This window comes from Polyangium mundeleinium (genome assembly GCF_028369105.1).
Classification (GTDB): domain Bacteria; phylum Myxococcota_A; class Polyangia; order Polyangiales; family Polyangiaceae; genus Polyangium; species Polyangium mundeleinium.
In genome coordinates this window covers 4,043,187-4,100,857 of record NZ_JAQNDO010000001.1, presented here as the reverse complement: position 1 = coordinate 4,100,857, position 57,671 = coordinate 4,043,187, and the positions used below count along the sequence as shown (strand labels likewise).

The 57,671-nt window shown below is 69.0% G+C and carries 42 protein-coding genes and 1 tRNA gene (2 of these 43 cut by a window edge); 25 read left to right on the top strand and 18 right to left on the bottom strand.

The features are described from left to right. Window positions 1-1,746, top strand: the 3' portion of a protein-coding gene (locus POL67_RS16420) for a hypothetical protein (protein WP_271918302.1). Its footprint begins 507 nt before the window's first position; the window shows 1,746 of its 2,253 coding nt (coding positions 508-2,253); its start codon lies beyond the left edge, outside the window; it ends in the stop codon at window positions 1,744-1,746. Here the strand turns inward: POL67_RS16420 and POL67_RS16415 are convergent. From POL67_RS16415 to POL67_RS16400, 4 genes are read right to left on the bottom strand one after another with little or no spacing between them, the layout of a single operon-like run. Beyond that, window positions 1,737-3,410: a class 1 fructose-bisphosphatase gene (locus POL67_RS16415; RefSeq protein WP_271918301.1), complete on the bottom strand. Its 1,674-nt coding sequence runs from the start codon at window positions 3,408-3,410 to the stop codon at window positions 1,737-1,739. The genes POL67_RS16420 and POL67_RS16415 overlap by 10 nt on opposite strands. A 37-nt stretch (window positions 3,411-3,447) precedes the next feature. Beyond that, window positions 3,448-4,062 carry an HAD family hydrolase gene (locus tag POL67_RS16410; RefSeq protein ID WP_271918300.1) on the bottom strand — a complete coding sequence of 205 codons (615 nt, stop codon included), beginning with the start codon at window positions 4,060-4,062 and terminating at the stop codon, window positions 3,448-3,450. Between the two features lie 12 nt (window positions 4,063-4,074). Beyond that, complete coding sequence (locus POL67_RS16405) at window positions 4,075-6,285, bottom strand: DegT/DnrJ/EryC1/StrS family aminotransferase (RefSeq protein WP_271918299.1); 2,211 nt, start codon at window positions 6,283-6,285, stop codon at window positions 4,075-4,077. Next, window positions 6,282-7,373 (bottom strand): NAD-dependent epimerase/dehydratase family protein, encoded by a 1,092-nt coding sequence (locus tag POL67_RS16400; RefSeq protein ID WP_271918298.1) that lies wholly within the window; start codon window positions 7,371-7,373, stop codon window positions 6,282-6,284. The genes POL67_RS16405 and POL67_RS16400 overlap by 4 nt, the downstream gene beginning before the upstream one ends. 464 nt (window positions 7,374-7,837) lie before the next feature. Between POL67_RS16400 and POL67_RS16395 the strand changes: the two genes are divergently transcribed. Further along, window positions 7,838-8,092 (top strand): hypothetical protein, encoded by a 255-nt coding sequence (locus tag POL67_RS16395; protein ID WP_271918297.1) that lies wholly within the window; start codon window positions 7,838-7,840, stop codon window positions 8,090-8,092. Window positions 8,093-8,215: 123 nt separating this feature from the next. Continuing rightward, window positions 8,216-9,001 (top strand): SDR family NAD(P)-dependent oxidoreductase, encoded by a 786-nt coding sequence (locus POL67_RS16390; protein ID WP_271918296.1) that lies wholly within the window; start codon window positions 8,216-8,218, stop codon window positions 8,999-9,001. 8 nt (window positions 9,002-9,009) lie between these two features. Here POL67_RS16390 and POL67_RS16385 read toward each other — a convergent pair whose 3' ends face one another. Then, on the bottom strand, window positions 9,010-10,407 hold the full coding sequence (locus POL67_RS16385) for a radical SAM protein (protein ID WP_271918295.1): 1,398 nt from the start codon (window positions 10,405-10,407) through the stop codon (window positions 9,010-9,012). 440 nt (window positions 10,408-10,847) lie between these two features. Here POL67_RS16385 and POL67_RS16380 point away from each other — a divergent pair, with 440 nt between their 5' ends. From POL67_RS16380 to POL67_RS16355, 6 genes are all read left to right on the top strand, one after another. After that, complete coding sequence (locus POL67_RS16380; RefSeq protein WP_271918294.1) at window positions 10,848-12,707, top strand: M3 family metallopeptidase; 1,860 nt, start codon at window positions 10,848-10,850, stop codon at window positions 12,705-12,707. 36 nt (window positions 12,708-12,743) lie between these two features. Further along, on the top strand, window positions 12,744-13,712 hold the full coding sequence (locus tag POL67_RS16375) for a 2-deoxy-5-keto-D-gluconate 6-phosphate aldolase domain-containing protein (RefSeq protein WP_271918293.1): 969 nt from the start codon (window positions 12,744-12,746) through the stop codon (window positions 13,710-13,712). Continuing rightward, window positions 13,709-15,703, top strand: coding sequence for a RiPP maturation radical SAM C-methyltransferase (locus POL67_RS16370; RefSeq protein ID WP_308789534.1), 1,995 nt, complete (start codon window positions 13,709-13,711; stop codon window positions 15,701-15,703). The genes POL67_RS16375 and POL67_RS16370 overlap by 4 nt, the downstream gene beginning before the upstream one ends. Before the next feature lie 965 nt (window positions 15,704-16,668). Further along, window positions 16,669-16,992, top strand: a complete 324-nt coding sequence (locus tag POL67_RS16365; RefSeq protein ID WP_271917931.1) for a transposase — start codon at window positions 16,669-16,671, stop codon at window positions 16,990-16,992. A gap of 53 nt (window positions 16,993-17,045) precedes the next feature. Further along, window positions 17,046-18,008, top strand: a complete 963-nt coding sequence (locus POL67_RS16360; protein WP_271917932.1) for a DDE-type integrase/transposase/recombinase — start codon at window positions 17,046-17,048, stop codon at window positions 18,006-18,008. 397 nt (window positions 18,009-18,405) lie between these two features. Then, window positions 18,406-19,593: a tyrosine-type recombinase/integrase gene (locus POL67_RS16355; RefSeq protein WP_271918291.1), complete on the top strand. Its 1,188-nt coding sequence runs from the start codon at window positions 18,406-18,408 to the stop codon at window positions 19,591-19,593. Between the two features lie 117 nt (window positions 19,594-19,710). Here POL67_RS16355 and POL67_RS16350 read toward each other — a convergent pair. Together POL67_RS16350 and POL67_RS16345 are read right to left on the bottom strand one after the other, a co-directional pair. After that, window positions 19,711-19,785 (bottom strand) — tRNA-Thr (locus POL67_RS16350). A 111-nt stretch (window positions 19,786-19,896) separates the two neighbouring features. Further along, complete coding sequence (locus POL67_RS16345) at window positions 19,897-20,616, bottom strand: TSUP family transporter (protein WP_271918290.1); 720 nt, start codon at window positions 20,614-20,616, stop codon at window positions 19,897-19,899. A gap of 85 nt (window positions 20,617-20,701) precedes the next feature. Between POL67_RS16345 and POL67_RS16340 the strand changes: the two genes are divergently transcribed. Next, window positions 20,702-21,535 carry a LysR family transcriptional regulator gene (locus tag POL67_RS16340; RefSeq protein WP_271918289.1) on the top strand — a complete coding sequence of 278 codons (834 nt, stop codon included), beginning with the start codon at window positions 20,702-20,704 and terminating at the stop codon, window positions 21,533-21,535. Window position 21,536: 1 nt separating this feature from the next. On the opposite strand, the gene POL67_RS16335 is transcribed toward POL67_RS16340, so the two are convergent. The 3 genes from POL67_RS16335 to POL67_RS16325 all read right to left on the bottom strand — a co-directional run bounded on the left by POL67_RS16335 (window position 21,537) and on the right by POL67_RS16325 (window position 26,527). Then, window positions 21,537-22,940: a sigma 54-interacting transcriptional regulator gene (locus POL67_RS16335; RefSeq protein ID WP_271918288.1), complete on the bottom strand. Its 1,404-nt coding sequence runs from the start codon at window positions 22,938-22,940 to the stop codon at window positions 21,537-21,539. Window positions 22,941-23,012: 72 nt separating this feature from the next. Further along, window positions 23,013-24,782, bottom strand: coding sequence for an adenylate/guanylate cyclase domain-containing protein (locus POL67_RS16330; RefSeq protein WP_271918287.1), 1,770 nt, complete (start codon window positions 24,780-24,782; stop codon window positions 23,013-23,015). Next, window positions 24,779-26,527 (bottom strand): OmpA family protein, encoded by a 1,749-nt coding sequence (locus POL67_RS16325; RefSeq protein WP_271918286.1) that lies wholly within the window; start codon window positions 26,525-26,527, stop codon window positions 24,779-24,781. The genes POL67_RS16330 and POL67_RS16325 overlap by 4 nt, the downstream gene beginning before the upstream one ends. Before the next feature lie 188 nt (window positions 26,528-26,715). Between POL67_RS16325 and POL67_RS16320 the strand changes: the two genes are divergently transcribed. Both POL67_RS16320 and POL67_RS16315 read left to right on the top strand, forming a co-directional pair. Further along, the gene (locus POL67_RS16320) at window positions 26,716-29,037 is read left to right on the top strand and encodes a FecR domain-containing protein (protein WP_271918285.1); all 2,322 of its coding nucleotides are present in this window, start codon (window positions 26,716-26,718) and stop codon (window positions 29,035-29,037) included. A 65-nt stretch (window positions 29,038-29,102) separates the two neighbouring features. Continuing rightward, window positions 29,103-30,593 (top strand): serine/threonine-protein kinase, encoded by a 1,491-nt coding sequence (locus POL67_RS16315; protein ID WP_271918284.1) that lies wholly within the window; start codon window positions 29,103-29,105, stop codon window positions 30,591-30,593. Window positions 30,594-31,324: 731 nt separating this feature from the next. Here POL67_RS16315 and POL67_RS16310 read toward each other — a convergent pair. Beyond that, entirely contained in the window at window positions 31,325-32,470 is a 1,146-nt protein-coding gene (locus POL67_RS16310) for an acyl-CoA dehydrogenase family protein (RefSeq protein WP_271918283.1), read from the bottom strand. 105 nt (window positions 32,471-32,575) lie between these two features. Between POL67_RS16310 and hxsC4 the strand changes: the two genes are divergently transcribed. The 7 genes from hxsC4 (at window position 32,576) to POL67_RS16275 (ending at window position 39,603) form a co-directional block, all read left to right on the top strand. Next, window positions 32,576-33,613 carry a radical SAM protein HxsC4 gene (hxsC4, locus tag POL67_RS16305; protein WP_271918282.1) on the top strand — a complete coding sequence of 346 codons (1,038 nt, stop codon included), beginning with the start codon at window positions 32,576-32,578 and terminating at the stop codon, window positions 33,611-33,613. Window positions 33,614-33,748: 135 nt separating this feature from the next. Next, on the top strand, window positions 33,749-34,624 hold the full coding sequence (locus POL67_RS16300) for a sensor histidine kinase (protein ID WP_271918281.1): 876 nt from the start codon (window positions 33,749-33,751) through the stop codon (window positions 34,622-34,624). A gap of 52 nt (window positions 34,625-34,676) precedes the next feature. Next, window positions 34,677-36,440, top strand: coding sequence for a serine/threonine-protein kinase (locus POL67_RS16295; protein ID WP_271918280.1), 1,764 nt, complete (start codon window positions 34,677-34,679; stop codon window positions 36,438-36,440). Further along, window positions 36,412-37,449, top strand: coding sequence for a tetratricopeptide repeat protein (locus POL67_RS16290; protein ID WP_271918279.1), 1,038 nt, complete (start codon window positions 36,412-36,414; stop codon window positions 37,447-37,449). The genes POL67_RS16295 and POL67_RS16290 overlap by 29 nt, the downstream gene beginning before the upstream one ends. 38 nt (window positions 37,450-37,487) lie before the next feature. Further along, a complete protein-coding gene (locus POL67_RS16285) occupies window positions 37,488-38,615 on the top strand; it encodes an acyl-CoA dehydrogenase family protein (RefSeq protein ID WP_271918278.1) in 1,128 nt (375 codons plus the stop codon). Then, window positions 38,612-39,367: an AgmX/PglI C-terminal domain-containing protein gene (locus POL67_RS16280; RefSeq protein WP_271918277.1), complete on the top strand. Its 756-nt coding sequence runs from the start codon at window positions 38,612-38,614 to the stop codon at window positions 39,365-39,367. The genes POL67_RS16285 and POL67_RS16280 overlap by 4 nt, the downstream gene beginning before the upstream one ends. Before the next feature lie 71 nt (window positions 39,368-39,438). Next, complete coding sequence (locus tag POL67_RS16275) at window positions 39,439-39,603, top strand: hypothetical protein (protein ID WP_271918276.1); 165 nt, start codon at window positions 39,439-39,441, stop codon at window positions 39,601-39,603. Between the two features lie 42 nt (window positions 39,604-39,645). Here POL67_RS16275 and POL67_RS16270 read toward each other — a convergent pair whose 3' ends face one another. Next, a complete protein-coding gene (locus POL67_RS16270; RefSeq protein ID WP_271918275.1) occupies window positions 39,646-40,782 on the bottom strand; it encodes an acyl-CoA dehydrogenase family protein in 1,137 nt (378 codons plus the stop codon). A 10-nt stretch (window positions 40,783-40,792) separates the two neighbouring features. Further along, window positions 40,793-42,271, bottom strand: a complete 1,479-nt coding sequence (locus POL67_RS16265) for a hypothetical protein (RefSeq protein WP_271918274.1) — start codon at window positions 42,269-42,271, stop codon at window positions 40,793-40,795. Window positions 42,272-42,429: 158 nt separating this feature from the next. Here POL67_RS16265 and POL67_RS16260 point away from each other — a divergent pair, with 158 nt between their 5' ends. Next, a complete protein-coding gene (locus POL67_RS16260; protein ID WP_271918273.1) occupies window positions 42,430-44,061 on the top strand; it encodes a L,D-transpeptidase in 1,632 nt (543 codons plus the stop codon). Between the two features lie 955 nt (window positions 44,062-45,016). On the opposite strand, the gene POL67_RS16255 is transcribed toward POL67_RS16260, so the two are convergent. The 3 genes from POL67_RS16255 to POL67_RS16245 form a co-directional block, all read right to left on the bottom strand. Continuing rightward, window positions 45,017-46,729, bottom strand: coding sequence for a reverse transcriptase domain-containing protein (locus POL67_RS16255; protein ID WP_271918272.1), 1,713 nt, complete (start codon window positions 46,727-46,729; stop codon window positions 45,017-45,019). 355 nt (window positions 46,730-47,084) lie between these two features. Beyond that, window positions 47,085-49,193 (bottom strand): SWIM zinc finger family protein, encoded by a 2,109-nt coding sequence (locus POL67_RS16250; RefSeq protein ID WP_271918271.1) that lies wholly within the window; start codon window positions 49,191-49,193, stop codon window positions 47,085-47,087. Next, window positions 49,190-50,896 carry a hypothetical protein gene (locus POL67_RS16245; protein WP_271918270.1) on the bottom strand — a complete coding sequence of 569 codons (1,707 nt, stop codon included), beginning with the start codon at window positions 50,894-50,896 and terminating at the stop codon, window positions 49,190-49,192. Before POL67_RS16245 ends, POL67_RS16250 begins: the two co-directional genes overlap by 4 nt. Window positions 50,897-51,071: 175 nt before the next feature. Here POL67_RS16245 and POL67_RS16240 point away from each other — a divergent pair, with 175 nt between their 5' ends. The 5 genes from POL67_RS16240 to POL67_RS16220 all read left to right on the top strand — a co-directional run bounded on the left by POL67_RS16240 (window position 51,072) and on the right by POL67_RS16220 (window position 56,542). Then, window positions 51,072-52,433: a pectin acetylesterase-family hydrolase gene (locus POL67_RS16240; RefSeq protein ID WP_271918269.1), complete on the top strand. Its 1,362-nt coding sequence runs from the start codon at window positions 51,072-51,074 to the stop codon at window positions 52,431-52,433. Between the two features lie 82 nt (window positions 52,434-52,515). Continuing rightward, the gene (locus tag POL67_RS16235; protein WP_271918268.1) at window positions 52,516-53,112 is read left to right on the top strand and encodes an LOG family protein; all 597 of its coding nucleotides are present in this window, start codon (window positions 52,516-52,518) and stop codon (window positions 53,110-53,112) included. Between the two features lie 34 nt (window positions 53,113-53,146). Beyond that, window positions 53,147-54,433, top strand: coding sequence for an ABC1 kinase family protein (locus POL67_RS16230; protein WP_271918267.1), 1,287 nt, complete (start codon window positions 53,147-53,149; stop codon window positions 54,431-54,433). Between the two features lie 53 nt (window positions 54,434-54,486). After that, on the top strand, window positions 54,487-55,071 hold the full coding sequence (locus POL67_RS16225; protein ID WP_271918266.1) for a hypothetical protein: 585 nt from the start codon (window positions 54,487-54,489) through the stop codon (window positions 55,069-55,071). Between the two features lie 166 nt (window positions 55,072-55,237). Next, a complete protein-coding gene (locus POL67_RS16220) occupies window positions 55,238-56,542 on the top strand; it encodes a sigma-70 family RNA polymerase sigma factor (RefSeq protein WP_271918265.1) in 1,305 nt (434 codons plus the stop codon). Window positions 56,543-56,572: 30 nt separating this feature from the next. Here the strand turns inward: POL67_RS16220 and POL67_RS16215 are convergent, their stop codons facing one another. Both POL67_RS16215 and POL67_RS16210 read right to left on the bottom strand, forming a co-directional pair. Beyond that, complete coding sequence (locus POL67_RS16215) at window positions 56,573-57,376, bottom strand: SDR family NAD(P)-dependent oxidoreductase (RefSeq protein WP_271918264.1); 804 nt, start codon at window positions 57,374-57,376, stop codon at window positions 56,573-56,575. 76 nt (window positions 57,377-57,452) lie between these two features. Further along, window positions 57,453-57,671, bottom strand: the 3' portion of a protein-coding gene (locus POL67_RS16210; RefSeq protein WP_271918263.1) for a flavin-containing monooxygenase. Its footprint extends 1,263 nt past the window's final position; the window shows 219 of its 1,482 coding nt (coding positions 1,264-1,482); its start codon lies off the right edge, out of view; its stop codon occupies window positions 57,453-57,455.

Below are 57,671 nucleotides of genomic sequence, written 5' to 3'. Positions count from 1 at the left end.
TGGGGGATCTTGACGGGCACGGACGTCGCGGGGGCGTCGAGGCTCGTGGCGCGCAGCCACGCCCGGCGACCGCCGCAGCTCCCGCGAGGCCTCGTGTATCAGCTCGGGCGCGAGGCGCCGATCAAGCTCGACGATCTCGACGAGACCGTGCTCCCGAATCACCCGGCCCCCGATCGATTGACGAGGATCCTCGGCGGCGAACCCTTCGTGATCTTCTCGGGCCACGGCCGATCGTACTGCGCGATGGATGGGAACCTGTGCTCCCGGCTCGACGCAGCGGCAGCCGGCGATCGCGCCTGCTTCGCGGGGTTCGACTGCATGTTCCCGAACGAGCCGCGCGTCCCGGCGGGGGCGCTGCGGGGCGATGTGCTCGTCCTCGAGCAGTGCGCCACCGCGGCCTTTCGGCTCAATTACCCGCAGCCCGCCGGCGGGGCCAACCTGGCGCTCCAGCTCCTGAACGGCGCCGCCTCGGCCGTCATCTCTCCGTATCGTATCCACCACCCGACCGCATTCGCGTCGTACTTGAGCTGGGAGCACTGCCTGCGGGGAGCGACCATGGGCGAGCTGTGCCACGCGCTCGGACGGCTCGCCGAACAGAAGACTGGGATGCCGAGCCCGTACATCCTGCTCGGTGATCCCGACCTGCGAATCTGCGCTCCCGAGAGCGTCGCCGAGGTGCCGCGGCACACGGGTGCCCTCGGGGGCCACGTGAGGCTGGCAATAACGCCGGGACGAATCTGTCGCCATCGGGTTGCGATCGACGGCCTGACGGCCGCGGAGCGCCTGCACGGCCTCGTCGACGACGCACTCATCGACAGGCTGGCAATCGAGGTGATCCGACACGAGGACAGACCGTCGGAGGTCGACCTCGTCATCGCCTGTGACCGCGGCGTGTCCGCCGCCGAGGTCGACGTGACGCTGACCTCACGCGATCCGCTGCGCCCCGATCTCGTGGAGATCATCGATCAGACCGGCCGCGCGCTGCGAGAGGCGAGGGCGTGCTTCGACGGTGGATTCGAGGACCGCTCGCTCGACGCGCTCGATCGCTTGCTGGCCGAGGTCGGACCGAAGCTCGTGATGGCGCACGACGCTGACTTCACCTCTGCCTCGCTCCACGCCGCGGTGGAGGAGGCGCAGCAGATCCTCATCGGCGCTTGCGCCGCGGCGCAGGCGTCGATGATCGAGATCGTGGTGCGCCGGGCCGAGGAGCACGTCCAGTGGCTCGAGAACCACTACCGGGCCGCGCGCGGTATGCGGCGGTCGGGCGTCCGCTGGCTGTCAACGCCCTGTCCGTACTGCGGCAGCCGCCTGGTCGCGAGGCGCTACCGCGCCGGTCTGTGGCCGTCGGAGCGGCGCGAGACGGTGGAGTGCGAGCGCTGCCTCGTGATCGCCGATCTCCCGGAGGAGCGGTCGTTGCTGACGATCGACTGCGCGGAGACGGTCACCGGCGGCGAGCTGATCCACCTGCGCCTGCGCGCTCGCAACGATCTGCCGGTGACCGCGCTGATCCACTGCGGCGTCGCGCTGGACCGCAAGGGCAGCGACCTGGACCGGTTCACGGTCGAGCCGCCGCCTCGCCACGTCATCCTTGCGCCGGGCAAGGAGCTTGACGTCGCGTTCATCGCGCGCCCCGGCCCCGGTGTTCGCTCGAACGCGATCAACGTGCATGGCGTGATGCTCAGCAACGGCGCCCTGTGCTCCGCGCTGCGCCGGATCAACATCGTCCGCAGGGATCCTCAGCCCTGACGATCCGGCCTCTCGGCCTCGCGGGCCAGTCGCTCGGCCAGGGCGACGTCGGAGGCGGACCCCGCGATGAACGGCGTGCGCTGATGGATCGACGCGGGCTCGATGTCGAGGATGGCGCGACGCCCGTCGGATGCCGCTCCGCCGGAGGCCTCGATCACCATGGCGAGCGGGCTGCACTCGTAGAGCAGGCGGAGCTTGCCCTGCGGGCGACGTTGGTCCTCGGGCACCGCAGTGATCCCGCCGCGCACGAGGTTACGGTGGACGTCCGCGACGAGGGTGCCCACAAACCGCGAGACGAGGCGCCGCGTGTCTGCGTTGCGTCCGACGAGGGCCGCGACGTACGCCGTCATCCACGTGGGCCAGTAGCGCGCGTTCGCGTCGTTGACGGAGAGCACGGCCGTGACGTCGGGCGCCTTTAGCGCCTCGCAGGTGCGGACAAACCTGCCGCGATCCGGATCGAGCACGAACATCGACGCACGGCCGCCCACGGCGAGGACGAGGATGACGGCGGCGCCGTACAGCAGGTAGCCGGCGGCTGCCTGCTCACGCCCGGCGCGCAGAAAGTCCTCGGTCTGGAGAGGACCCCGCCGCGATCGCGGGACCACGCTGAAGATCGAGCCCACCGACATCCCGGACTCGAGGTTGTCCGAGCCGTCGAGCGGATCGAAGGCGATCACGAAGGACCCTTCCTCGTGCCCTTCATACGCGATCACACCCTCGTGCTCCTCCGAGGCCACGCCTGCGACCGCCGATGATCGCCGGAAGGCCGACAGCAGCACGTCGGCCGCGAGACGGTCGAGCGGCTTGACCTCCTCACCGTGCACGTTGACGGCGCCCGAGCCTCCCCGTACGCCCGAGAGCGGCGCTCGCCGGACGAGGTCGGCGATGGCGAGCCCGGCCTCCGCCGCGAGCCCCAGCGCCTCGCTCAGGCGCGCTGGCACGCCGCCCGACCGGTCGAGCGCACGGAGGTGCTCCTCGAGGGTCGGAGGCCCCGCCTCGAGCCGGCGCGCGGCGGGGGCTCTCTTGGGCGAGAGATGGCGCAGCACCTCCACGAGATCCCCCTGCCAGTGGAAGCCCGCGGACGGGAGGTTGGGGACGATGATGCCGGCGCGGATCGCATCGTCGAGCAAGGGCCTCGCGGCCTCGTAGTGCGGCAGGTGCAGCCGCTGGATCACCTTGAGCACCTGCGCGCGCGGCAGACGTCCCGCGGCGACCTGCTCCAGCAGTTGCATGAGGCCGTCGTCGTCTGTCAGGTGGTGCAGGGGAATGCGGAGCAGCTCCTCCGTCGGACCGACCTGGCCATGTCCACAGCGACGGGGAAGCGACGGGCGCGCCCTGCTGGCCACGTGGAGGTGCGGACGGGGCGATCCCTCGGCCGTGTGGACCAGTTGCATGTCGCGCGCCCGCTGCGCCGTTCCATCCCACACCCACTCGAGCTGCCCGTCGCTCGCGCGCTGGATCGGACGGCGGCAGACGTCGCAGGTCCACGCCTCCGGCAGGTTGGAGATGCGCTCCAGGATCGCGCGCAGCACGTTCTCGGCCGAGGGATCGCCCCCGTGATGAGGCGCGCCGCGGGCCTCGAGCACCATCATTGCGCGCGCCACCAGCGCTGCGTCCAGCCATACCAGCACAGAGCGCTCTTCGGTGTCGTCGACGTGGGCCATGGTGAGCTTGGAGCGTGTGAATCTCGTGGAAGGGGTGTCAGACGGAGACCAGGCCGATCAGCGCGGCGAGCTGGTCGAGGTTGGAGACGCTGTGGTCCCCGGCAATCCCGAAGCCGACGAAGGCGACGCCGGCGGCGCGCGCGGCCTCGCGATCGTTCGCCGAGTCGCCGACCAGGCAGACCTCACGCGGGGCCAGGCCGAGCGCGGCGCACGCGGCCAGCGGCAGATCAGGGGCCGGCTTGGGCCTCGCGACCTCATCACTGGCGACCAGCAGAGGCGGACCGAGGCCCGCCAGCTCGAGGATCTGCAGCGCGAGTCGGCGGGCGGTGTTGGTCACCACCGCGCTGGGAAGCCCGCGCTCCCGCAGCCGCTCGAGGAGCTGCGCCGCGAACGGCTCCACGCGCAGGTGCTCGACGTGCTCCTCGAAGTGGCGCTCGTAATAGAGGCTCACTACCTCGTTTTCGTGGCCTGGGTAGAACTGACGCGCATCGGCGGCGATCGACTGCCCCCACGACTCGTCGAACGCGTCGCGACGAATCGGGGGGCACATCAGATCTCGCGCGGCGGCGTTCATCAGCGCAAACCACGCATCGCGGGTGTCGACGAGGACACCGTCGAGGTCGAAGAGGACTCCAGCCGGCCGCAGGCGCACGGGCTCCTGCACTTACGCGTCGGCGTCCGACCACCCGACGTCGTGGTCGTGGCGGCTGTTGGACAGCTCGTCGTTATACGCCCGGGCCTTGATCAAGTAGCGGTCCGGATCCGTGAACAGCGTCCGCGCGTGCAAGGTCCGCCGGTTGAGCAGGAAGAGGGCCTCGCCGGGCCCGAGGAGGTGCTCGTAGGGTGCGGTGGTGGTGATCGCGTGGACCAACATGTCGATCGCGTCGACCTGCTCCACGGTGGGCTCCCGACCGAGCGAAGCGAAGCCGTCCGCGATCGCGCCGAGCCGAAAGCGGATCCCGTCGGTGCCGAAGAGGATCGGGGCCAGCAGGACCCGCGGCGGCCGTCGGAGCTTGCCACCGAAGGGGAAGCGAGCCTCCCGCAACGTGCGGAGGGCGTGGTCGCCGCCTTCCTGCGCTTCGAGCGCGCGGACGATGTCCTGCACGCTCCAGATCAGGTTGCTCCCACCGTCGTGCGCGGGGCGGACGCTCCAGAGCGAGACGATGTCCTCGGGCATGGGCTTCGAGCTCTCGTCCGCATGGACCTCGCAATCGTAGCGATAGGTGACATCCGTGCTCCCCGGCGCGGTGGGCCGGACGTCCTCGGTGAGGATGCCGCTATGCGCGTTGTACGCGTTGTCGTCGGACACCCTCCCGAGCAGGGACAGCAGGGCGACGATGAGCCCGCGGTGCCGGCCTGGCGCTGCGCGCTGCCAGTCGACACCTTGCACCACGCAGAAATGCGGCGGACAGGAGAGCCGCGCGGCGATCGAGGCGGCAAGCTCGGCCAGCGGGGGAACGCGATCGAGCAGCATCCGACGCACGGCAGCCTGTGCGTCGGGTCGATGGAGATCATGCACGGGCTCGACGATCTGCCAGACCTGCTCGAGGTTCGAATCGTCGATCTGCGCTCGCACGGGATGCGCCTCGCCGATCGGACGCGTGGATCGGACCTCGTGAGCCCCCGCGACCAGAGCTTCCCATCTCGTCCGGCGAGGGCGGCTCGTCGACGCCGTGCATACGCCCACGGCTTCCCGCAGCGCCGCCGCGATCGTCTCGACGTGCTCGGGTTCGTACCGCTCGGTCCACGGCAGCACGAGCACATCGGCGAGACCTCTGCGGGTGCCCGGGAAGCGCTCGTCGGAGTAGTCCAGGGCCTCGGGGCGCGCCAACGTGAAGGGATATCGACTGGTGCCGAAGGTCTTCTGGGAGCGCATCATCGACCACTCGAAGGCCGGTCGCTGGTAGTGAGGTGCGCAGGGCACGCCTCGCTCGGCGAGCTGGGCGCCGAGGGCGGTCGGTCCACCCGCGATCAGCGCCGGGTCCACGCGCAGGGCGTATCTCCAGTACGAGTGCAGGCCTCGCGGGTGGCTCGACAAGGGGGAGAGTCCTTCGATCTGCGCCACCGCCTCGTCGAGCAGCCTCGCGGCCACGCGACGGGCGGCGACGCCTCGCTCGAGTTTGTCGAGCTGGGCCAGCGCCACCGCCGCCTGGAGCTCGGTCATCCGCAGGTTCATCGCCAGGAAGTGGTGGTCGGGCCACGGATCGCTGTAGACGCGCGCCTTGTTGACGAACTGGTGCAGGCGTCGCGCGAGAGCGCCGTCGGCGGCGGCGACCAGCCCACCCTCGCCGGTCGTGATGTGCTTGCCTTGCTGGAGGCTGAAGCAGGCGATGTCACCGAAGGAGCCCACATGGCGGCCGTCGATGCGGCTCCCGTAGGCCTGGGCGCAGTCCTCGATGACCGGGATGGAGCGCGAGCGGCCGAGCGCCACGATCGCATCGATGGCGGCGGGGTTGCCGAACAGGTGGGTGACGATGATCCCGCGCGTGCGATCGGTGATGCACCGCTCGATGGTGGCCGCCGTGATCAGCAGCGAGTCGGGGTCGACGTCAGCGAAGACGGGGATGCACCCCTGCCAGAGGATCGGCCCCACCCCGCCGAAGTCGGTGATCGACGAGGTGATGATCTCGCTGCCGGGCTCCGGATCAAGGGCAGCGACGGCGGCGTGGACAGCGGCCGTTCCGGAGCTGCAAGCGTGCACGTGCGCGACGCCCAGCATCTCCGCGAAGCTCTTCTCCAGGCGAACCGCGAACGTCCCACGGGTGACGGTCAACGTCCCCGAGGCGAGGACCGCCCGGAGGTTTTCGAGCTCCGCGTCGTCGAACGATCGCCCCGACGCGACCTGATCCGATGGCAGGGGGCGTCGTGCTGTCATGGCTGGAGCCCGTGCGTCCTTTCGTCCCTCGCGTAGTGCTGGTGGTAGTAGGTCATCGTCTCCAGCAGCACCTCCGACAAGGGCCGCTTGGGTCGCCATCCGAGCAGGCGCTCGGCCTTGCTGGTGTCGGGCATCCGGCGATCGCAGTCCTCGTAGCCGGTGCCGTAGAAGTCCAGCGCGCTGACGTGGACGATCGGGTGATCGTTGTATCGAGGCGATCCGGTGATGACGGCGTAGGTCCGGCGCATCGCGTCGGCGAGCTCTGCCATCGTGACCTCGTTGTTGCGATTGCCGATATTGAAGATATTGTTCTGCGCCTTCTCGGGGCGCTCGAGCATGAGCATGATCGCGTCGATGGCCTCGTGGATCGAGATGATCGTGCGCCTCGCCTGCCCGCCGTCGACGAGCTGCAAGGGCTTGCCATCCATCAAGGCGGTCATGAAGCACGCGAGCACCCTGGGAACGCCCTCCCCGTCGCGCCCCGGGATATAGTCCATCTTCGGACCGAAAAAGTTCAACGGCCGGATGATGGTGAACGGCATCTCGTGCTCCGCGTGATGCGCGTAGATCAGCCGCTCGGTCATCTGCTTGGCGCAGGCGTACGTCCACCGCTGGTTGCGGATGGGGCCCATGATGAGCGGGGTGTCGTCCTCGCGGAGCTCGTAGAGCGCCGGGTCGTCGTACTTGTTCGCGGGCAGGTAGCTGGCGATGGTTCGGCCGTAGACCTCGCTCGTGGAGAAGCTGATGAGCCAGCGTCGGTGCGCCGAGCACAGCTCTATGATGGGGTGAAGGTCGAACAGGTTCGCGTTGATGACCGCCAAAGGGCGCTTGTTGTAGTCTGCGGGGTTGCAGATCGCCGCGAGGTTGAGGACCACGTCCGCCCGCGCGATGGCCGCCTCGATGTCCTCGAGCGCGCCGGGGGCGCGGATCGTGCTGCGACGCAGGCGCAGCCTCGGGTTGTTGAGGTGCGCCTCGATCTTTCGTACGTCCGGGTCCCAGCCGTCGATCTCGAATCGATCGTCCACCAGCAGTCGATCCAGAAGATGGCTCCCGATGAAGCCACCACAACCTAGAATAACCAGCCGCATTGATGCCCTCTCGAAAGGAATGTCGAGCTCCATGACCCGACGCGACAGGTGCCGCCCGCGGTTCCGCTCCACTGCGCTCCCGCGCTGCTCTGACTGCGAGGCCTGCGAAGAGGCATCTTCCGGCCGAGCGACGAATCAGCAGCGGCAATGTCAGTCATAGGGCGTCCCCACCGGACCGGCGCATCCTACGACGAGCCCGGGACTGAAGTCCATGCCGACAAGGGCCGATGCGGACGGAATCGGCAAGGTCACCCGAAAGAATTCGTCCCGCACGAAATCCAAGCGCGCACGCCGGCTTCACCCGGAGCCTCCGGCAGGTGGCGCGCTCAGCAAGGCGCTCCGGCTCCAGCGTGACGCATATCTAGCTTGACATGTAAGAACGCTGCCGCTAGCTTCGTAGTTGTCTCAATTTTAACCGCAGTATGTCGTCCCGAGTTTCGGGCACAATCTCAGGAGAGACCAGCATGGTGAAGCGCCCCCTGTCGCCTGAAGACGAGATCATGGCCCTGCAGAAGCTCATTGGAGCGGACCTGCCGGAGAACTGTGAAATCACTCTCGAAATTCGCGACCTCGATGCCAAGCTCAATGATGCGGGCACGTGGATGCGCGGCGCGGAGGCGATCGGCTCGCCGAGCGCCAGGGTCACGATTCAGAGGTCGGGCAACCAGGTCTTCAAGAAGCTGGACCAGCTCGTGGACCTCAGGCTCATGTACTGGTAGACGCGTCCTTCCAGCCCCTTTCGCATAATCGTACATCCTCCGATCGACGCTTGACGAGACCCGCCGTGCGCTGGGGCGTCAGCGGCCGAGTTCCAGCCACACCGAGTGGGAGACTCCAGCAATATGAGCGCTTCGCTCATGGGCAAGGTCGCCGCGATCACCGGCGTCCAGGGGCTCGGGAAGCACGCCGCCGTGCGGTTCGCACGTGCCGGCGCGCAGGTAGTGATCGGTGACATCGATGAGACCGCCGCGGAGGAGGCGGTACAGCTCGTCACCGACGCCGGGGGACAAGCCATCTTCGTGCGCACCGACGTATCGTCCGAGGCCGATGTCGCCGCCATGATGGCCGCGGCGACCCGACACTACGGCCGCCTCGATACGCTGGTGACCGCCGCCGCCGTCCTCTTGGGCCCATCGCTGCCTGTCGAGCGTTTCACGATCTCGCTCTGGGAGCGGGTGCTCTCCGTGAACTTGACGGGCACATTCCTGTGCATCAAGCACGCTGCCCCCCTCATGCAGCGAAGCGGGGGCGGTGTCATCCTGTGCCTGGCCTCGGACGCAGGTGTTCGCGGTCCTGGCTCATCGGTGGCCTACGCGGCGAGCAAGGGCGGCGTTCACGGCCTCGCCATGGCGGTCGCGCCGCAGGTCGCGCCGTGGAACATCAGGATCCACGTGGTATTGCCGGGAGTCATGGCGACGCCCATGCGACTGTCCATCGCGGCCGACCGCGCAGTGATTCGCGGGGAGTCACCGGAAGAGGCCGTCCAGAGGGAGAAGGCCGCGCCGGTGCCGAGCCCAACCGCCGCAGCGGCTATGCTGGTGGACCTGGCCACGGGGCGCTCGTCCGCTCGCCCGCTGCTCGTGTCGATTGATGACTGGCTGCGCGCGGGCGGCGTGGTCGACGAGTGACGCTCGATCTATCTCGACGGTCCGTCCAGACGATCGGCGAACCATCGGTGCTGCTCGTGCATTGACAAGAACGGCTGCTCCGCGATGGAGACGCCGAACAGCGCGTCTCGCTTCAGCTTCGTCACGAACGCGTTGAAGTACCCCTCGAAGGTCGAGCAGAGCACGTTCTTCTTCACGCAATCCTCGACGCGCCACTCGTTGCGCGCAGCGACCGCGTCGACGATCTCGCGCAGTGAGGAGCTTGCGCGGCGGCTGCCGAGGACATGCTCGAACCTACCGACGCCGGGCTGGGCGACGAGCGAGCAGCGATGGACGTTCCCCCAGGCGTCGATCCCGATCTTGAATCGGTGCACGATGCACTCCGCGTCCTGGAGCGCAGCGCGGAAGGCGCTGTCCGTGGTCGATTCGGTCTCGACGGACGTCCCGACGTTGATGGTGGTCCTTCCAAACTCGCCCCTCTCGATGCGCCTCTTGAGCCGCTCAACGCCTTCGGCGATCGCCGCATCATCCCGCGGGGACGGCCCGTTGGCGCCCTCCCAGGCCGGTCGCACGTAGACGTCGTCGACCCCCAAGCTGTGACCGAGCTCGGCCATCCGCTCGATCTCGTCCCAGTTGTCACGCACGAGCACGAAGGAGCAGGTGATCCGGAGCCGAGCACCTTCTCGATCGCGCTCCTCCGCGAGCGCGCGGAGGCCATCACAGACCGTTCCGAACATGGTCGACGTCGGCAGCTGAGCGATGAGCCGATACGAGCGCTGGGTGGCGGCATTGAGGCTCACCCGGATCTGGTCGACGCTCGCGAGGATATCGGCACGAACCTGCGGCCGGTCCAGGTGAACGCCCATCGTGTTGAGCATGGTGATCATGCCACGCTGCTTGGCGCGGGCGAGCGGCCTCCAGATCCGCCGGTCGGTGGTGGGCTCGCCCCCGCCTGCTACGTAGAAGAGCACCGTGCCGTTGTCGGCGGCCTCATCGATGATCTCGAGCAGCATGGCCTCGTCGATCATCTGGGCGCGCCAGCTCTGCGCCTTGTAGTAGTCGGTCCCCTCGTTGTAGCAGAAGCTACAGTGAATCGGGCACGCCCCGCCGGCGTGAAACTCGATGAACAGCGGGAAGACGAGCTCGCCCTGGATGATCCGCTCCAGATGCGACGCCCGCGCCATGAGCTGCGCCGCGACGACGAAGAAGTCCCGGAGAATCGAGCCGTGCCACGACCGCTGGATCTCGCGATCCGATCGGATAACCTCGTACGCTGAGCAAAGCTCGGCTCGCGAGCACCCGGTCAAGCCACACAGCCGCTCCGAGCCGAGGAAGGGATTCCGCTGGAGCTCTGCCGCGACACGCTCGACCAGCTCGCGGCCAGGCGCGGGCAAGCCTTCTCGGGTCGTGCCATCTCGCGGCGTCATCGATTCACTGACCTGCATCATACCTCGCGCAGGCCCCGTCTCCCCCTCGCGGTCCCGTCCCGAGAAGACCTGTACGTTTCTCGCCGTCACAAAGCCTCCTCTTTTCGTTTTCGCTGCTCGCAAGTAGCGCCGCGGGCCACGTTGCGCTCCCATGGTCACGAGAGGACAGGCAGCCAGCTTACCGAGCTTCGTCAGCGGAAGATAGCGTTAAGTTCGGCTGCGCCACGGCATGTGCGCACCGGGCAAGGCCCGCTCCACTTCTCGGGGCTTGGCGGCGCTCAGAGCGGGCGCGCGACGGCGAGGCACGGCGGGGCGAAGAGTCGGGCGCGCAACGCACAAGGGTTCCGGTAAGATGCCGCCGACGTGCAGCCCGGTTGGCGATCCCCCATGCCCACGAGGCCCACCCGAGGCGCTCTCGACATGCTCACGAGACAGGACCGATGACGACCGATGACGACCTTCGCTGGGATCTGAGCGCCCTATACCGAGGGCTCGACGACGTGCAGATCGATGAGGATCTGCGCGCGCTGATCCACCTGGCAGAGGCGTTTGCCCGCCGCCACCGGGGCACGCTGGCGACGACCCTCGGGGCCGCCCTGCAAGCGCAAGAAGCGATGTCCTGCCTCGTCGAAAAGCTGACGGGCTACCTGTTCCTTCGTCGCGCCACCGACGCTGCGGATCTCAAGATACAGCAACGAATCGCGCAGATCGAGGAGGCGTGGAGCCGGGCCAGCGCCCAGCACCTCGGCTTCTTCGAGCACGAGCTCGTAGCGATCGACGAGCAGACCTACGCCGATCTCATCGACCGTGACGAGGTGGTGAGGAGGCACCGCCCGCTGCTCGATCACGCGCGGGGAAACCGCGCGCACCTGCTCGCCGAGCCCGTCGAACGGGCCTTGGCGTTGCGCCAGCCGTTCGGACCCGGCGAGTGGTCGGACCACATCGAGGAAGTCGAGACCACGCTGCGGTTCACGCTCGACGGCGAGTCCCTCGCTCTTCCGGGGATCTTGCATGTGCTCACGCATTACATCGACGGCGACACCCGGGCGCGTGCGCTGGCGCTGTTCAGCGAGGGGCTCACCGCGCAGGGCTTCGACCGGCTGATGGCGCGCGGGCTCAACGTCGTCATCGGCGCCAAGATCGTGGAGGACTCCGAGCGGGGTTACGCGTCGCCGATGTCGGCCCGCAACATCGACAACCGCGTCGATGACGCCACCGTCGAGGCCTTGCACGATGCGGTCGCCGCGCTCGGGATCCCGGCGTGCCGCCGCTACTACCGGCTGCTCGCCGCCCACCTCGGCGCGAGCCCGCTGCGCTGGTCAGATCGTAACGCCGCGTCGCCGATCACCGAACCCCGACAAGTCCCTTGGATCGAGTGCCTGGAGACCGTGCGGCTGGCCTACGGTTCGCTGAGCCCCACGCTCGCGGATCTGGTGGACACCATGCTCAAGCGTCGCTGGGTCGACGTGCCTCCGGCTCCGGGCAAGATCGGGGGCGCGTTCAACTGCACGATTCCCCTGCCGGACGGAGACGCCGGGAGCTATAGCCTCTTGAATTACCTCGGCTCGATGGACGACGTCATGACCGTGGCCCACGAGCTCGGGCACGGCGTGCACGGGATCCTTGCGGCCAGGGCCCAGGGCGCGCGCATGTTCCGGGCGCCGACGATCTACGCCGAGACGGCGTCGATCTTCGGTGAGATGGCGACCTTCCAGCACCTGCTCGACCGAGCGGACACGGACGCGCAGCGCCTTGCGCTCCTGATGCGCCAAAGCAACGCTTTCGTCAACACCGTGGTTCGCCAGATCTGCCTCTCGAGCTTCGAGCGGAAAATCCACCAGCTCCGCCAGCGAGGGAAGCTTACCGTCGATGAGATCAACGAATCGTGGATGCACAGCATCCGGGCCTTCTACGGAGAGGATGGCGACGTATTCACGTACGCGAACGTGGATAATCTGTGGTCGTACATCACCCATTTCCTGCGCCCGTTCTACGTGTATTCTTACGCCTTCGGCCAGCTCTTCTCGCAGGCGCTCTACGCCGCGCGGGATCGCCTGGGCGATGATTTCGAGGACATGTACCTCGAGCTCCTGCGTTCCGGCGGGACCAGGGACGCGGTGTCGCTGATGCGGCCCTTCGGGCTGGACCCCCGCGCCCCGAGCTTCTGGCGTGACGGCATCACCAGCAGCATCGACGCCTGGCTCGATGAAGCCGAGGCGATCTCCCGGCGGCTCGGGATCGAGGTGGTCTCTGCCGTCAAGCCACTCGTGCGCGCCCCCGCGCTCCACGCGCTGGGGTAGGCTTCTGATCCGGTTCACGACGAGGAGACGACACTGATGGCGCTAGGTTACCACGGCCGCCTTTACATCCTGGCGTTCGACCATCGCGGCTCATTCCAGAAGAAGCTATTCGGGATCTCGGACACGCCGAACGCCGAGGAGACGAGGCGCATCGCCGACGCGAAGCACCTTATCGTCGAGGGATTCCAGCAGGCCATCGCCGACGGCGCCCCCCGGGACGCCGCCGGCATCCTCGTGGACGAGCAGTTCGGCGCGGCTATCGCGCACGAGGTCAAGCTTGCCGGGCACCTGTTCGCCATGCTCGTGGAGAAGAACGGGCAGGACGAGTTCGATTTCGAGTACGGCAACGATTTCGGGGCCCACATCGAGGAATTCGACCCCTCGTTCGCCAAGGTCCTCGTGCGATGGAACCCCGGAGGTGACAGAGTCATGAACGCACGACAAGGCGAGCGCCTCGCCCGGCTATCAGAATGGATCCATCGGCGCGACCGCAAGTTCCTGTTCGAGCTGCTGGTCCCGGCCGAGCGCGCGCAGCTCGAGGAGCTTGGTGGCTCGGGCGACCGCTATGACACCGATCTGCGGCCGGCGCTCATGGTCCAGGCCATCGCCGAGATCCAGGCAGCCGGCGTCGAGCCGGACATCTGGAAGATCGAGGGCGTAAATTCGCGCGAGGAGTGCGCCTGCATCGCGGAGCAGACTCGCGCGGGTGGGCGTGATGACGTCGTCTGCGTCGTGCTCGGACGCGGCGCAGACGACGCCGCGGTCGACCGCTGGCTCCGGGCGGGCGCCGGCGTGCCGGGTTATGTTGGCTTCGCCATCGGACGCTCCATCTGGTGGGACGCGGTGAAGGGCAAGCTCGACGGCTCCATGACACGAGACGCCGCGGTCGCGCAGATCGCCCGGAGATACCTCCGATTCATCGACGTCTACGAGGAACAAGCCTCCTCCAAGGCAGCGCCAGCTGCCAGGGTCGATCGTGTACCCGACACCCGGAAGATTTTATGACCATGTCGATAACACCCCGGGTTGTGCTCGTCTCCATGCCTTGGACCTTTCCTTTCTCCCCATCGATTCAGATTGGATCTTTACAAGCAGCGTTGCTGAAGCAAGAAATCCAAGCGACGACGCGGTCGTACCACCTGGGCTTCCTGGGCCACTGCCTGCGCCAGATCACCACGCCCGTCGAGCTGCAGAGCCGGCTGCGCGACTATCTTCTCGTGCTGGGCCGCTCCTACGAGACCGGCGTAGGTGATTGGGTCTTCGCCCATCCGCCGTTCAGCTCCGCGGGCCGTGGCGATCTGGGTTTCCAGGACCAGCTCATCGAGAGCCTGCGCGTGGAGCGCGCGAAGGGCAACTCGCCGAACATGAGCTTCATCGGCTATTTCGAGCATGAACCGCACGAGGAGATCCGGCAAAAGCTCGCCTGGATCAAGGTCCGAGCCGGCGAGTTCCTCGAGGTGGCCGTGAACGACATCCTCCAGGCCGACCCGCACCTGGTCGGCTTCACGAACACGTTCAGCCAAACGATCGCCTCGGCGACGCTGTCGAAGATGCTGAAGGCCCGCGCCCCCGACATCAAGATCGTCTTCGGTGGCAGCAGCTGCGAGGGGGACATGGGCGTGGCGATGATGCGCGCCTACCCGTGGATCGATTTCGTGGTCCGGGGTGAGGGGGAGCATGTCATCGCCGACCTCGCGCGGGTCGCCGCGGGGGAAGCAGCGCTCCGGAGAAGCCCCGGCCTCTGCTACCGGCACGAGGGTGTCGTGCAGAGCGAGCCCGAAGGCGCCTCCTCGCTGCTGCCGATCGACGAGCTCCCGCTCCCGAACTACGACGAGTACTTCGCGCTGCGCAGCTCCCTCGCGGCGACGCTGCCGTCGTGGATCTCCGAGCAGATCTCCGCGATGCAGCCGGAGCTCCCTCTGCGCTCAGCGCGTGGGTGCTGGTGGGGAGCGAAGAACCAATGCACGTTCTGCGGCATCGGCGACGCAACGTACTCCAGCCGCTCATCGGAGCGGGTCGTCAAGGACGTCCAGACGCTGAGCGAACGCTACAAGGCCAGGCGGTTCCAGTTCACCGACTGGATCATCGATCATCGGTACCTCTCGACGGTCCTGCCTGAGTTCCAGCAGCTCGGATACGACCTGCAGCTATTCTGGGAGATAAAGGTCCTCACGAACAGCGCCGAGATCAAGCGCCTCGCGGACGCGGGCGTGACGAGCCTGCAGCCCGGGATCGAGTCACTGAGCACCAGCCTGTTGAAGCTCATGCAAAAGGGTACGACGGGGTTGCATAATATTCGCTTCTTGAAATGGGTCACCGAGTTCGGGATCGAGGTGGGGTGGAACATCTTGTATCGGTTTCCCGGCGAGGATCCGGCCTGGTACGATGACATGATCCGTGTGCTCCCTTCGTTGTGGCACCTGCCGCCCCCCTCCGGGCTGACGCCATTCTTGCTCGATCGCTTCAGCGTGTACCACCGGAACATCGAGAGATTCCCGGCCATCCAGAACGTCAGGCCCATGCCCTTCATGACGGAGCTATACGAGGCCAGCGAAGCGGACCTGATGGACATGTCTTATCGGTTCATGCACGACGTGGTCGATCAAGATCTGCAGTACACGGAGGCCCTGGTGCGGGAGAGCAAGAAGTGGCGAGAGGCCCACCGCGCTGGCGCTCGATTGACCTGCAAGGTCGGAGCAGGCTTTGTGGAGATCGAGGACCGCCGCTCCCCCCGGGAAAGGCCGCGGGTGACGCTGCTCGAGGGGCTCGAAGGCGAGGTCTACGAGCTCTGCGATGCCGGGCCAAAGCTGTCTTCGATCTTGCGGGCCACGCGAGAGAGGGCATCGGTCTCGGAGATCCAAGCGCTGCTGGATAGACTCTGCGATGCTCGGTTGATGTACACCGAAGACGAGCGCTACCTGAGCCTGGCGTTGCACACGCGTGCTCGGGCCACGCATCTATCGAATCGGAAGACATCGGACCTCGTCCGGATGTGAGCCTCGTGTGAGTCGGCGGCTGCGCGCTCGAGCGACATCCGGCGCGCGCTCGATCTCGGGGAGGCGCTGCGTACTACAACTCTAGCCCCGGCGACCGAGCGCCTCGGCGGTGGCAGTGGTTGCAGTGACCCGGCGGCGAACCTGGCCGTGCGAATGGTGCGTGAACGGGGCTCGGTGGCGGCGGGGCGGCTATCCGGGCCCATCGACGGAATCCTCAAGGATCCCAGCGGAGGAGAAGGGATTCGAACCCCTGGTAGCCTTTCGACTACGGCGGTTCTCAAAAAACGAGGGTGCGGGTGGGGGTGGCATGGGTTTGGTGAGTAGTTTCGATGGGTTCTGGGTGGCGAGGAACGTAACACCTCGCCCAACCGCACCTGGGCTCGGCCTCGATTCCATGGCTGGCAGCCGGCGTTCGACGACTGGACGCGGCGGCCCCTCACCAGCTGCGCGCCTAGCGCAAGCCCCAATCTGACCGCGGTCAACAATCGTCGCATGGCTTCCCCGGTCGGGAATCGCGCGGCGTAGTCCGCTTCCCCGACGTGCGCCGACAGCGCGCCCGCTCCTCAACACCGAGCTGATCAGGCATTCCCGTCCGCGCGACGAGCGCGGGCAGACGAATACCCTCCTCGCACCGATCGCTCAGCGCGGAGCCCCCCCGAAGCGCGCGACCTACCGCGGCTTCATGGTGCTGCCATCATCTCATGCGGCAGCGGGATTCGCTCCCTTTGCAGCGCGGCCATCACCGCCATACGCAGGTACGCCTTCGGCTCGAACCAGTACACTCAGCTCGGGTACAACGCGCACGAGCTGCGCCGCGTGGGCCGGCGCGTCGATGTCCGCGCTCGCGTACGAGTACACGTAGAGAGCGCCCTCCCTCGTGACGACCGGGGCGTCCAGGGTGTTCTGCCTCCCTCGGAACGGGACAAACCTGACCGCCGTGCTACACGGTCGAGGACAAACCGTTCATGCCGAAGCGAATCCGAAGAAACCACACGAGCGAGCAGAAGGCCGCGCTGCTGAAGCGCCACCACGTGGAGAAGGTGCCCGTTTCGAGCCTTTGCGACGAGACGAAGCTGCAGCCGAGCCTCTTCTACACCTGGCAGCGGCAGCTGTTCGAGAACGCGGCCGTCGTGTTCGATGGGCCGCCGAAGGACAAGCCCTCGGCACGCGAGCGTGAGCTCGAAGCGCGCGTCGCGCAGCTGGAGGCCAAGCTCTCGAAGAAGGACGCGGTGATCGCGGAGATCTCCGAGGAATACGTCAAGCTGAAAAAAGAACTTGGGGAGCCCTGACCGGCCGGTGGGTTCCCCACGACACGCGTGACGAGGTCGTCGACTTCGTCCGCGTGTGGGCCGACAAGACGAATATCATCGGGGAGAGCTTCATTCGCTGGCTCGGCGTCGCGCGCAGCAAGTTCTTCGACTGGAAGAAGCGCTACGGTAAGGCGAACGAGCACAATGCAGATGTGCCACGCGACTTCTGGATCGGGCCCGAGGAGCGGCAGAAGGTGCTCGACTTCCACGCAAAGAACCCGCTCGAGGGCTATCGCCGATTGACGTTCATGATGCTGGACCAGGACGTCGTCGCCGTCAGTCCTTCGACCACCTATCGGGTGCTGTCGGCGGCAGGCCGCCTCGACCGCTGGAAGCGGGGCGCGTCGAAGAAGGGCACCGGCTTCGTGCAGCCGCTCAGGCCGCACGAGCACTGGCACATCGATATCGCCTACCTGAACGTAGCTGGCACGTTCTATTACCTGTGCTCGCTGCTCGACGGCGCCAGCCGCGCGATCGTCCATTGGGAGATTCGCGAAGCGATGACCGAGTTGGATGTCGAGTGCATCGCACAGCGTGCGCGCGAGAAGTACCCTGACGAAAGGCCACGCATCATCTCGGACAACGGCCCGCAGTTCATCGCGAAGGACTTCAAGGAGTTCATCCGAATCGCGGGCATGACGCACGTGCGCATCTCGGTCAACTACCCCCAGTCGAATGGCAAGATCGAGCGCTGGCACAGGACGCTGAAGAGCGACGCGATTCGGGTGACGCCGCCGTCATCGCTCGCGGATGCCCGCCGCATCGTCGGGCGCTTCGTCGACCATTACAACGGCGTGCGCTTGCACAGCGCCATCGGGTACATCACACCGAACGACGCGCTCGCGGGCCGAGCCGATATCATCTGGGCCGCACGTGACACGAAGCTCGAGGCAGCTCGTGAGGCGCGGCGGCAGCGTCGCCTGGCAGCGAGGGCGGCTGCGCATCCGGAGCACCGAGCCCCCGCCAGAGGCTCCGTCTGCCCATCGCCCGCATAATCGCGGAGCCGCCGCGCGCAGCAAAGGGCAATCTCGCGCCCGGAGCCACCCGCAGCCGCGGCGAGATGCTCGGGGCTGCGCCGGGCAGCAACCGCGGCCGCCTGGAAGCCAAACCCGGCGAGGATGGCGAGGACGCGAGTTGCCCAACGCGAGCACGGTGGCACTCTCGGTGGCGCGTGGGCCTCGCGAATTCAGGCCGCTTGTGACTTGCCTTGGAGAGGTTTTACTTTACTATACCGGGACCGCGTCCTGTTCACGGGGAACCAGTACACGCGCAAGTTCGGCCGGATCTGGCGGGTCCGGTTCTCCGAGGCTTGGGGGGTCCCGTGACGACGGACCGCGTGCTACGGTCCCAGCCTCGCAAAAGTGGCTGGGATGGTCGGAAAGGAATCTGGCCATGGCAGTCCGCAAAGTAGAACGATACGGGGAAACCCGTCTGTTGATTGACATCCAGTACAAGAAACGGGACGGCACGCGCGCACGCTTCCGCAAAGACGCCGAGGTCCAGACCTGGACCGCGGCGCGCGCGGAGGAGAAACGGTATCTGCTCAATATCGCGCAGTACGGCGAGCCGAATGAGCCGGCAGCATCGACCAGCGGTATCGCTAATGGTGCTCCGTCCGGCTCCGATGCCGGGGCGAAGGCCACCAAGAGCTTCGCGGAGTTCGTCGCCGAGTACCGCGAGACCTTCATGGTGGCCGAGCTGAAGGTCACGAGCCGAAGGGGCTACGAGTCGGTCCTCCGGAGCCCCCTGCTCCCGAGGTTCGGCGAGCTGCCCCTGGAGAAGGTCGACGGGAAGGCCGCTGCGGATCTCGACCTCGACCTCTCGCGGCGGAAGCTGACCCGCTCGACGCGGAACAACACGCAGATCGTCCTCCGGTCCGTGCTCCGGTTCGCCAAGAGCCGCGGGTATGTGGAGGATCGACCGGCGAACCTGCCAAAGCTCAAGCCCATCGGGCAGAGCATCCTCGAGATCCCCTCGGACGATCAGGTCCAGAAGATCCTCGACGACGCCCGCGAGACCCACCGCCCGACCTTCGCCCTGATGTCGGACGCCGGGCTTCGCCCCAACGAGATCCGCGCGCTCCGCTGCAAGGACGCGCACCTGCGGTGGGAGAACGGCGTGGCGGTGGGCGGCTTCCTCAACGTGCGCGAGGGTCGGTCACACGGCGAGATCCACACGCCCAAGACCGGCCAACGGGAAATCCCGGTCTCCAGGGAGCTCGCGCGACTCCTTGCCCCTATCGTGAGGAAGGGACCGCGGGAGGCGCACGTCGCCCTGAACGACCACGGCAAGCCGTGGGGTCAGTTCGGGATCGACCAGGCGTTCGAGCGCGTCTGCCGGCGGGCGGGGCTGAGCGGGTGGTCGGTGTATTGTCTCCGACACTACGCGATCACCAGCTGGCTCCGCGCAGGCATCCCTGTCCACGTCGTCCAGAAGATGGCGGGTCACAAGCACCTGGCGACCACGCAGAAGTATGTCCACTTCCTGAAGCAGGACCTGGAAGAGGCTGCCCGGCGCCTGCCGGTGCGTCGGCCTCGGCAGGGATCCCGGACGGACGGCCAGGACGAGGGCCAGCTCTGAGGGAACAGAGCCCGGCCATCGTCAGTTGAGGCCACAGTGAGGCCACAACATTTCTGGCAACGAGACGGGCGATCAACCTCGCGGTCTGTAACCCCGCGGAATCACCCAAGAACTTACTGGAGCCGCCTTCGAGACTTGAACTCGAGACCTACGGTTTACGAAACCGTTGCTCTACCACTGAGCTAAGGCGGCGTTCCCGTCGAACGGGCGCGCAGAAAAACCATGTTCAGCATCAGTTGTCAACGTCTTTTTTTCGCCCCCCCTCCAATCCCCCTCCAACCGCCTCCCTTCCCGCGTCCTGGCTCACCCCTTCCCCACCCCCAACATGCTCAACCCCATGCATACCACCAAGGCACCTAACTCCAGCCGCTCCGCTCGCCGCTCGTCGAGCACCCGATCCCGCAGCCACAGCCCGACCACGTTGCCGCCCATCACCGCCACCGTCAGCACCGTCGCTCGTACCACCGTCTCCTGCGTCATCATCCCGCCGAGCCCGTACGCCGCCACCCGCCCCGCATGCAGCGCCACCGCCGCTGCGGCGATCGTGCCCACGAATCGCTTGCCCGTGAGCCCCGCCGCCATGAACAGCGGCCCCACCAGCAGGCCTGCTCCGCCTGCTGTCGCGCTGATCGCTCCGATCCCGAGGCCCGCAGGCGTCATCGCCGCCGCCCGTGGTTTCCACGTGTACAGCCCGAACGCTCGGCCGAGCGCCGCCGCCGTCATCACCAGCATCAGCCATCGCAGCACGCCCTCCGGCATCCACGCCGCCATCAGGCCGCCCAGGAAACTCCCGGGCACGGCGCCCCAGGCGAACGCCTTCGCCGCCTCCCGGTCGAACACGTCCCGCAGCAGCCACAGCCGATGCAGGTTGCCGAAGAGCATCGCCGGTGCCGTCGATGCCAGCGCCGCCGCCGGGCCCCACACGAACGACAGCCCGAGCAGCAGCAGGATGCCCCCGCCGAGCCCCGCCATCGTCGTCAGTACACCCGCCAAAACCCCGAACACCGGGAGAAGCGCAAGCATCGCTTCACCTCCTCGATGCATGAGGTAGGTGCTCGGCCGCCATCGGACCAATCGATTGTTCGGAAGACCGTGATAACTTCGGCTGATGCTGGATGCCCTTCAGCACTTCGTCCTCATCGCTGAACACGGGACGTTCACGAGGGCCGCGCGGCACGCCCACCTCTCGCAACCCGCGCTGACAGCGTCCATCCAGCGGCTCGAAGAAGCATTCGGCGCGCGCCTCCTCCATCGCGATCGCGCCGGGACGAGCCTGACGGCCGCGGGGCGTGTCCTCTTGCCCCGCGCGCTGCACATCCTCGCTGCCGTGGGCGATGCGATGCGGGCCGTCGCCGAGGTCGAGGGGCTCGAAGCCGGGGAAGTACGGCTCGGCGCCGGCGCGACGGCGTGCACGTACCTCTTGCCGCCCACGCTCTCGGCGTTCCGGGCGTCACATCCCGGGGTGCGGTTTCGCCTTCGAGAAGCGACGACGGCCGAGGTGCTCGACGCCCTCGAGCGCGGAGAGATCGATCTCGGCGTGGTCACGCATCCAGAAGGAGAGCCCTGGATCGACGATCAGCTCATCCTCGTCGCCGCGCCCGGCCTGCCCGCGGACGGCGCGCCTTTCGTGACGTTCGGCCGGGGCTCGACGACACGCGCGCTGCTCGACCAGCATTTTCCGGACGCCGACGTGGTCATGGAGCTCGGCAGCATCGCGGCCGTGAAAGGCAACGTGCGCGCGGGGATCGGCGTGGCCCTCGTGAGCCGCTTCGCCGTCGAGCACGACCTCGCCCTCGGCCGCCTCGTCGAGGTCCCGCACCCGGCGACGCCCATCCTTCGGCCCATGCACATCGTGCATCGCGGCGAGGATCGCCTGCCCCCCGCCGCCGCCGCGCTCCGGCACCTCCTGCTCGCGCGCCGCGCCGCGCGGCCGAAGCGCTGAATCACTCGAGGGCGCCCGCTCGCCGCAGCCCGTGACGCTGGAGCAAGCGGTGCAGGTACATGCGATCGAGCTGCGCTTTGCGCGCCGCGCGGCTCACGTTGCCGTCGGCCCAGGCGAGCAGCGCGGCCAGGTAGGCGCGCTCGAACTGGTCGATCATCGTGTCCTTCGCGGTCTTGAAGGGCACCTCGATGTCGACGGCGCCGGGTCCGGGCCGCTCGGGCGAGGGGCTCGCGTCTTCCTCCTCCTCATCACGGAAGCTCGGGGCCTCGGTCTCCAGCACGACGCGGCGCTCCACGTAGTTGCGCAGCTCGCGCACGTTGCCGGGCCAGTCGTAGCGCGACATCTCCGAGAGCACGTCGGCCGTGAAGAGGTGGGCCTTGTCCGTCGCCTCCAGCGCGGCGAGAAAGCAGTTCACGAGCAGCGGGATGTCCTCGATGCGCTCGCGCAGGGGCGGCACGCGCACCGTGACCACGCTGAGCCGGTAGTAGAGATCCTCGCGGAAACGGCCGAGGTTCACCTCGCGCTCGAGCCTGCGGTTCGTCGCGGCGATCACGCGGACGTCGACCTTACGCGACTGGTTCTCGCCCATCCGGCGGATCTCCCGCGAGGCGATTGCGCGGAGCAGCTTCGGCTGCATGTCGAGCGGCAGCTCGCCCATCTCGTCGAGGAACACCGTGCCCCCGTCGGCCGCCTCGAACGCGCCGATGCGGTTGCGCTCGGCGCCCGTGAACGCGCCGCGCACGTGGCCGAAGAGCTCGCTCTCGATCAGGTTCGGCGAGATCGCTCCGCAGTCCACGATCACGAGCGGCTTGTTCGCGCGCGGGCTCCGGCGCACGATCTCCGTGGCGATGAGCTCCTTGCCCGTGCCGCTCTCGCCCTCGATGAGCACGTTCGCGTCCGTCTTCGCCACGCGCTTCAAGAGCTCGAAGAGCCGGCGCATGCCGAGCGAGGCACCGAAAATCGAGCCGAAGCTCGGCGCGGCGGGCACGTCGGCCGAGGCCGTGGCGTGAAGCTCGCGCACCCGCACGATCGACTCGCCGAGCTCGATCCGGCACTCGGGCAGCGGCAGATCCGCGTCGCGGACGCGCACGCCCCCGATCCGCGAGCCGTTGAGCGAGCCCGTGTCGAGGATCCGAAAGCCCCCGACGCCGCGCGCGATCCGGCAGTGGAAGCGCGACACCCTCGGGTCGGTGATCACGAGATCGTTGCTCGCGTGCGAGCCGATCCGGAACAGCTCGCCTTCGAGCACGACGATGCGCTCCGTCACCTTGCCCGCCTCGCGCTCCACGCAGAGCTCGATCCGCGGGATCATCACGGGGTCCGAGAACTGCGGCGTCGTCTCCGAGTTGCGTCCGAGGACGGACACTCCGGTGGACGGATCACTTCCGAACGGGGGCCTGTTCATTGCGCGCGCCTACTCTAGCCCATGCACGCGCCCGAGGTCTTCGAATGCGTCATGCATCCGCCCTAAAAAGCCCTAGCTCGTCACGAGCTCGTAGACCTTCGTGGTCGCGCTCCGGCCCGTGAGCGCGCGCTCGCCGAGGGGCGAGAGCTCGAACGAGGCGTCCGCCACGAGCCCGTGGGTGGTCTCTGCAACGAGCACCTGGTTGGGACGCGCGATCGCCTCCAGGCGCGCGGCGACGTTCACCACGTCACCGATGACGGTGTACTCCATCCGCTTGTCCGAGCCGATGTTGCCCACGAGGACCTCGCCGGAGTTGATGCCGATGCCGAGCTCGATCGTGGTGCCGTACCGCTCGCGGAACGACTCGTTCGCGGTCTCCAGGAACCGCATCATGTCCTCGGCCGCGGCGAGCGCGCGGGCCGCGTGATCCTCCTGGGCCACGGGCGCGCCCCACACGGCCATGATGCAGTCGCCGATGAACTTGTCGACCGTGCCCCCGTGCCGGAAGACGACCTCCGTGAGCACCGAGAAGAGCTCGTTCAGCAGCGTGACGACCTCCTCGGCCGGCCTCGTCTCCGCGAGCGGCGTGAACGCGACGACGTCGGCGAAGAGCACGCTCACCGCCGCGCGGCGGCCGCCGAGGGCGAGCTCGTGCCGGCCGCTCACGATCGCCTCCACGAGCTCCTTGCTCAGGAACCGGCCGAGATCCGCGCGCTGGCGGGCCTGGCGGGCGATCTCGATCTCGCTGCCTTCGAGGTCGGTCGCCATCCGCGAGAGCTCCGTCGTGAGCGTGCCGATCTCGTCGGTGCGCGACGACGAGATCGAAAGCTCCCGCCAGCGACGCTCGCCGACGAGCCGCGCTTGCCCCGCGAGGTGCACGATCGGCCGCGCGATCCAGCGCGCCGAGAACGCCGCCGCCGCGAGCGCGAGCAGCGCCGCGCCGAGCGCGACGAGCGCGCCGCGACGCTGCATCGCCGAGAGCACGGCGAAGGCGTCCTCCTCGCGGCGCGCGAGCGCGACGCCCCAGCCGAGGCCCGGGAGAAAACGCACCACGCCGATCATGTCCGCGCCGCTCTCCGCGCGGTACGGCGCGACCCGCACCACGCCCACGAGCCCGGGGTTCTCCTTGGAAAAACCGGTCCAGAGCGGGTGGCTCGCCGTGTCGGCGAAGGCGCCGATCTCGGGCATGCCGTGCGAAGCGACGCTGCGCCGCGTCGCGTCGACCACGACGAGGCCCACGGCGCCGCCGAAACGACGGCCCGCGATGTCGTCGATCTCGCGCTGGAGATCCACGAAGTCGAGCGCGGCCGTGACGTAGCCGCGCGCCTTCGTGGCCGCGCCCTCGACCGCGGGGATCGGCACCACGAGGAGGCCTTTGCCCGGCCCGAGCAGCGCGACGCCCATGCCGTGCTCGTCCGCGGCCTTCTGCATCGCGGGCGTCGAGGCAGGCACGTCGGGGCCCGCGGCGACCTCGTCGCCTTTCTGCCGCAGCACCGTGCTCACGCCGCGCTCGGGCACCTCGAAGCGGACGGCGCCGAGCTCCCGGCGCGTGCCGAGGATCGCGCGGACCGCATCGAGGCCATCCCCACCGGCCGCGGACTTCGCACCTGCTGCCTGATAAAGCGCGAACGCCACGGCATCGGCGTCGACGCGCACGCCCTCGACGTGACGCATCGTGGCGCGCTCGAGCTCTTCGAGCACGGCCGCCTGGAGCTGCTGCTCGCTCGTCTGCACCGCCTGGCGGTTCACGGAGAGCAAGAGCGCCACGACCGCGCCGACGGGCACGAGCCCGACCGCCGCGAACAGCAAAAGCGCGCGTGCGCCGATGGAGCCGAGCTTCACTTCGCGGCGCCTTCCTTCCAACCGGCCTCGCCGAGCGTCGTGCGCCGGAGGATCTGGAACTCCACGCGGCGGTTCTTGGCGCGCCCCTCGGGGTTGTCGTTGCTCGCGACCGGCCTTCGCGGCCCGAAGCCACGCGCCTCCAGACGCCGCGCGTCAACGCCGTGATCCACGAGCCAGCGCACGACGGCGACGGCACGCCGCTGCGAGAGCGTCACGTTCGCCCGCGCGACGCCGACGTTGTCCGTGTGGCCGTCGATCGCGACCCGCGCGATCTCCGGGTGCTGCGCGAGCACCGCGGCGACCTGCTCCAGAAGCGCGTAACTCTCCGGCGCGATCACGTCGCTGCCCGTGGCGAAGTTGACCTCCTGCAGGATCACGATCTGCGTGCCCTCGACGCGCACCGACGCGGGGCAACCGGTGACCTTGGGGTCCGCGTTCGCCTCGCCCCGCTCCTTGGGGCACGCGTCGACGCCGTCGGCGATCCCGTCGCCGTCCGTGTCGAGCGCGCAGCCGAAACGCGCGGGATCGGCGCTCGCCACGCCGGGCTCGTCGGGGCAGACGTCGTCCGCGTCCGCGATGGCGTCGCCGTCCCGATCGGGCGGGCAACCAGGACGCGCGGCCGTGGGCGTCGCGTCGCCCGCGCGATCGGGGCACACGTCCTTCGCGTCGGGCACGCCATCACCGTCGGCGTCCGGCGCCGCGGCAGCCTCGACGCCCGGCCCGTGGTTCCCTTTCGGATTCGCCTTCGGATCCCTGCCGGACGCCGACGCGCCCCCGCTCGTCGTGTCCTCGGGCCTCGCCTGCGCCTTTCGCGGCACGTCGAACGAAGCCCCCACGCTCGCCACGAGCCGGAACGTCGGCGTCCCGACGCCGGCCGTGAGCCCGGGCCCGCCGGCGAGGCCGAGCGCGAGCGGACCCAGCGTGGCGCGACCGCCGAGCAAGAGCTCGATGTTCGTCGTCCCGCGCCCGAACGGCGAGGCCCCCACGGTCACCGTGGATCCGTAGAGCTCCGCGTTCGCCGAAAATCGCCCGAAACGCCCCGCGATCGCGCCTCCCGCGACGAGCTCTCCGCCGAGCAGGCCGAGCCCGCCGCGCGCGTCCTGCACGCGCCGCCCGAGCGCGATCGAGTAGGAAAACCGGCCCATGTCGGCCCCCACGACGATCGACGGCATGTGCCGGACCTCGCCCGTACCCGTGAACGCCGTCGCGTCGCCCGTCGGCAGCCAGACCGCGTAGACGAGGCTCGCCGCGGGGATCGCGCCGCGCTGGGGCAAGAGCACCAGGCGCACGCCGAGCCGGAGATCGTTCATCGCGGCGCCCGCCGGCGAGCCGTACGTGGTGGGCGTGCCGGGCGGCAGCGCCGCCACGAGCCCCGTGATCGAGGGAGACTCCCCGCCCTGGGCCAGCGTCACCGGCACGTCGAGGTCGAGCTTCAAGAACCGGCGAATCTCGATCGCGGCGAGGAGGTGGCCCGTGAGCTGATACGAGACCACCTCGCCGGCCTCCTGCGCGGCGTCGCCCGTCCCGACGCGCAGCGAGAGCGGTGCGTGGGCGTACGAGAACACGAGCGAGGCCGAGGCGCGGAGATCGCCGGCCACCTCGGCGCGCGGCACAGCGAAAAAGCCGTCGCCCGCGGGCGCTGGTTCGAGCCGCTCCAGCGCGGTCGCCGCCTGCGCGCTCGCCACGGCGGGCGCGAGCCACACGGCGCCCGCGCACGCAAGGGAGCGGAAACGCCGGGCGACCATGGGGCCCGACGCTATGGCAGCGGACGCGAGGGGGCAACCCGAAACGAAGCGAGGCCGGGGCCCTCCGTGGGAAGACGCGCGGGTCTCGCCACGCGCCACGAACCGTGTCTATGCTGGCGGGCGGCGGCGTGGCCTCACGTCCGCGCGTCGTCGGAGGAATGGGCATGCGCACAGTCGTGAGAGGAGCCTTGGCCGCCCTGGCCCTCGTGCTCTCCGCCGCGCCGCGCGCCCACGCCGACACGCCGCCGCCGCCCGGCTTCCTCGAGCCCATCGTGCACTGGGGCGTGCAGAAGGGCGAGACGTGCGAGGACATCGCGAAGGTCATGTACGGCGCGGCCGCGCACGTGCCCCTCATCAACCGCTACAACCGCGTCGACTGCGCGGGCCGCAAGCCCTTGCCCGAGGGCATCACGCTCATCCTGCCGAAGGGCGTCACGAGCGTGCCCGACGCGCGCATCAAGTCGAGCCACCCCAACGTGCGCGGCAGGCCCTCGGGCGGCGGGTGGGACACGGTCGTGACGGGCGCCGCGCTCTACCGCAACCACAACGTCCAGACGATGGACGATGGACGCGCGCACATCGAGTTCCTCGATCACACGCACGTCTTCCTCGCGCAGAACACGCTCGTCGTGATCTACGGGACCGCCGGCAAGACGAGCGTCTCGAAGACGCCGCCGGCGGTCGAGATCGAGGCGGGCGAGGTGCAGGCGGGCTTGTCTGCGCTGCGCGGCGAGCCGGCCGAGATCGCCGTGCCCGACGGCGGCGTCGTGCGCGCCGCGTCGAGCGACACGGTCGTCGAGCGGAAAAAGGCGCGCACGACCGTGGCGGTCTTCGACGGCAACGCCGCGGTCCAGTCGGGGGGCAAGACGGTGACGGTGCCGAAGAACTACGGCACGCGCTTCGAGGGGCCAGCGCCTCCCGCCCCGCCGCGCCCGCTGCCGCCCGCGCCGCGCTGGGAGGACGGAGGATCCCCGTCCGTCGTGCTCGCGCCCCCGGGCACGGCCGTGATCACCACGAGCTGGAACCCCGTCGAGAAGGCCAAGGCCTACCGGCTCGAAGTCTCGCGCGACGAGGGCTTCCACGATCTCGTCGTGCGCGAAGAGATCCCCGCCGACGTGCGCTCGTTCCGCGCCGAAAAGATGCCGCCGGGCCTCTACCGCGTACGGGTCCGCGCCATCGACGTCGAGGAGTACCTCGGCGTCGCCTCCGACGTGCGCACCATCGACGTCGTCGCGGCCGAGCTCCGCGGCGAGGGCGCGCGCTTCGAGGGCAAGACCGTCACGGTGAACCCCTACGGCATCCTCGCGCTCACCGCGTCGAGCCCCGTCGAGGTGGCCCTCGACGAAGGCCCCTTCGGCCCGCCGCCCGCGCAGATCGACCTCCTCAAGCAAGCGCCGAAGACGCTACGCTTCCGTACGAAGAGCGGGCTCGAAGAGCGGATCACCCTCGTCCCCACGCCCGTCACGACGACCCCCACGGCCACGTTCGACGCGGCGAAGCGCGAGATCCGCGTGCACGTCGCCACGAAGGGGCTCGGGGAGATCGACATCCCGAAGCGCGTCGCGCCGCGCCTCCGCTTCCGCCTCGGCGAGCGCGTGGAGACGATCCCGCTCGCCGTGGCCGAGGGCGGCGCGCTGCTCGCCTCCATCCCTGTCGGCGACGCGCATGGGGAGGCGCGGCTCGACGTGCTCGACTCCCACGGAAAGGTCCTCGGCACGACCACGATCCTCGCGCCGGACAAGCCGCTGCCGCCTCCCCCGCGGCGCCCGCAGCTCCGCCCGCTCGGCGCGTGGCTGCCGCCCTTCCGCCCGGCGGGCGTCACGGCCGTCCCCTGGACGAGCCCAACGGCGCCCACGGCCGTCGGCCGCGGCCTGAGCGCGGGCAGCACGGCGAACGGCCCGGTCTTCCAGGCCAATGGCCGGGTGAGCGGCTCGTTCGGCGCGCTCGGGCTCGACGCGCTCATCGTCACGACGCCCTTCGAACGAGGAGGCGCGGACACGATGCCGGGCAGCGTGCCCACGGAGGACATGGCGTGGCTCGGGGCGCGTTATCGTGTCCTCCAGCGCGGCGACTCCGAGCTCGAGATCGCGCCGCTCCTCCGGGTCGGCCTGCCGCTCGAAAACCGGAGTGATTTCATGTTCGACCTCGGCGGCACCGCCGGCGGGGCGCAGGGCCGCATGACGTGGGTCGTCAACGCGGGCGCGCGCTTCCTTCTGGAAGAGCCGTCCGCGCAGATCCCCTGGGTGCAGCCGTATCTGCTCGTGGGCGCGACCTACGACCCCTGGCGCTGGCTCCGGGCGTACGTCGTCGCCGATGCCCACGTGCTCGCCACGATCGGGCAGGCCGGCACGGTCGTGGTTCCTTATGGCCTGACGGCCGGCGTCGAGGCGGGCGGATCCGTGTTCTTCGCGCTGTCCGGCTGGATCGGGCGCGCGGAGAGCGTCACCTGGCAGGCGGCGGGCACGGTGACCGGATCCCTCGGATTCCGCCTGGAGGCAGAGAGCCGATGAGCGGCGACGACGACGATGACCGTTCCCCTTCGAAGCCTGGGGGCCCAACGAGCGGACAGGTACCGGTGCGCATCAGCGTCCGCCCGCCCGGGGTCGACAATCTCGACGATCTCGAAGCGCAGCACCACACGACGCTGCAAACCCTCCCCTCCCCCCAGGACCTCGCGTACCAAGCCGTCGCGAAGGCCCCCCCGATCCTCCGGGAGCGCACGGGCGGGCACGTCGGCCTCGTCCTCGCGGGCAAGTATCGCCTCCTCGCCCGGATCGGCTCGGGCGGCATGGGCGAGGTCTACCGCGCCGAGCACGTGACCTTGCGCATGCCGGTCGCGGTGAAACTGCTCCATTACAACATCTCGATCGAGCCCGACTACGTGCGGAGGTTTTACCGCGAAGCCCGGGCCGCGACGCTGCTCAACCACCCGAACGTGGTTCGCGTCATCGATTACGGCGAAGACGAAGGGTTGCCCTTCCTGGTCATGGAATACCTCGTCGGGGTCACGCTGCATTCGTGGCTCCGCGACCGGGACGAGGCGCCGCCGCTCACCGACGTACGGGACATCCTCGGGCAGGTCCTCGACGCCTTCGACGTGGCGCACGCGCGCGGCATCGTGCACCGGGACCTGAAACCGGAAAACATCTTCCTGACGGACGAGGGCAGCAAGCGCACCGTCAAGATCCTCGATTTTGGTCTCGCGCACGTCGAGCTGCCCAAGGAAGACGATAGCGGCCCGACGCTCACGAAGCCCGAGGCCGTGGGCGGCACGCCCGAGTACATGAGCCCCGAGCAATGTCATTCGCTCGCCGTCGGCCCCGCGACGGACATTTATGCGATCGGGTGTGTCCTGACGGCGATGCTGCAAGGCAGGCCGCCCTTCCTCGGGAAAAACTCCATCGAGATCATCTCGGCGCACCTGTTCTTGCCGCCGCCGCCGCTCGCACGCCCGACCGGCTCGGACCCCGTGCCGCCGCTGCTCGAAAAGTTACGCCTCGACATGCTCGCCAAGCAACCGGAGCGCAGGCCAGCAAACGCCGGGGTGGCCAAAAAGCGGCTCGAGGACGCGCTCGACCCCCAGTCGCTCGCGACGCAGCTCGTCACGCGCAAAGGAAACGAGCCGCTCGGCGGCCGGGAGTCACGCGTGCCGCAATGGGACGGGCAACGTGCCCGCGCCCAAGATTCAACGGATCCAGGACACGGGCTCACGGAGGTCGGATGGATCCGGATGCCCAGCGCGTCGGGCATCGACCCTTCGTGCGTCACGGGCCTCGCCTCCCAAGGCATCTATCTGATCCCGCTCGAAGCCCTCGACGACAAGGGCCGAGCGAACCTCGCCGTGGTGCTCATCGACGCAGGCACGGACGTGGACGGCGCAGCCGCGAAGATCGTCGAGCTCGCCCGGACCCAGCCGCGGGCGCGGGTCCTCGTCTGCGCATCGTCGCTCACGCCCGACCGCATGACGCGGCTCGTCTCAGCAGGCGCAGCCGACGTGGCGAGCGCGCCGGCGGGGCCGGATGGATTGGGGAAGAAGATTGGGCGGATCTTGAGACGGGGGCGGTAGGGACGAGACGGAGGGGGTGCTGGTGTAGCGTCGCGCCGGGGTTTCACCCCGGGCCCGACCAGGGGCTCTTCGCCCCTGGACCCGAACCAGCGCAAGCGCTGGACCCGGGGTTGATGAGCCCTGCGCCGGCGTCCGTGCGCGTGTCGAGCAGGTCGCGTCGCGGGGGCACAGCGGGGGGTGCTTCCGTGCAAATCGAAGGAACGCCGCGTCGCGACGGGGCTTGCGTCGACGCAAAGGCCACCGGCGCGTGTGCACCCTGCGTCTCGCGTGGGCGCAAGAGGCGCGGGGACGGATGGATGGCCGCGCTTGCGTGCGTGCAAGGCGGGGCGGGACGAGCGTTTCGGGTTGCTTGCATGCACGCGAGAAGGGTCGTGCCGCGTGTTTAGGCGTGCTTGCACCGGTGCAAGGCACGCCTCGTGATCGGTTTGGGCGCTCTCGCGTCGGTGCAAGACGGTCCTCGGGAAGGGGGATGCCCGATTTGCGTGCGTGCAAGGCACGCCGCGCAAGGTAGATCGGCCCTTTTGCGCCCCCGCAAGCGAGCTTGACAACGTTTCCCGGCCCGGCTCTCGTGGCCGCCATGGCAGGGGAGCGCGGTCGGTGAGGGGTGTTGCATGGGTGCCCCTCCTGGTGTGGCTCGTCGGGCTGCCGACGATCGCACGCGCGGTCGCGTCTTCGCCTCGAACGCGTCATCCGCGTCGTCGAGGACGAAGGACGATGGCCCCTCGCCCCCCTCAGAGCCCCATCTGCTTCGCGATGATCACCTTCATGATCTCGTTCGTCCCGGCGAAGATCCGCTGCACGCGCGCATCCATGTAAGCCCGCGTCACCGGGTATTCGAGCATGTAGCCATACCCACCGAAGAACTGCAGGCACTCGTCGACCACCTCGCCGAGCATCTCCGATTGCCAGAGCTTCGCCATCGAGCACTCCTTCACGAGGTACTTGCCCGCGACGTGCTCCGCGATGAGGCGATCGAGGAACGTGCGGCCCACTTCGACCTTCGTCGCGCACTCGGCCAGCTTGAATTGCGTGTTCTGGAACTTCGCGATCGGCTTGCCGAACGCCTTGCGCTCCTTGCAATACGCGACCGTGTCCTCGAGGATCCGCTCCGCCCCCGCCTGACACCCGATCGCCACGACGAGCCGCTCCTGCTGGAGCTTCTTCATCAGCATCACGAACCCCCCGCCCTCCTCGCCGAGGAGGTTCTTCACGGGCACGCGGCAATCCTCGAAGGAGAGCTCCGACGTGTCCTGCGAGGGCAGCCCCATCTTGCGCAGCTTCTTGCCCTTCACGAACCCCGGCGTCCCCGCCTCCACGACGAACAGGCTGATGCCCCGGTGCGCGTTCTCCGGATTCGAATCCGTCTTCGCCGCCACGATGCAGATGTCGCAGAGAATGCCGTTCGAGATGAACGTCTTCGCCCCATTCAAGACGTAATGGTCGCCGTCACGCACGGCCGTCGTCGCGAGCCCCGCAAGATCGCTGCCCGTCCCCGGCTCCGTCATCGCGATCGCTGTCACGATCTCCCCGGACGCGCAGCCGGGCAGCCAGCGCTGCTTCTGCTCCTCCGTGCCGAAGGTCTCGATGTACGGCACCACGACGTCCGAGTGCAGCGACATCGCGAAGCCGGCGTCGTAAGCCCGGGCCATCTCCTCGATCACGATCACCGAATGGAGGAAATCACCGCCCGCGCCGCCGTAGGCCGGATCGAGCGACGGGCAGAGGAAGCCCCCCTCCCCCGCCTTGCGCCACGCCTCGCGGTCGACGCTCCCCTGCTCCATCCACCGCTCCTGGTGCGGCTTGACCTCGCGGTCGATGAACCGGCGGAAGGACGTTCGGAACAGCTCGTGCTCTTCGCGGAAAAGGTTTCTTTCCATTTGAATGACGGGCTACCAAACCTCCCAGCCCGCGTCCATCCGGAAGGGAGCGGAATCGGTTGACACACGCCACGCGCTGGAAGACGCTTTTCCCGAGGCCGACGCTTGTCCGACGGAGCCAACGCTGCCGAGCCGACCATCGCGGAGCGGCTCTCCACCCGCGAGGAGCGTATCCACGTCTCCATCGGCGCCGTCTGCAACAACAACTGCATCTTCTGCATGGAGGAAGATCGCGACGGCCGCTACGTGAACAACTCGGCGATGACCACCGAGCGCGTGCGGTGGATCCTCGAGCAGAACCAGGGCTCCGAGGAGGTCTGCTTCACCTCGGGTGAACCCACGACGCGCCCCGAGCTACCCGACCTCGTGTCGATGGCCAAGGGCCTCGGCTACCGCAAGATCAGCGTGATGACGAACGGCCGGCGCCTCTCGCACCTGCCCTACGCCGCGCTGCTCGCGAAGGCCGGGATGAACCGGTTCTACGTCTCGATCCACGGCCACACGAAGAAGCTCCACGAGGGCCTCACCCGCACCCCCGACAGCTTCGAGCAGACCGCCGCCGGCCTCGCCTCGATCGCCAAGCTCAAGCGCTTCGGCGTCGAGCTCCACACCTCGACGGTGCTCACGGACCGGAACCTCCCGCACATGCTCGACATCTACCGCTTCCTGCGGCAGTGCGGCGTCGATCAGGTCGTCTTCAACGTGATGCAGGCGAACGGCCGCGCGGACACGTACTTCGAGCAGATCTTCCCGCGCTACACGGACACCGCCGACGCGTTCCGGCGCTTCCTCGCGGAGGTCGGCGAGGCGCGGCCGATGGCGTTCCTCGTGGACATCCCGCTCTGCACGACGGAGGGCGTCGCCGACTTCAACCGCGGGTACGTCGAGCGCTACCGGCACTTCGACCTCGGCGATAAGGCAAACCTCGACGCGGCGCGCGCGCCCGAGCGTGCCGCGGACGGGCGTGGCCGGGGGCTCGTCCTCGTCACACGGCAAGATCTCGACGAGGCCCAGCGGGACAAACGGCAGGCGTGCGGAACGTGCAAATACGGGCCGCAATGCGAGGGTGTCTGGCGCAACTACCTCAAGCGGTACGGCTGGGACGAGTTCGAGCCGATCCTTGGGACCCCAAACGCTCAGTGATCCCCTGGCCAAACGTGTTACCATCGCCGTGCAGGCATGAGTGACGGCAAAAGCGACGTACGGGGCGGGGTGAGAGCGCAGGGATCCCCTGCTTCGAACGGGCCCCCCCTCCCGCCGGCCCCTCCCCCACGTCCGATGTTCCAGAGCGCCCCGCACTCGGGGCCGCACTCGGGCCCGCACTCGGGCCCGCACAGCCTGGGCCCTTCGAGCGTGATCGTGGGGGGCCGCAAGAGCGACGTGCCGCCGATCCCGCAGGATCCCGAGGGGCACCGCAAATGGCTCATCGAGGAGCTCGAGCGCACGCGCGCGCGCCTGCTCCAGGCCGACCGGCTCGCCACGCTCGGCACCATCGCCGCGGGCGTCGGGCACGAGCTCAACAACGTCGCCGCCGTCCTCACCCACACCGCGACCTTCATCCGCATGCGCGCCCACGCGGGCAAGCCGCCGGAGCCCGATGATCTCGTGGCCCTCGAGCGCGGCGTCGCGCACCTGACCGAGCACGCGCGGAACCTCCTGCACCTCGGCACGCCAAGCCAGGATCGGCAGGAGGTCCTCGACCTGATGACCGTCATCTCGGGCGTGCTCTCGATGCTCCACGTCTCGGGCCGCACGAAGCGCGTCAGCATCATGACGAACGCGCCGCCGGCGCCCGTGCGCGTGGCCATGAGCCGCACGAAGCTCGAACAGATCTTCGTCAACCTCATCACGAACGCCGCGGACGCGGTGATCGAGCAGCCGCCGGAGGGGCGGCTCATCCGCATCGAGGTGAGCGAGAACCGCGAGTCGGGGCGCGCGGTCTGCCTCGTCGAGGACGCGGGGACGGGCATCTCGCCCGAGATCCTCGCGCGTGTCTTCGAGACCTATTTCACGACGAAACCTTCGGGCAAAGGCACGGGCCTCGGTCTCTCCGTCGTCAAGACCCTCCTCGAGGCCGTCGGCGGATACATCGAGATCGAGAGCGAACTCGGCAAGGGAACGGCTGTGCGCTTCGATCTCCCGCTCTGCACGTGAGAGAACGTCCTTGCCGTCCGAGGGCGGTGGGCGCCATCATGGGCCCAGGTCCGTGACGTCGAATGCGTCTCCCCATGCCTCGCCGGCCACCGCCGTCGCACCGGGCACCCTCCTCGCTCAGAAGTACCGCGTCGAGCGTGTGCTCGGGCAAGGTGGCATGGGATACGTGGTCGAGGCCCGGCACGTCGCGCTCGACGAGCGGGTCGCGCTGAAATTCCTCCTGCCCGAGTACGCGCAGCACCCCGAGGCCTCGGCGCGCTTCCAGCGCGAGGCGCGCGCCGCCGTGAAGATCAAGAGCGAGCACGTCGCCCGTGTGCTCGACGTGGCCACGCTCGAGAACGGCGCGCCGTACATGGTGATGGAGTTCCTCGACGGCCGGGACCTCGCCAGGCAGCTCAAGGACGGCGTCCTCGCGGTGCCCGACGCGATCGACTACATCCTGCAGGCCTGCGAGGCCATCGCCGAGGCGCACTCGTACGGCATCGTCCACCGCGATCTGAAGCCCGCGAACCTCTTCCTCGCGAGCCGCCGCGACGGATCGCCGCTCGTCAAGCTGCTCGACTTCGGCATCTCGAAGATGCAAGGCGCGCCGGGCGATCACGCGCTGACGCGCACGGCGACCGCGATGGGCTCGGCGCTCTACATGTCGCCCGAGCAGATGCAGGAGACACGCGGCGTCGATCACCGCACCGACATCTACTCGCTCGGCATCACGCTCTTCGAGCTCATCGCGGGCACGCAGCCCTTCTACGCGGAGACCTTGCCCAACCTCTGCGCCGCGGTGCTCACGGGCACGCCGCGCCCGCTCCGCGACTTCCGTCCCGACCTCTCGGCCGACCTCGCCGCGCGGATGGAGCGCGCCTACGAGCGCGACAAGAACCAAAGGTACCAGTCGATCGCCGAGTTTGCCGTCGCGCTCGCGCCCTACGCGCCCTTGCGCTCGCAGAGCACCCTCGACCGCGTCGCGCGGATGGCCGGTCTTCCGCCGCCCGCCGTCGGCGCGCCCGGCGAGTCCCCGCGCCTGCCCTCCCAGCCGACCTTGCCTGCGATGCAGGCGCCGGACGCGCGCGGGATCGCCGAATGGACCGAGGTCCCGAGCACGGAGCCGCTCCGCAACTCGGGGCGACGCAATTCGGTCATCAGCTCCACGCTGGCCTCCACCCCGCCGCCCGCGGAGGTCGCTGCGCAGACCGCGCACAAGACGATGCCGCTGCCGGTGCAGATCGCGTCCGCGCCGGAGCTCCCGCCGCCGGGCACGACGACCGGGCCGACCATCCTCGCGCTCGGGCAAACCCCGCCGCTCGACGTGATCGAGCCCGATCTGAGCCGCATCGAGGCCGATCTCTACACGGGCCCGCGGAGCGCGCACGCGGCCGCCGCGTTCGCCAGCGCCGCGCGGACGCGGCCGCCCTCGCCCGATGCGGGTCGATCGTTCCTGTTTGTCGCGCTCGGCCTCGGCGCGCTCATCGGGATCCTCGGCGGCGTGCTCGTGTTCCTGTTCCGATCGAGCGTCGAAGCCTCTTCCACGACGCCGATCGCCACCGGAGTGCCCGAGGAGGCGCCCGCGATCCCCGCGCCCGTGATCACGGCTTCGTCGATGTCCTCGGCGCTCGCGAGCACCCCCGAATCCACGGCCCCGCCGAGCGGCTCGGCCTCCGCGTCGCCCTCCGCGTCGCCCTCCGCGTCGCCGGCAGAAGGCGCCTCCACGAGCGCGCCCGCGACGCCTCCGCCGGGCCCGAAGCCCACGAGCAAGGCCACGACGGCGCCGCCAGGCACGACGAAGAAAAATGCAAACACCGCTTTCACGCGCCGCTAGCGCCCCGAGGGCCCGCGCCCCTCGGAGGCCCCTCGCCGCCGCGCTCACGCTCGTGGCGGCGATCGCGCTGGCTCCGGGCCCCGCGGCCGCGCAGGGCGGCGACAAGAAAGCCATCGCCGAGGCAGCCTTCGTGCGCGGCCGTGAGCTCATGGACCAGGGCAAACCCGCGGAGGCGTGTCCCAAGTTCGAGGAGAGCTCGCGGCTCGATCCCTCGGTCGGCGCGTTCTTGAACCTGGGGCTCTGCAACGAGCAGCTCGGCCGCACCGCCACCGCGTGGGCGCGGTACAAGGAAGCCGCGACCCTGGCGCACGCCACGGGCGACACCGATCGCCTGCGGATCGCCGAGGAGTTCGCGGGCAAGCTCGCCCCCAAGCTCTCGCGCCTGCGCATCGACGCAGAAACGCCCGCGGCGGGCCTCGTGATCAAACGAAACGGCGAGGTCGTCGGGGCCGCGCTCCTCGGCGACCCCATCCCCGTCGATCCCGGCGAGCACACGATCGGAGCGACCGCGCCCGGGTTCTTGTCGTGGTCCACGAAGATCGTCGTCGGCAAGGACGCCGACGCGAAGACCGTCTCGGTGCCTGCGCTCGTGGCGGCTCCGAACGTGAAGCCCGTCGAGAAGGAGACGAGCGACGCGCCTCCCGCCGCATCCGGCACGAACGGCCTGCGCATCGCGGCGTTCGTCGCGGGCGGCGTGGGCGTCGCCGCGCTCGGCGTCGGCGCGGTGTTCGGCGGGCTCGCGTCGAGCGACGTGGGGAAGGCCGATCCGCTTTGCCCTGAAAAGAAGTGCAACGCCGAGGGATTCGCCCTCATCGAAGGTGCGCAGACGAAGGCCCTCGCCTCGACGATCGGCTTCGGCGTGGGCGGCGCGGCCCTCGCCGCGGGCGTCGTGCTGTTTTTCGTCTCGCGCTCCGCGCCGAAGGAGCCCGGCCCCGAGGCGCCACGCGCGTGGCTCGTTCCTTCGTTCGGCCCCCACGGCGGAGGCGCCTCGATCCTGGGCACGTTCTGAGCCCGCCACCGGAAAAACCCCGTTTCTTGCGACCTGCCATGGACTTCGACCTCACCGACGAGCAAAAGCGTTTCCAGGAAGCCGCGCGCGCCCTCGCCGCGCGTGATCTCGCGCCGCGGGCCGCCGAGATCGATCACGACGCGCGCCTCCCCGAGGGACACGCGCGAACGCTCGGCGACGCGGGCCTGCTCGGCCTCACGATCCCCGCGGAGCACGGCGGATCCGGCGGTGACCTCGTCGCGCTCGCGCTCGTGATCGAGGAGATCGCCGCGGCGTGCGCGAGTTCGGCGGCGATCGCGGGCACACACGTGGCGCTCGTCGCGCGCACGCTCCTCCACGCGGGCAGCGACGCGCAAAAACAGAAGCACCTAGCCCCGCTCGCGCGCGGCGCCTCGCTCGGCGCGGCCGCGATGCCCGATCCCGCGGAGCCCGCTTCCCTCTTCGCCGAGCCCAGCGCCGACGGTGGGTTCGTCCTCGATGGCGAAGCAGGCCCTGTGATCCTCGGCCCCGCGGCAGACGTTTTCCTGGTGTTTGCGGCGACAAACCGCGCCCCGAACGATCCACGCCTCGTCGCGCTCCTCGTCCCGAAGGGTGCACCAGGGCTCGACGTCGTGCCCGCGGAGGCGGGCGTGGGCCGGCGCGCGGCAGGCGTGGCCCTGCTGCGCGCGCGCGGCGTTCGTGTCGACGCGGCCGACGTGATCGGCGCGGCGGGCGAGGGACAGGCGATCGCCACGGCGGCGCTCGAAGACGCGCGGATCGCCGTCGCGGCGGAGGCGATCGGCGTCGCGCGCGCGGCCTTCGAGAAGGCGGCGGCGCACGTGAAGGGCACGCAGGATCGCGTGAAGACGCCGGGCCTGCTCGGTGTGCAGGCGCAGCTCGCCGACATGTCCGTCGAGATCGAGGCCGCGCGCCTGCTCGTGCTGCGCGCCGCGCACCTCGCGGATCGCGGCGCGCCTTCCTCGGCCGAGCGATCCATCGGAAAGCTCTTCGCCTCCGAGATGTCGACCCGCGTCGCGCACCGAGCCATGGACATCCTCGGCGCGCGCGGCGGAGGCGCGAGCGAGGGCCTCGGACGTCATTTCCGCGACGCGCGCACCACCGAGCTCGTCGAGGAGAGCAGCGGAACGCAGCGATCGATCATCGCGCAAACCATGTTGAAGGCATGATGAAGAGCAACGAAAGAAGCCTGGGTATTGGTTCTCTTCGGGCCCGAATCGCCGCGCTCGCGGCGCTCGCCTCGCTCGCGGGTTGCGGGGGCGAGGTGGCGGTGAACAAGCCGCCGGACACGGGCGGCACGGATACCTCGACGAGCGGCGGGAGCGGCGGCGCCAACTTCGAAGCCGAGATCGGCGCGCTCGATCAAGACAAGGTGCAATCGACGCTGCAGCGCACCTCGGACAAACTCAGCGCGTGTTTCCACAACGGCGTGCGCCGCATCCCCTTCATGGGCGGCGAGATCCGCTTCGCCTTGCGGATCGCGCAGGGCGGAACGGCCACCGTCGCGTATCTCAAGGAGTCGACGCTCGGCGATCGCGACACCGAGTCGTGCATGCTGGGCGCGCTGCGCGGCGCGAGCTGGCCTTCTCCCGTGGGTGGAAAGGAAGGCCTCGCCGAGGGCGGCTTCTCCTTCGACCCGAGCGCCGACGAGCGTCCGCCCGTCTCGCTCGACCCGGGTCGCCTGGGCAAGGAGCTCCCCAAGGCCCAGCAAGCCCTCGCCACGTGCCGCGCGGGCCAGGGCGCGGGCCCGATCAAGGCCACGATGTACCTCGACACCGACGGCAAGCCCCTCGCCGTGGGCGTGTCGAGCGCCGATCCCAAGGGCGATGCCGCGGCCACGTGCATCGTCGAAGCGCTGCGCGGCATGAGCTTCCCGTCGCCTGGAAGTTACGCAGGCAAGGTGTCCCTCGTCGCGGAGTGAGCCCTCGCCGGCCCCGTGAAGAAGTGTTCGGCCTTGAGGCACGGCGCGCCGAGCCGCGCTAGGATCTCCGCGTGTGGAAGCTCATCCGTGAAGTCCTCGGCCTCCTCTGGAAGCTCGTCAAGACGCTCCTCAAGAACAAGCTCCGCGTCATCCTGAAGCGCGTCCTGCTCTACACGCTCCTCTTCGGGGCCGTGATCGCGGTCGTCATCTTCGTCCTGACGCGGATCTTCGTCTGACGGACAAACCCGTTGGATCCCCAACGGGTTGCGCTCACGCCTTCAGCGCGTCGCGCTCCGGGCGATCACGATCCGCTGGATCTCGCTCGTCCCCTCGTAGATCGTCGTCACGCGCGCGTCGCGCAGGTGACGCTCCACCGCGAAGTCACGCACGTAGCCGTAGCCGCCGTGGATCTGCAGCGCCCGCTGGCAGATCCGGTTCGACGCCTCGCTCGCGTAGAGCTTCGCCATCGCCGCCTCGGCCGAGAACGGCCGCCCCTTCTCCTTGAGCCACGCCGCGCGCAGCGTGAGCGCCCGCGCCGCGTCGAGCTCCGTCCGGCCATCGGCGAGCGACCACTGGATCGCCTCGTAGTCGCCGATCGACCGGCCGAACTGCTTGCGCTCGCGCGCGTACTGCGTGGCCTCCTCGAGCGCCGCCGTCGCGATGCCCACGGCCTGCGACGCGATCCCGATGCGCCCGCCGTCGAGCGCCATCATCGCGATCTTGAAGCCCTCGCCCTCGCTGCCGAGCAGCGCGTCCGCCGGCACCTTGCAGTCGTCGAGCTCGATCGGCACCGTGTTCGACGCGCGCAGCCCCAGTTTGTCCTCGGGCCGGCCGCACCGGAGCCCCGGCGTCCCGCCCTCCACGAGGAACGCCGACAGACCACGCGTCCCCGGCCCGCCCGTGCGCGCCCAGACCACGAACACGCCCGCCCACGCGCCGTTCGTGATCCACTGCTTTTGCCCGCGCAGCACCCAGCCATCCTCGGTCCGCTCGGCCACGGTCCGCATCGAGCCGGGATCACTGCCTGCCTCCGGCTCGCTCAGGGCGAACGACCCGGCCGCGTACTCGCCCGCGCAGATCCGCGGCACGTACGTCGCGCGCTGCGCCTCCGTGCCGAACCGCGCGATCACCTCCGCGACCATGTTCGTCACGCTCATCGTCACGGCCGTGGAGGCGCACGCACGCGCGATCTCCATCATCGCCAGCGCGTACGCCACGACGCCCGCCTCGGCCCCGCCGAGCGCCGCGGGCACGTTCACGCCCATCAGGCCGAGATCGGCGAGCCCTCGCAGGATGTCGCGCGGGATGTCCTTGTCACGGTCGAGATCGGCCGCGACGGGCCGGATCACCCGCTCGGCGTAGTCGCGGGCCGTGCGCTGGACGAGCGCCTCGGTCTCGTTCGGCTCGAGGTCCATGGTCAGGCCGTTACTGGCACTTCTGCGTGAAATCGCAAGGATCGCCGCCCTTCGCGGTCACGAGGAGGCTGTACTGCGTGCACGTCCCCGGGGCGCCGAGCCTGCGGTAGACGCGCACGAAGTACTTCGTGGAGTTGTTGTTGCAGTGCACGGTCTGCGAGCCGTCGTTCGCGCACGGCACCTCGCCCGAAAGGCCATCCGCCGACTTCCCGTCGACGCACCAGTCGTACGACGTGATCCCCGCGGAGCCGCCCGAGGGCGTGTCCGTGCACGCCTCGCCGCGGATCACGTCGATCACGAACTCGTTGTTCGGCATCGGGACCACGAAATCGATGCTCACGTGGTACGCGTTCGTCGTGAGCTCGTTCGTGTCCACCGTGTCGAACGACCACACGTCCACGTCCGTCGCGCCGCCGAGCGTGCCCGTGATCGTGATGCTGCTCCCGTCGGTATCGCTCACGCTGCCCGCGGGCGTCGCGTTCGCGCAGAGGTCGTTCGGCTCGCCCATCTCGACCGGGCACGTGCAGCCGTTCGCGATCGGGCCGGGCGGATAGGCCGCCCACCCCACTTCGCACGGCCCGAGCCCACACGTGCCTTGCGGCGAGCAGGTCCACGACGCGTGCGGCGGCACCGGCCCTTCCTCGCTGCAGAGCACGTTCGGCTCGCCCTCGTCGGTCATCCCGTCGCAGTCGTCGTCCTCTGCGTTGCACGTCTCGGCCGCGGGGACCTTCGCCGTGCATCCTTCGAAGGAGCTCGACGCGGCGTTGCACGCCTCGACGCCCGTGCACGTGCCGTACTGGTTCGAGTTCGAGCAATCCTTCTCGACCCCGTCCCGCTTCTCGTTGCACGGACACGAGAACGGCACGTTGGGCACGCAGAACTTGTGGGCTTGCCCCTGCGGAGGCTTCGGCGGCCCCCCGTCGACGCCGCCGTCCTCCGGCCCGCCATCCCCCGCGTCGCCCGAGGTGCCCGCGTCGTCCGGCGGCCCCGCGTCCGGCATCTCGCCTCCCTGCTTCGGCGGATACTTCGCGCCTTCAAGGCACGTGAAGCCGTTCGGGCACTGGCCGTCCGTCGTGCAATCCCGCGCGCAGAAGCGATCTCCCGCGGGCGCGGTCAAGCACGCATCCGAGGGGATCAGGCATTGCAGCACCGTCGTGCATGGCAGGCACTGGCTGCCGAGATCGGGCACGCAGATCGAGTCGCCGTTGATGAGCGCGCAGTACGTCCCCTCGGGGCAGCCGGGCGGACACGGCACGGTGCAGAACTTGTTCGCGCCGACGACCGTACACTCGCCCTGCTCGCAAGGCGTGTCGTCGCTGCACGGGCCGCCGATCTGGCCCGGCGGAATGCCCCCGCCGCCCGCGCCGCCTCCGCCGCCTGCGCCGCCGGTTTGATCGATGTGATTGCCCTGCGCGCACGCCGCGAACAACGCCGCGACGAACGATCCGATCAAGACGATCCGCCCATGGTAACGGTGCCCCAAGCTCATCGGACGGCGCCTCCTCGACGACACGAACCGCCCCGCGCGCGGGCAGCCCCAAATGGCTCTCCCTTCCCGTGGAGAGGCCTTGGCATGTTAAATGTTTTGCAGACCGGGCGTCAAACGCGTAACTGGGGAGTCATTAACGGCCCGTGCCGCTCCCCGCCATGCCTCGCGCCTCTGCTCCCAGGCCCTCCGCGTTCGTCCACGGTGCGTCATGTACGGGCCTCGCCGCCCTCGCCCTCGGCATGCTCGCGGGTTGCTCGAGCGCAAAAACCGAGGCCGCGCCCGGCCCGAGCCCCGCGGCCGAAGTGATGCCCCCGGCGCCCCCCGCGACCGCGCCCGCTGCTCCCGCGACCGCGTCCACCGCCGCACCCACCTCCGCGCCCGCCGCCGCTTCTGCGCCCGCCGCAGCGCCCGCCGCGCCGCGTATCTGGTCGAAAGGGCGGTTTGCCTGGATCCACCCCGAGCCCGGGGCGAGCCGCGCCTGGATCGGATACCTCGCGCTCGGCAGCTCCGTGCCGCTCAAAGGCGGCAGCGTCGAGGCCGCCCACATCAAGGGGTATGGCGGCTGCGACGCCTGGTACGCGGTCGAACCGCGCGGTTATGTCTGCGCAGGCGCCACCGCGACCCTCGACGAAAAGGACCCCGCGATCGTCATCCTGCGGCGTGACGCAGCCGATGTGAGCTCGCCCTGGCCGTACCAGTACGGCGAATCCATTGGCGCTCCGCGTTATGACCACATCCCCACGCGCGCCGAGCAACGCGAGGCGGAATGGGACCTCGAAAAACACGAGGCCAAGGTCGAAAAAGCGCGCGCCGCCGCAGGAGACACGGCCGCGATCGCCGCGATCGACAAGGCCCTCGTCGGCGTCGACCTCGCCCCGTCCGGCGAGGGCCCGCCCGAGCTCGTGCCATTTGGCCCGCTCGTCCGGGAAAACCGCAAGTTCGTCCAGCTCGGCTCGACGATCGCCTTCGTGCGCGCCTTCGAGTCCGGCGGCCGCACGTTCGTCCTCACGGCAGACCAGGCGATCCTCCCGAAGGATCGCCTCAAGCCCTACCCGCGCTCCACGTTCCACGGCGTCTCGCTGGGCGATGACGTGAAGCTGCCGCTCGCCTTCTTCCGCCAGAAGCCGCGCCCGAAATGGAAACGCGAAGCCGGCGGCAAGCTCGTGCAGACCGACGAGACGTTCCCGCGGCTCGGCTGGGTCGGCCTCACCGGCACACGGATCGAGCAAGACGGCAAGGCGTTCGTCGAGACGAAGGAGAGCGACGTCTACGTCCTCGCCGAAGACGCGCAGATCGTCGAAGCCGTCACCGAGGCGCCCTGGCTCGCCGACAAGGATCCGACGAAGAGCAAATGGGTCGACGTGCGCGTCCTGAATGGCACGCTCGTCGCCTACGAGGGCCTGCGCCCGGTCTATGCGACGATGATCTCGCCGGGCCGCGGCGGCGTCCCGTACCCAGGCATCGAACCGCTCAAGACCGCCTCCACGCCCGTCGGCCTCTTCCGCGTCGACGGCAAGTTCCGCACAGCGTCGATGGTGTCGAGCTCGGACGAGAACCTCGTGCATGCCGAGGTGAACTGGGTCCTGAACTTCAGCGGCCCGCACGCGCTGCACGGCGCCTACTGGCACGACGCCTGGGGCGAGCCGAAGAGCGGCGGCTGCGTGAACCTCGCGCCCATCGACGCCAAATGGGTCTTCGACTGGACCGACCCCACCGTGCCCGAAGGTTGGCACGGCATGCGCGCCGTGCAGGCCTTCGGCCAGAGCACGATCGTGCGGATCCGGCGGTAGAGCCAGCCACAGCATTGCGCCGGGGTTTCACCCCGGACCCCGACCAGGGGTTGTCCACCCCTGGACCCGGACCAGCCAGGGGCTGGACCCAGGCTCGATGAACTGCGCTCCGCGCAGTTCATCGAACAGGCCCCGGTCAAGACCAGCAGCGGCGTTGCCAACCGAGACCGCCGCGCTGCGGGTTCTGCTGGCGACCAGGGTTGTTCGTCGGCCTGTTTGAAAAACTGCGCACCGCGCAGTTTTTCAACCCTGGGTCCAGCGCCTCGCTGGTCCGGGGTCGAGGGGGCGGACAGCCCCCCGCGGGGTCCGGGGCAGCGCCCCGGGCGCGGCGGGGCTCGCCTGGCCCCGCGCGCTTCGTCGAAGGGCTTGGATCACGGCTCGCCTGCCCCCGCGCGCGTCGTGACCACGGGAGGGACGGGACGTCCCACCGGGGAACATGGCGTGACCACCGGAGGATCACGGCTCGGCTTGGTGTGTACGGTGGCAGCGCGGGGGAGGATCGAAGCGTCCTTCGCGTGGGATGGACGCGGAGCGGGAGAGGGACGGGGTCACCTGGCCGCTTTGGGTCGCGGAGCGGGGGTGGATCACGGCCCTGCGCATGGGTCTCCTCTCGAAGCCGCCTCGCTGGGGCTTTGCCCCAGGCCCCAGCAGGGGCTGTCCGCCCCTGCACCCGGACCAGCCAGGGGCTGGACCCAAGCTCGATGAACTGCGCGATGCGCAGTTCATCGAACAGGCCCGGTCAAGACCGGCAACGACCCTGCCAACCGAGACAGCCGCGCTGCGGGTTCTGCTGGCGACCCGGCTTCTTCGTCGGCCTGTTTGAAAAACTGCGCGGAGCGCAGTTTTTCAACCCTGGGTCCAGCCCCTGGCTGGTCCGGGGTCGAGGGGGCGGACAGCCCCCCGCGGGGTCCGGGGCGGCGCCCCGGCGCGGCGCTTCCCCGCTGAGACCGGTGCGTCAGCGTGGAATTTCGAGGAATGCCTTCGCGAGTTGCATCGCCCGCTCGGGGTCGACCATGTTCAGGTAGGCGATCTTCCCCTGCAGATACGCCTCGAAATGGGGGATGTTCTCGCGGTTTTGCGCGGCGAGCCCGGTCTTCTTTGCGGCGTGCAGGATTGCGCGGAGCTTGCGGACCTCCTCGCGCGGCATCCCGAGCTTGTCGTTCACCACGATTCCGGTGACCTCTTGCCGCCCGCCCGCGTGCTGCACGCGCCCCTTCTTCGGGTTGATGGCGAACCCCTCCTCCTGCACGATGTGCCGGACCCGCGCGAGCAGGATCCCAAGGTCGCCCCGGCCCTTCTTCTGGCCGCCTTTGCCATCGTCCACGAGCTCGTTCGCCGCGGAAAACGTGAGGTCGTCTGCGTACCGCGTGTACGTCCAGCCCATTTTGCGCGTCATGCCCGTGAGGCGCCGATCGAGCTTGCGCGTGACCAGGTTCGAGATCGCCGGGCTTGTGCACGCGCCCTGCGGCAAACCTCGCTCGCCCACGGCCACCCAGTACGTCGTCCCGTCGTACACGACCTTGCGGCGCGGCGACTCCGTGCAGAGCAGCGCGAAGATCGTGGCCACGGCGGGCGAATATCCGATCGACTCGAAGAGTCCGCGCACGCGGCCGAACGTGATCGTCGGGAAGAAGTCCGAGAGATCGAGGTTCACCACGGTCCCACGGCCGAGGTGCGCCCGCGCGTTCGTCACCGTCGAGCGGCCCTTCACGAACCCATGCGCCTCGCCCTCGACCGAGAGCTTCGCGAGCACGTTCTGGAGGATCCACTGCTGCGCCTTCGAGAGCGCCTCGTGCGGCGCCGAGAGCAGGCGCATCCCGCCCGAGCGCTTGGGCACCTCGAAGTACACGTAATGCGGCTTCTCGACCGCGTCGTTGTGGTAGCAAAGCCAGCGCAGCCGCGGGATCGGCAGACCAAGCGCCTTCGCGACCTCCGCCGGCGTCGAGAGCAAGGGCAAACCCTGCTTTTGCAGCGACTCGACGTTCGCGCGCCGATCGCCGAGGCTGCCGGACACGCCGCGGCCGAGGAAGATGATGTCCTCGGCGCGACGCTTGGCGACAGCCTCCGCGTGGTTCTTCTTGCGCTCGGCCGCGAGGCGCTTCTTCTCCGCCTTGCGCTCGGCCTTCTGGCGACGCAGCTCCTCGATCGCCTCGTCGGCCTTCTTCCGGGCCACCGTGGTCGCCAGGCTCGCGGCCTCGTTGTGCTTGAGCCAGAGATCACCGACGCGGTGGATCTCCTCGATCTGCTCTTCCGTGAGCAAGCCTCGCAGGATGAGGCCCCGATCGATCAGCGCCGTGCGCTCGTCACTCTGCGGCGGGATCGTGTCCACGCGCCCGATCCACGCCGTCTGGTACGGGTTGATCTTGAGCGCGCGCTTGCGCATCTCGTCCGCCGACAAACCGAGGATCCCCGACGTGTCGTACGGGTCCTTCGGCTTCGGTTTGTCCTTCTTCTTGGCGGGCGTCGCCGCAGACGCGGAGCTCGTCGAGGTAAACGTCGCGACCGCGGCCGTCGCAGCTCCCGTCGTCGTCGACTTTGTCGACGACGACGATGGGGACGTCGAAGCCGATGCCGCCTTCGGTTTGTCGCCCGGCTCGTTTTTCTCGGGCTCGCCCTCGCCGGACTTGCCGGTGCCGATGAAGGACTTGACTTTGTCCCAGAAGCCCACGGCAACTCCCGCTAGATCGAGGTTGCGATGCGCATCGCCCGAGAGCTCGGGCGAGCGATCCCTGATGCACCGTTCGACGCGCCGTCCAGCCCTCCAAGGAAGCCCGTCCGCCCGACTACTCGCCTAGGACCACGTCCGATCACCGAGGCCCTAGGCCCCCTACCGGCATCCAGACCCAAGGGTCCGCTGAGTGGATGCTGGTAGGGGGCTTTAGGGCCCAAAGAAAATCGGGCGCGGGGACGCATGGGGGAACGAACTCCGCCACGGCGGAACGCCGCAGCATGGTGGGCTCGGGCGGACGGACCTCCTTGCAAGGCTGGACGCGAGCGCGTCGAACGAGACGACAAGACCATTCCTACAACGACTTCCTACCCAGAAGCCAGGCCAGACAGAGGACGGAAGCACGCTCGGCGCGGAACCGATCCGCGACACGCTTCACCTCGGCGAGTACGTCGGGCGGGAGCGCGAGCCGCTCCTCCACGGCGTCCGCCGGCACACGCGTGGCGAGCGAACGCGCGAGCGTGACGTCCGCGAGCGCAAGCGCCGTGGTCCACGATCGCTCCGCCTGGATCCGCGGCATCGCCACGTCCCACGCCTGCTCCAGCACCCGCGACACCGTGGTGTTCTTCCGGTTCGCCACCTTGCGGATGTCGTCGAGGATCTGGCGCGGGATCGGGAAGCTCTCGCCGGACGACCACTTCGACGCCTTCGGCGCCTCGGGCGCGGGCTCGGGCTTCGGCGCCTGCGGCAGGGCGCGGCTCGAGAGCACCATCTTGAGCGCGAGCAAATGCCGGCAAGGCCCGGCCCGAAGGCCACTCTTGTGGAAGTACGAGCACGAGCACTTCGCCTTCTTGATCGCGAGGTCCTCGTCGAAGATCGCCTCGCACGCCGTGCCCTTCGCCTTGCCGACGACCGCGCGCCGGCCGTCGGAGAGAAGCTCGTCCCGATCGATCGTCACCGCGTTGCTCCGGGCCATCGCGCGGCCCTCGACGAGCTCCGGGTGCTCCGGCCCGATAAAGGCCTCGCTCAGCACGGCGGGCATCACCTGCCGGTAGCGATACACCTGATCGGCGTGGTCGTAGATGAGCTGCCCGCGCTTGGCGAGCTGGTGCAGCGCGGGCACGAGGCTCTCCTCGGACGCGCCCGTCGCCGCGGCGATCGCGGGCAGCGTCGCGCGTTGCTCGTTCTGGAGGAACCGATCCGCCTGCTGCATCGTGCGCGCATCCGGCTCGTAGGCGCCCGCGAGCAGGTCGAGCCCCGAGCCGCTCGTCCAATCGTTGGTGGTCCAACCGCTCAGCGCGAGCACGAGCCGCATGTCGCCCATGTGCGCGATCCAGATGCTCGGCAGGCCCGATCCGAGCAGCCGCACCTCGACGCGCTCCGTGAGCGGCAGGACGCGGGCGAGCGCGAAGAGCCGCCGCCGGCCCCAGATCTTGACCTCCTCGGTGATCTCGCGGCCCGTGGGCGCCGACCGATACGGGCCCAGCTTGCCGCCCGCGCCGCTCCCGCCGATCTCGAGCCCACCATCGTAGACCGGCCCGCGCGACTGGATCTCGATCCCCCACGGGTCGAGGATGATCTTCGGCGCCTTGCCCGGCGTCAGCACGAACCGGATGCTGCGCGGCCCCGTCTTCTCGCGGTGGCGCTTCAAGTGCGCGAGGATCGCGTACACGACCTCGACCGGCAGATCCACGCGGCGGCTCGGCAGGCACGTCGAGGCCTGGATCTGACCAAATCCGCGCAGCCACGAGGGCGGCAGATCGATCTTCTCCTCGCGGTAATCCGAGAGCCCCTCGACCTTCACGTCGAAGCCGGCCGGGTCCACGGAGAGGCGCGTCTTCCGGTAGCTCCGCAGCGTCTGGAAATGTTCGTAGAGCGCGATCGAGTAGTCGACGTTCGTCGTGCCGAGCCCCGCCTCCTGCGAACCCACGAACGAGTCGCGGTCCACGGACAAACAGCCGTAGCTCGACTCGTCCTTGGAGAAACACTCGAAGAAGACCACGTCAGGCGCGACGGTCACGACCGGGTCGCACGGCACGAGGTGGCGGAAGAGCTCCGGATCGTGCCGCGCGAGCTCGTTCGCCCACTTGACGCGCGCATCCCAGTAGAGGCGATGCATCTTGCGGAAGTCGCGGTCGAGGTTCGGCGGGATCGGCTCCTTCGCGAGCCGCGCGAGCTCGGTGCGCTTCGCCTGATCGAAGAGCTGCGCCTTGAGCTGTTCCTCGCGCTCTTCTTCCGCCTTCTTCCACGCCTGGTACGCGGTCTTGTCTTTCTTCCGGAACTTGAGGTCGCCGACGACCACGTCGTGCAGCGCGCTCATGGCCTCGCGGAAGCGGATCGCATCCTTGAGCTCGGCGTCGAAGAAGGTCTTCGGCCGCGCGAGGTTCGGGGAAAAACGCACGAGCAGGCTCTGCGCCGCCCCGAGCACGCCGCTCTTGCCCAGATAACGGAGATCGACGTTCACGCCCTCTCCTCCTGGAAAAGCGAGAGCTCCGGCAACTTGCGCCCGATCGCGCTGCGAAGCGCCGGCGCCTGGAACGCCGCGCGCGAGACGGCCGCGAGCGCCGCGCGCCGCTCCGGCGGACGCACGCTGCGCAGCGCATACCCGAGCAGGCCCACGAGCGGCTCCGCCTCGCCTGGATGCGCCACGATGCGCGCCGCGATCTGCGAGAGCGCCGTACGCTTCTGCTTCGAGCCGCGGTGCACCGCGAGAATCGTCGTCGCCCAGATCCGCTCGAGCGTCGCCGGACCGAGCGCCTTCTCACGCTGCACGAGGTGCGCGAGCAAGAACGCGCGCACGTCATCGTACGGGCTCTCCGAGAGCGCCGACCAGAGCGCCGGATCGTCCTTGAAACGCACGTCGCGCTCGAAGAGCTGCAGGGCCTCGCGGCGCACGTCGTCGTAGCGCGCGTCCACGAGATCGCGGACGTGCGTCATACGCGCTTCCTTGGAGGTCGAAAGGATCGACACGACCCACTTCGCCGCGGCCTCGCGCACGCGCGGCGCCCGCGCCGTGCCGAGGCGCAAGATCGCCTCGATCGCCTTGACCCCGGCCGCCTTCTTGGTCATGGCCCAGTCGAGCCCGAGCTCGGCGACGGGCGCGACCGGCGAGCACGCGAGGTCCACGCACTGATCGAGCGTGAGCCGCCCGGGCGAGACGTGCTTCTTGATGGCCTCGCAAAGGAAGCCGAGCGCCGTCGGGTTGTCGATCTGGAGCAGCTCCAGCCACTCGGCCACCGTGAGGCTCGAAATGCCCTCGGCCGTGCGCAGGAGATCGGCCGCGAAGATCTGCACCTCTTCGTTCGGGTTCGCGATGAGCGGGCGCAGGCGCGCCATCGTCAGCGTGCCGAGCTCACGCGGGTAGCCGGCCTTGAGGATCTCCACCGCAAACACGCGCACCGTGCGGCTCTTCGCGGTCGTCACGAGCGCGAGCACGTCCTCGAAGCAACCCTGCCACGCCTCGGGCCAGAGCGGCGCGGGTTCGAGCTCGGCGAGGGATCGATCCTTCGCCACGCGGATGCCATCGGGGTGCCGATCGAGCGCCGCCGCGCCGTGGTAGAGCATGTGGAGCAAGCTCCACGCGTCGAGCAGGCGCTCGGGTTTGTCCAGGTGATCGTCGCGGTAGAGCACGAGCGCCTTGCGGATCGCCTTGCCGTACCGGACGGGATCCTTGCGCCCGATGTCGCGGAAGTAGCGCAGGACGCGGCGGCGCAGGTAGTTGCGCGTGGCCTTCGAGAAGTGCGGCGCGCTGTCGTTGCGGCCCCAGAAGCGGACCGGGTGTTTGCCCGTGCCCACGAGGACGCGCACCTTGAGCGACCTCCGGCCCGCCCAGTCGTAGCGCGACTTCTCCACGAGCTTGCGCTCCACGAGCCTGTCGAAGGCGACCATGAAGTGGCCGACGAGCTCGTCGTCGTGCGCCTTCTCGGCGAGCTTGAAGAGGCTCTTCACGAGCGGCCGGTGGTGCGGCCTGTCGCAGCCGTCGGCGATGTACGCGAGCAGCGTGCGGCGCGCGAAGGGCCGGCTGTCCTTGAGCCACCGTTCGGCGAGGGATTTGAGCTTCTTGCCGGCCGTGAGCGAGAGGACCTCGTCGACGAAACGGTCGTCCCCCGACTCCCAGTATTCGTCGAGGAGCAGGTTCGATCCGGCCCGCGTGCGCGCGTTCGCCATGCGAAGGCCGAGACGATAGGCAAGTCAGGCGCGCGAGGTCAAGGGGCACGTCCTTCGGGCTTCCACACCACCAACGCCGCCCCGACCATTTCCACCCCCGCTTCCAATCTTCCACCTGAACGGTTCGTCCACGATCCGCGTTGAGCGCGCGCGACCGATCCTTTACCGTGGCCCCATGAGAGCGCTTCGATTCTCACCTAGCACGCTTGCCATTCCCCTCGTCTCGCTCCTCGCCGCGGCCGGCTGCGGCGGCGGAGACGGCGATACCGATGGACTTTTCACGAGCACGTCGAGCTCGAGCGGCGGCACGTCCGTGGGCGGCTCGGGCGGCGCCGGCGGGGACGGCGGCGGAAGCGCCGGCGGAATGGGCGGCACGGGCGGGGACGGCGGGAGCGGCGGCTCCGGCGGGGACGCCGGCGCGGGCGCCGGTGGAATGGGCGGCTCCGGTGGAACGGGCGGCTCCGGCGGCGGCGGGCCCGCGTGCGCGCCCGAGGGGCCGTTCGACGGCGCGCCCGTCGAGGCGCAGGCCGAGCAATGGACGTGGGTGCCGGTCCCCGAGGCGAAATGCCGGAGCGGCAGCTCCACCGGGTTCGGCGTCCGCATCAACCCGCAATCGACGAAGCTCGTCATTTACCTCGAGGGCGGCGGCGCGTGCTTCAACGGCACGACGTGCAACCTGAACACGGGCTCCTACGGGCAGAACAACTTCGACAACTGGAAAAACAACGGCGGGAAGAACGGCCTCTTCAGCACGTCGAACGCCGCGAACTCCGTGAAGGACTGGAGCTTCGTCTACGTCCCCTATTGCACAGGCGACGTGCACGCCGGCAATGCCCCGGGCGCCGACGTGCCGGGCTTGACCTCCCCGAAGAACCAGCAGTTCGTCGGGTACGCGAACATCGGCCATTACTTGAAGCGCATCATCCCCACGTTCAAGAACGTGACCGAGGTCCTGCTCACCGGCGTGAGCGCGGGCGGGTTCGGCGCGTTCTACAATTACGACCGCGTGGCGCAGGCCTTCTGCCCCACGCCCGTCGCGCTGATCGACGACTCGGGCCCCCCGATGGGCGACACCTACATGGCGCCCTGCCTCCAGAAGCGCTGGCGCGATCTCTACAACTTCGCGGACACGCTCCCCGCCGACTGCGTCGAATGCTCGCTCCCGAACGGCGGTGGCCTCGCCAATGCCTGGAAGCTCCTCGGGCAGAAATACCCCGAGGCCTCGCTGGGGCTCATCTCGTCCGACAAGGACAACACGATCTCGCAGTTCTACGGCTACGGGAAAAACGACTGCCAGAACATCGACGGAATCTTCCCGACGGCGCTCTCCGGCGCCGAATACACCGCGGGACTCGAGGAGATCCGCAAGAACTTCCTCGAGCAATCGCCCGCGTGGAGCAGCTATTTCGTGAGCGCCACGACCCACACCTATCTCGGCGGCAACGGCTATTACAACACCAACGTGGATGGAACGCCCTTGTCCGAGTGGGTGAAGGGCATCGTCGACGGCGCCGCGGCCACCCACATCGGGCCGTAACGAAACGGCACGCGGAGCAACATTCCGCTCTTACCGAATTTTCCGGATGCCAGGGCCGACGCCCTGGACTATGTTCCGCGGCATGAACAGCACGCGCACCCATTTCCGCCGCGTCGCGGTCTACTGCGGGGCCTCCGGCGGCGTCGGGGCCCATTACCTCGACGCCGCCCGCGCAGCCGGCGCCTTCCTCGCCGAGCGCGGCATCGACCTCGTCTACGGCGGCGGCCGCGTCGGCATGATGGGCGCCGTCGCCGAGGGCGCGCTCATGAAGGGCGGCAAGGTCTACGGCGTGATCCCCGAGAAGCTCAAAGCCCGCGAGCTCGCGCACGAGGGGCTGACGGAGCTCTTCATCGTCGACAGCATGCACGCCCGCAAGACTATGATGGCCTCTATGGCCGACGCCTTCGTCGCCCTGCCCGGCGGCTGGGGCACGCTCGAAGAGGTGTTCGAGGTCGTGACCTGGTCGCAGCTCAACTACCACAAGAAGCCGGTCGGCCTGCTCAACGTGCGCGGCTACTACGACCACCTCGTCGCGTTCCTCGATCACGCGATGACCGAGGGCTTCATCCGTCCCATTCACCGCCCGCTCTGCGCGTCGGCCGATACGATGGACACGCTGCTCGACCGCCTCTCGAAGCTCCAGGTCCCCGATATCGGTCGGTGGATCGACAAACCTTGAACCACCCCCGCCCGCGCCCCACACCTCCGCCCCGATGACCGACGAACGAAAGATCCCGGAAGGACGCCTGGGAAGGCTCGCGCGGCTCGCCGCGGTCGGTGCGCGCACGGGCGCGAGCCTGATCCGCGGGACGTCGGCCGCCGACGCCGCCGCGAGCAAAGCCGCGGAGATGCTCGGCACGCTGCGCGGCCTCGCCGCCAAGGCCGGCCAGATGGCGAGCTACGTGGACGGCATGGTCCCCGAGGGGCAACGCGAGGCCTACGAGACGGCCATGCGCAAGCTCCGGAACGCCGCGCCGACCTCGTCTCCCGCCGCCATCCGCGCGCGGGTCGAGGAGGATCTCGGGGCGCCCATCGACAAACTCTTCACCGAATGGGAAGAGCAGCCGTTCGCGAGCGCCTCGATCGGCCAGGTGCACCGCGCGCGGCTCGACAACGGGCGCGAGGTCGCCGTGAAGGTGCAGCACCCGGGCATCGAAAAGGCCGTGGAGAGCGACCTCGAAAATGCCGACGTCCTCGGCGGCATGGTCGCGGTGCTCGGGCCGAAGCGCCTGGAGCCCAAGGCCGTGCTCGCCGAGCTCCGGGCACGCTTCATGGAAGAGCTCGATTACGAGCTCGAAGCCCGGAGGCAGCGCGCGTTCACGGCGCTCCACGAAGGCGATCCGGCGATCCGCATTCCCGAGGTCATCGCAGAACGATCGAGCAAGCGCGTGCTCACGAGCGAGCTCGTGCACGGAAAAACCCTGGAAGAGGCGTGCGAGGCGGACCTCGTGATCCGGGAGCGTTATGCCGACACGCTCTGGCGGTTCGTCTTCAAGGGCAACCTCGTCGGCGGCATGTTCAACGCCGACCCGCACCCGGGCAATTACCTGTTCCAGGACGACGGCTCGATCATCTTCCTCGATTTCGGCTGCGTGCAGCCCATCGAAGGCGAGCGGCTCACACTCGCGCGAAACCTCCACCTCGCGGCCTTGCGCCGGGACGAAGAGGCGTTCGGCGAGATCGCCACGAAGATCCTGCTCACGGAGGGCGGGGTCTACGAGCGAATGGCGGTCGCATACTCGCGCCGCTGCTTCGAGCCGATCTTCGGCTCGCCGTTCCGGATCACGCGGACGTACGCGGCGAGCCTGGTCGAGGGCATCAAGGAGATGAAAAACGAGGTGCTGTCCAAGAAGGACGGCAACTTCGTGCAGCTCCCGCCCGGCATGCTCTTCATGAACCGGCTGCAATTCGGCTTTTATTCGGTGCTCGCGCGCCTCGACGTGAGCCTCGATTATGCGGCCGTGGAAGAGACGTTCCTGCGCGAGGCGGGGTTCGTCTGATGCCGGGCCGTTGTGAAACGCGCCCTTCGGCTTATACTCCGCCGAGGTCCGTGATGCCCAGGCTCTCCCTCTCCTTCGTCGCGCTCGCCCTCCTCGCGCCGGCCTCTTGCGGGTACGAGGAGCCCAACATGCCCTCCCAGGAGGCGCTCTACGACGAGCCCGGGAGGCCGAACGACTTCTTCCTGCAGGGCTCGGGCGGGCACGTCATCAACGCGACGATCGGCGAGGGGACGGCGATCGGGCCGGTCGTGAACGTCGGCCTCTACGCCGAGGACGACGGCAAGGTCCTGCGCGGCCTCGTGCTCGGCAAGACGCTGAGCGCCTCCGTCCGCGGCGCCGAGGTCGAAGGGCTGTGGGGCGCCGAGCCGCTGCGGCTCCGCGTGACGCGCGTGGAGAAGCGGCAGCACGTCGAGGGGCTGCTCCGCGGGCGCATCACCGATCTCTGGATCGGGCCCGAGGCGCTCACCGGGACCGTCGGCCTCTGCGGGTTCGATCTCGCGCGGCGCGGGCACATTTACGAAGGGTCGCTACGTTGTGGGGGTTCGATGGAGCTCGTGAGCGTCCGGATCCCCGAGACGTTCTCCGGCTGGGGCGAGACCGCCTCGGCCGCGATGGTGGCCATGCTCCTGACTGGCTGAGCGCACGCACATCATTCGTATTCGACGGCTGGGATGGCTCCCTCGCCCGCAATTCTTTTGTGCGCCCCCCTTTCGGAGGCGCGAGGGATGCTTATGTTCCATAATCCCGGCGAGCACCACCCTCCGCCGCGTCTTCGCCGGGCAGGACGCGGGCCTGGAGACCACATTGAACAAACTCAGGATCGCGGGCCCCGCGAAGGAGCCCGCACGCACGCGTCATCCGCGCACGCGCAAGGCCCCCGCGCCTCCGGCGCCTCGCACGGCTCCGATCCAGGACGCGACCGATCTCTATCTGCGGGGGCTCGAAGCGAGCCAGCCGCTCACGCGCGAGGCCGAAGCCGAGCTCGGGCGTCGTATCGTGGACGCCGAGCGTGACGCGCTGTCCGCGCTCGTCCGCTCCTCCGCGAGCGTGCACGCGCTCGCCGCGATGGCGGCGGAAATCACGTCTGGCCAGACAAACCCGCGGGATCTCCTCCTCAACGGAGAGGCCCCGGACGCGGCGGACACCACGAGCCGCCTCGTCGACGCGCTCGAACGAGCGCGCGCGCTCGCCGAAGGGCCGGAGAGCGACGCCGCGCTGCCCGCGGATCTCGCGGATGCATTCGACACGCTGCGGGTCGACCCGACGCTCGTCGAGCGCCTCGATCAGGCGCTCGCGGCCCGCGCGAAGGCCACCCACGCCGAGGAGCAGGCGCGCATCGAAGAGGCGCGTGATCGCTCCGCCAAGGCGCGGGCGCGGGCGGCGCACGAGAAGAGCGAGCTCGTCCGGGCAAACCTGCGCCTCGTGGTGGCGACGGCGCGCCATTATTCGAATCGCGGCGTCCCCCTGCTCGACCTCGTGCAGGAGGGCAACCTCGGCCTCATCCGGGCCGCCGACAAGTTCGACTATTCGCGCGGCTATCGATTCGGCACGTATGCGGCGTGGTGGATCCGGCAATCGATCGAGCGGGCGCTCCTCTACCAAGGCAAGGACGTGCGCATGCCGGTGCACCTCACGGCGAGCCGGCGGCGGGTCCTCGGCGCGGAGCGGGCGCTCTCGCAGAAGAACGCTCGATCCCCCTCGCAAGAGGAGATCGCGGAGAGCTCGGGCGTGCCGCTCGACAAAGTCCAGGCAGTCCGCGCGCTCTCGCTCATGCCGGTCAGCCTCGACGCGCCGATGGGCGAGGAGGGCGATTTCCGCTTCGGCGACACCCTGGCGAGCGAAACCGACGCGCCCGACGAGGCGCTCGCGCGAACGCGCATGCGTGAGGCCGCAAGCGAGATGCTGGAGACGCTCACGCCCCGCGAGCGTGAGGTCCTGCGGCTCCGATATGGGCTGACGGGCGAGGACGACCATACCTTGGAGCAGATCGGCCGCTCGTTCTCGCTGAGCCGCGAGCGAATTCGGCAGATCGAATCGAAGGCGCTGGAAAAACTCCGCACCTGGTCCGAGGAGCGAGGGCTCGGTTCTTATCTCGAAGGTCTGCGCTGAAGGCCGAGCTCCTCCATCGATGGTGGGCCCTCAGCGCTTCGCCCGCAGATTCACGCCGAAGCTGATGAGCTTGCGGAACGAGCTCGGCAGCGCGCGCTTCATCCTCCAGAGCCAGCGCGCGTCGGCCATCGGCACCGCATAAAGCTCGTCTTGCTCCACGGCCGCGAGCGCCGCGAGGACCACCTCCTCGACCGGGCGCCCGCCCGCCATGAGTTCGTCCGCCATGTCGCGGGTCTCTTGATCCGCGAAGCGACCCGAATTCACGATGTCTGTCTTGAAAAACGTCGGACAGAGAACGGTCACGCCCACGCCCGTGCCGTCGAGCTCCACGGCCAAGGTCTCCGAGATCGCGATGACGCCCGCCTTCGCGGCGTTGTAGGCGGCCATGCGTGGCGCGCACAAGAGGCCCGCGGCGGAGGCGACATTGAGGATGTGTCCGGATCCCTGCTTTTTCATGCGGGGAACGAAGGCGTGGCAGCCGTGGATCACGCCGAAGAGATCGACCTCGATCGTCCAGCGCCAATCCGCGAGCGAGAGGTCCCCGACGAGCCCGCCGCTGCTGACGCCGGCGTTGTTGACCAGGAGGTCGACGGGGCCCCCGCAAGCGTTCGCGAGCGCCTCCACCTCCTCGATTTTCGTCACGTCGCAACCGAGCGCCGTGGCCGAGGCGGCGCCGCGGGCGCGGGCGAGGCGGGCCGTCTCTTCCGCCGCGCCGGGGTGGATGTCGGAAAGCACGAGCCGCCCGCCGCGCGCCGCGAGCTCGAGCGCGAGCGCACGGCCGAAGCCGCCCCCTGCCCCGGTGATGACGCTGCATCCCGATGATCGAAGTCCCATGAAGTTCTCCTCGTCCTCGTCTCGTGATCTCCTGGCCGGCATGAGAGCCCGACCCGCGCCGCTCCGTCAATGGCGCTCACGCCATCGGGACCACCTCGTAGGGCGCGGGATCGAAGCGCCGCGTCTTCAGGCGATACTCGAAGGTAAAGCCCGGCCAAAGTGTGGTGTTCTTGCCGCTCCGGGTCTGGTACCAGCTCACGCATCCGGTCGACCAGACCGTGCGCGGAAAACGCGCCTGGAGCTTGCGGTTCTCCTCGGCCTGCGCCTCCGGCCGCACGTCGACGAACTTCCACCG

What these genes read in the sequence shown, in the direction of transcription:
- POL67_RS16415 (WP_271918301.1), bottom strand. Translation starts at nt 3,410, where the DNA reads ATGGCCCACGTCGACGACACCGAAGAGCGCTCTGTGCTGGTATGGCTG.
- POL67_RS16405 (WP_271918299.1), bottom strand. Translation starts at nt 6,285, where the DNA reads ATGACAGCACGACGCCCCCTGCCATCGGATCAGGTCGCGTCGGGGCGA.
- POL67_RS16400 (WP_271918298.1), bottom strand. Translation starts at nt 7,373, where the DNA reads ATGCGGCTGGTTATTCTAGGTTGTGGTGGCTTCATCGGGAGCCATCTT.
- POL67_RS16395 (WP_271918297.1), top strand. Translation starts at nt 7,838, where the DNA reads ATGGTGAAGCGCCCCCTGTCGCCTGAAGACGAGATCATGGCCCTGCAG.
- POL67_RS16390 (WP_271918296.1), top strand. Translation starts at nt 8,216, where the DNA reads ATGAGCGCTTCGCTCATGGGCAAGGTCGCCGCGATCACCGGCGTCCAG.
- POL67_RS16385 (WP_271918295.1), bottom strand. Translation starts at nt 10,407, where the DNA reads ATGACGCCGCGAGATGGCACGACCCGAGAAGGCTTGCCCGCGCCTGGC.
- POL67_RS16380 (WP_271918294.1), top strand. Translation starts at nt 10,848, where the DNA reads ATGACGACCGATGACGACCTTCGCTGGGATCTGAGCGCCCTATACCGA.
- POL67_RS16375 (WP_271918293.1), top strand. Translation starts at nt 12,744, where the DNA reads ATGGCGCTAGGTTACCACGGCCGCCTTTACATCCTGGCGTTCGACCAT.
- POL67_RS16370 (WP_308789534.1), top strand. Translation starts at nt 13,709, where the DNA reads ATGACCATGTCGATAACACCCCGGGTTGTGCTCGTCTCCATGCCTTGG.
- POL67_RS16365 (WP_271917931.1), top strand. Translation starts at nt 16,669, where the DNA reads ATGCCGAAGCGAATCCGAAGAAACCACACGAGCGAGCAGAAGGCCGCG.
- POL67_RS16355 (WP_271918291.1), top strand. Translation starts at nt 18,406, where the DNA reads ATGGCAGTCCGCAAAGTAGAACGATACGGGGAAACCCGTCTGTTGATT.
- POL67_RS16345 (WP_271918290.1), bottom strand. Translation starts at nt 20,616, where the DNA reads ATGCTTGCGCTTCTCCCGGTGTTCGGGGTTTTGGCGGGTGTACTGACG.
- POL67_RS16340 (WP_271918289.1), top strand. Translation starts at nt 20,702, where the DNA reads ATGCTGGATGCCCTTCAGCACTTCGTCCTCATCGCTGAACACGGGACG.
- POL67_RS16335 (WP_271918288.1), bottom strand. Translation starts at nt 22,940, where the DNA reads ATGAACAGGCCCCCGTTCGGAAGTGATCCGTCCACCGGAGTGTCCGTC.
- POL67_RS16325 (WP_271918286.1), bottom strand. Translation starts at nt 26,527, where the DNA reads ATGGTCGCCCGGCGTTTCCGCTCCCTTGCGTGCGCGGGCGCCGTGTGG.
- POL67_RS16310 (WP_271918283.1), bottom strand. Translation starts at nt 32,470, where the DNA reads ATGGAAAGAAACCTTTTCCGCGAAGAGCACGAGCTGTTCCGAACGTCC.
- POL67_RS16300 (WP_271918281.1), top strand. Translation starts at nt 33,749, where the DNA reads ATGTTCCAGAGCGCCCCGCACTCGGGGCCGCACTCGGGCCCGCACTCG.
- POL67_RS16290 (WP_271918279.1), top strand. Translation starts at nt 36,412, where the DNA reads ATGCAAACACCGCTTTCACGCGCCGCTAGCGCCCCGAGGGCCCGCGCC.
- POL67_RS16285 (WP_271918278.1), top strand. Translation starts at nt 37,488, where the DNA reads ATGGACTTCGACCTCACCGACGAGCAAAAGCGTTTCCAGGAAGCCGCG.
- POL67_RS16280 (WP_271918277.1), top strand. Translation starts at nt 38,612, where the DNA reads ATGATGAAGAGCAACGAAAGAAGCCTGGGTATTGGTTCTCTTCGGGCC.
- POL67_RS16270 (WP_271918275.1), bottom strand. Translation starts at nt 40,782, where the DNA reads ATGGACCTCGAGCCGAACGAGACCGAGGCGCTCGTCCAGCGCACGGCC.
- POL67_RS16265 (WP_271918274.1), bottom strand. Translation starts at nt 42,271, where the DNA reads ATGAGCTTGGGGCACCGTTACCATGGGCGGATCGTCTTGATCGGATCG.
- POL67_RS16260 (WP_271918273.1), top strand. Translation starts at nt 42,430, where the DNA reads ATGCCTCGCGCCTCTGCTCCCAGGCCCTCCGCGTTCGTCCACGGTGCG.
- POL67_RS16245 (WP_271918270.1), bottom strand. Translation starts at nt 50,896, where the DNA reads ATGGCGAACGCGCGCACGCGGGCCGGATCGAACCTGCTCCTCGACGAA.
- POL67_RS16240 (WP_271918269.1), top strand. Translation starts at nt 51,072, where the DNA reads ATGAGAGCGCTTCGATTCTCACCTAGCACGCTTGCCATTCCCCTCGTC.
- POL67_RS16235 (WP_271918268.1), top strand. Translation starts at nt 52,516, where the DNA reads ATGAACAGCACGCGCACCCATTTCCGCCGCGTCGCGGTCTACTGCGGG.
- POL67_RS16230 (WP_271918267.1), top strand. Translation starts at nt 53,147, where the DNA reads ATGACCGACGAACGAAAGATCCCGGAAGGACGCCTGGGAAGGCTCGCG.
- POL67_RS16225 (WP_271918266.1), top strand. Translation starts at nt 54,487, where the DNA reads ATGCCCAGGCTCTCCCTCTCCTTCGTCGCGCTCGCCCTCCTCGCGCCG.
- POL67_RS16215 (WP_271918264.1), bottom strand. Translation starts at nt 57,376, where the DNA reads ATGGGACTTCGATCATCGGGATGCAGCGTCATCACCGGGGCAGGGGGC.